The organism is Comamonas aquatilis (genome assembly GCF_965139575.1).
Classification (GTDB): domain Bacteria; phylum Pseudomonadota; class Gammaproteobacteria; order Burkholderiales; family Burkholderiaceae_C; genus Comamonas; species Comamonas aquatilis.
The window spans coordinates 115,344-173,014 of record NZ_CBCSIW010000005.1; the positions used below are offsets into that span (position 1 = coordinate 115,344).

40 protein-coding genes and 1 tRNA gene (2 of these 41 cut by a window edge) are annotated in these 57,671 nt (G+C 62.5%); 22 read left to right on the top strand and 19 right to left on the bottom strand.

Annotated features, from left to right (window positions below; all coding sequences use genetic code 11):
- On the bottom strand, positions 1-534 hold the 5' portion of the coding sequence (locus ACNAZA_RS09050) for an alpha/beta hydrolase (RefSeq protein WP_415796229.1). 159 nt of this gene lie to the left of the window's left edge; the window shows 534 of its 693 coding nt (coding positions 1-534); its start codon is at positions 532-534; its stop codon lies off the left edge, out of view.
- A gap of 181 nt (positions 535-715) precedes the next feature.
- Positions 716-1,024, bottom strand: a complete 309-nt coding sequence (locus ACNAZA_RS09055) for a hypothetical protein (RefSeq protein WP_120967357.1) — start codon at positions 1,022-1,024, stop codon at positions 716-718.
- Between the two features lie 201 nt (positions 1,025-1,225).
- Between ACNAZA_RS09055 and ACNAZA_RS09060 the strand changes: the two genes are divergently transcribed.
- The 5 genes from ACNAZA_RS09060 (at position 1,226) to ACNAZA_RS09080 (ending at position 21,851) form a co-directional block, all read left to right on the top strand.
- On the top strand, positions 1,226-1,480 hold the full coding sequence (locus ACNAZA_RS09060) for a putative hemolysin (protein ID WP_415796230.1): 255 nt from the start codon (positions 1,226-1,228) through the stop codon (positions 1,478-1,480).
- A 129-nt stretch (positions 1,481-1,609) separates the two neighbouring features.
- A tRNA-Arg gene (locus tag ACNAZA_RS09065) sits at positions 1,610-1,686 on the top strand.
- Positions 1,687-2,332: 646 nt separating this feature from the next.
- Positions 2,333-7,417, top strand: coding sequence for a beta strand repeat-containing protein (locus tag ACNAZA_RS09070; RefSeq protein WP_415796231.1), 5,085 nt, complete (start codon positions 2,333-2,335; stop codon positions 7,415-7,417).
- Positions 7,336-20,070, top strand: a complete 12,735-nt coding sequence (locus ACNAZA_RS09075) for a YDG domain-containing protein (RefSeq protein ID WP_415796233.1) — start codon at positions 7,336-7,338, stop codon at positions 20,068-20,070. The genes ACNAZA_RS09070 and ACNAZA_RS09075 overlap by 82 nt, the downstream gene beginning before the upstream one ends.
- Positions 20,071-20,117: 47 nt before the next feature.
- Complete coding sequence (locus ACNAZA_RS09080; protein ID WP_415796235.1) at positions 20,118-21,851, top strand: ShlB/FhaC/HecB family hemolysin secretion/activation protein; 1,734 nt, start codon at positions 20,118-20,120, stop codon at positions 21,849-21,851.
- A 76-nt stretch (positions 21,852-21,927) separates the two neighbouring features.
- Here the strand turns inward: ACNAZA_RS09080 and ACNAZA_RS09085 are convergent, their stop codons facing one another.
- From ACNAZA_RS09085 to ACNAZA_RS09125, 9 genes are all read right to left on the bottom strand, one after another.
- Positions 21,928-22,323: a DUF4440 domain-containing protein gene (locus ACNAZA_RS09085; RefSeq protein ID WP_415796393.1), complete on the bottom strand. Its 396-nt coding sequence runs from the start codon at positions 22,321-22,323 to the stop codon at positions 21,928-21,930.
- Positions 22,324-22,557: 234 nt separating this feature from the next.
- Complete coding sequence (locus ACNAZA_RS09090) at positions 22,558-22,998, bottom strand: thermonuclease family protein (RefSeq protein WP_415796236.1); 441 nt, start codon at positions 22,996-22,998, stop codon at positions 22,558-22,560.
- A 197-nt stretch (positions 22,999-23,195) separates the two neighbouring features.
- Positions 23,196-24,470, bottom strand: coding sequence for an acyl-CoA dehydrogenase family protein (locus tag ACNAZA_RS09095; RefSeq protein ID WP_415796237.1), 1,275 nt, complete (start codon positions 24,468-24,470; stop codon positions 23,196-23,198).
- A gap of 50 nt (positions 24,471-24,520) precedes the next feature.
- On the bottom strand, positions 24,521-25,606 hold the full coding sequence (locus ACNAZA_RS09100) for a phosphotransferase (RefSeq protein WP_415796238.1): 1,086 nt from the start codon (positions 25,604-25,606) through the stop codon (positions 24,521-24,523).
- Positions 25,607-25,860: 254 nt separating this feature from the next.
- Positions 25,861-26,580 carry a Crp/Fnr family transcriptional regulator gene (locus ACNAZA_RS09105; protein WP_415796239.1) on the bottom strand — a complete coding sequence of 240 codons (720 nt, stop codon included), beginning with the start codon at positions 26,578-26,580 and terminating at the stop codon, positions 25,861-25,863.
- Positions 26,581-26,955: 375 nt separating this feature from the next.
- Positions 26,956-27,897 carry a thiamine phosphate synthase gene (locus ACNAZA_RS09110; protein WP_415796240.1) on the bottom strand — a complete coding sequence of 314 codons (942 nt, stop codon included), beginning with the start codon at positions 27,895-27,897 and terminating at the stop codon, positions 26,956-26,958.
- 3 nt (positions 27,898-27,900) lie between these two features.
- Positions 27,901-28,704 (bottom strand): thiazole synthase, encoded by an 804-nt coding sequence (locus ACNAZA_RS09115; RefSeq protein WP_415796242.1) that lies wholly within the window; start codon positions 28,702-28,704, stop codon positions 27,901-27,903.
- A gap of 135 nt (positions 28,705-28,839) precedes the next feature.
- Positions 28,840-29,037, bottom strand: coding sequence for a sulfur carrier protein ThiS (thiS, locus tag ACNAZA_RS09120; protein ID WP_415796394.1), 198 nt, complete (start codon positions 29,035-29,037; stop codon positions 28,840-28,842).
- 128 nt (positions 29,038-29,165) lie between these two features.
- A complete protein-coding gene (locus tag ACNAZA_RS09125; RefSeq protein ID WP_415796244.1) occupies positions 29,166-30,260 on the bottom strand; it encodes an FAD-dependent oxidoreductase in 1,095 nt (364 codons plus the stop codon).
- A 320-nt stretch (positions 30,261-30,580) separates the two neighbouring features.
- On the opposite strand from ACNAZA_RS09125, the gene thiD reads away from it, so the two are divergent.
- Positions 30,581-31,480 carry a bifunctional hydroxymethylpyrimidine kinase/phosphomethylpyrimidine kinase gene (thiD, locus tag ACNAZA_RS09130; protein ID WP_415796245.1) on the top strand — a complete coding sequence of 300 codons (900 nt, stop codon included), beginning with the start codon at positions 30,581-30,583 and terminating at the stop codon, positions 31,478-31,480.
- Positions 31,481-31,546: 66 nt separating this feature from the next.
- Here the strand turns inward: thiD and ACNAZA_RS09135 are convergent, their stop codons facing one another.
- Entirely contained in the window at positions 31,547-32,023 is a 477-nt protein-coding gene (locus tag ACNAZA_RS09135; RefSeq protein WP_415796247.1) for an SH3 domain-containing protein, read from the bottom strand.
- Positions 32,024-32,237: 214 nt separating this feature from the next.
- Here ACNAZA_RS09135 and ACNAZA_RS09140 point away from each other — a divergent pair, with 214 nt between their 5' ends.
- The gene (locus ACNAZA_RS09140; protein WP_415796395.1) at positions 32,238-32,879 is read left to right on the top strand and encodes an ankyrin repeat domain-containing protein; all 642 of its coding nucleotides are present in this window, start codon (positions 32,238-32,240) and stop codon (positions 32,877-32,879) included.
- 69 nt (positions 32,880-32,948) lie between these two features.
- Here ACNAZA_RS09140 and ACNAZA_RS09145 read toward each other — a convergent pair whose 3' ends face one another.
- Entirely contained in the window at positions 32,949-34,250 is a 1,302-nt protein-coding gene (locus tag ACNAZA_RS09145; RefSeq protein WP_415796248.1) for a purine-cytosine permease family protein, read from the bottom strand.
- 511 nt (positions 34,251-34,761) lie between these two features.
- Here ACNAZA_RS09145 and ACNAZA_RS09150 point away from each other — a divergent pair.
- The 3 genes from ACNAZA_RS09150 to ACNAZA_RS09160 all read left to right on the top strand — a co-directional run bounded on the left by ACNAZA_RS09150 (position 34,762) and on the right by ACNAZA_RS09160 (position 37,189).
- Positions 34,762-35,682, top strand: a complete 921-nt coding sequence (locus ACNAZA_RS09150) for a hypothetical protein (RefSeq protein ID WP_415796249.1) — start codon at positions 34,762-34,764, stop codon at positions 35,680-35,682.
- 140 nt (positions 35,683-35,822) lie between these two features.
- A complete protein-coding gene (locus ACNAZA_RS09155) occupies positions 35,823-36,329 on the top strand; it encodes a sigma-70 family RNA polymerase sigma factor (RefSeq protein WP_415796251.1) in 507 nt (168 codons plus the stop codon).
- Entirely contained in the window at positions 36,326-37,189 is an 864-nt protein-coding gene (locus ACNAZA_RS09160) for a hypothetical protein (RefSeq protein WP_415796253.1), read from the top strand. The genes ACNAZA_RS09155 and ACNAZA_RS09160 overlap by 4 nt, the downstream gene beginning before the upstream one ends.
- Before the next feature lie 168 nt (positions 37,190-37,357).
- Here ACNAZA_RS09160 and ACNAZA_RS09165 read toward each other — a convergent pair whose 3' ends face one another.
- The 5 genes from ACNAZA_RS09165 to ACNAZA_RS09185 all read right to left on the bottom strand — a co-directional run bounded on the left by ACNAZA_RS09165 (position 37,358) and on the right by ACNAZA_RS09185 (position 41,240).
- The gene (locus ACNAZA_RS09165) at positions 37,358-38,149 is read right to left on the bottom strand and encodes a peptidylprolyl isomerase (protein ID WP_415796255.1); all 792 of its coding nucleotides are present in this window, start codon (positions 38,147-38,149) and stop codon (positions 37,358-37,360) included.
- Positions 38,150-38,241: 92 nt separating this feature from the next.
- On the bottom strand, positions 38,242-38,520 hold the full coding sequence (locus tag ACNAZA_RS09170; protein ID WP_415796257.1) for a BolA family protein: 279 nt from the start codon (positions 38,518-38,520) through the stop codon (positions 38,242-38,244).
- A complete protein-coding gene (locus ACNAZA_RS09175; RefSeq protein ID WP_415796258.1) occupies positions 38,517-39,074 on the bottom strand; it encodes a septation protein A in 558 nt (185 codons plus the stop codon). The genes ACNAZA_RS09170 and ACNAZA_RS09175 overlap by 4 nt, the downstream gene beginning before the upstream one ends.
- Before the next feature lie 220 nt (positions 39,075-39,294).
- Positions 39,295-39,708 carry a peptide-methionine (R)-S-oxide reductase MsrB gene (gene msrB / locus ACNAZA_RS09180; RefSeq protein ID WP_415796259.1) on the bottom strand — a complete coding sequence of 138 codons (414 nt, stop codon included), beginning with the start codon at positions 39,706-39,708 and terminating at the stop codon, positions 39,295-39,297.
- Positions 39,705-41,240: a protein adenylyltransferase SelO gene (locus tag ACNAZA_RS09185; protein WP_415796396.1), complete on the bottom strand. Its 1,536-nt coding sequence runs from the start codon at positions 41,238-41,240 to the stop codon at positions 39,705-39,707. The genes msrB and ACNAZA_RS09185 overlap by 4 nt, the downstream gene beginning before the upstream one ends.
- 237 nt (positions 41,241-41,477) lie before the next feature.
- Here ACNAZA_RS09185 and ACNAZA_RS09190 point away from each other — a divergent pair, with 237 nt between their 5' ends.
- The 10 genes from ACNAZA_RS09190 to ACNAZA_RS09235 all read left to right on the top strand — a co-directional run bounded on the left by ACNAZA_RS09190 (position 41,478) and on the right by ACNAZA_RS09235 (position 55,827).
- Entirely contained in the window at positions 41,478-43,103 is a 1,626-nt protein-coding gene (locus ACNAZA_RS09190; RefSeq protein WP_415796397.1) for a 3-(methylthio)propionyl-CoA ligase, read from the top strand.
- A gap of 327 nt (positions 43,104-43,430) precedes the next feature.
- A complete protein-coding gene (locus ACNAZA_RS09195) occupies positions 43,431-44,666 on the top strand; it encodes a branched-chain amino acid ABC transporter substrate-binding protein (protein ID WP_120967387.1) in 1,236 nt (411 codons plus the stop codon).
- 269 nt (positions 44,667-44,935) lie between these two features.
- Entirely contained in the window at positions 44,936-46,159 is a 1,224-nt protein-coding gene (locus ACNAZA_RS09200; RefSeq protein ID WP_415796398.1) for a branched-chain amino acid ABC transporter substrate-binding protein, read from the top strand.
- Between the two features lie 124 nt (positions 46,160-46,283).
- A complete protein-coding gene (locus ACNAZA_RS09205) occupies positions 46,284-47,237 on the top strand; it encodes a branched-chain amino acid ABC transporter permease (RefSeq protein WP_415796260.1) in 954 nt (317 codons plus the stop codon).
- Between the two features lie 3 nt (positions 47,238-47,240).
- Positions 47,241-48,581, top strand: a complete 1,341-nt coding sequence (locus ACNAZA_RS09210; RefSeq protein ID WP_415796261.1) for a branched-chain amino acid ABC transporter permease — start codon at positions 47,241-47,243, stop codon at positions 48,579-48,581.
- A gap of 3 nt (positions 48,582-48,584) precedes the next feature.
- A complete protein-coding gene (locus ACNAZA_RS09215; RefSeq protein WP_415796262.1) occupies positions 48,585-49,397 on the top strand; it encodes an ABC transporter ATP-binding protein in 813 nt (270 codons plus the stop codon).
- 176 nt (positions 49,398-49,573) lie between these two features.
- Positions 49,574-50,269 (top strand): ABC transporter ATP-binding protein, encoded by a 696-nt coding sequence (locus ACNAZA_RS09220; protein ID WP_120967392.1) that lies wholly within the window; start codon positions 49,574-49,576, stop codon positions 50,267-50,269.
- 228 nt (positions 50,270-50,497) lie between these two features.
- A complete protein-coding gene (locus ACNAZA_RS09225; RefSeq protein WP_415796263.1) occupies positions 50,498-52,597 on the top strand; it encodes a 3-hydroxyacyl-CoA dehydrogenase NAD-binding domain-containing protein in 2,100 nt (699 codons plus the stop codon).
- Positions 52,598-52,671: 74 nt separating this feature from the next.
- Entirely contained in the window at positions 52,672-53,847 is a 1,176-nt protein-coding gene (locus ACNAZA_RS09230; RefSeq protein ID WP_415796264.1) for an acetyl-CoA C-acyltransferase, read from the top strand.
- Between the two features lie 147 nt (positions 53,848-53,994).
- Positions 53,995-55,827, top strand: coding sequence for an acyl-CoA dehydrogenase (locus ACNAZA_RS09235; RefSeq protein WP_415796265.1), 1,833 nt, complete (start codon positions 53,995-53,997; stop codon positions 55,825-55,827).
- A gap of 70 nt (positions 55,828-55,897) precedes the next feature.
- Here the strand turns inward: ACNAZA_RS09235 and ACNAZA_RS09240 are convergent, their stop codons facing one another.
- Positions 55,898-56,932: a patatin-like phospholipase family protein gene (locus ACNAZA_RS09240; protein WP_415796267.1), complete on the bottom strand. Its 1,035-nt coding sequence runs from the start codon at positions 56,930-56,932 to the stop codon at positions 55,898-55,900.
- A 189-nt stretch (positions 56,933-57,121) separates the two neighbouring features.
- On the opposite strand from ACNAZA_RS09240, the gene ACNAZA_RS09245 reads away from it, so the two are divergent.
- Positions 57,122-57,625, top strand: coding sequence for a MarR family winged helix-turn-helix transcriptional regulator (locus tag ACNAZA_RS09245; protein ID WP_415796269.1), 504 nt, complete (start codon positions 57,122-57,124; stop codon positions 57,623-57,625).
- Between the two features lie 41 nt (positions 57,626-57,666).
- A protein-coding gene (locus ACNAZA_RS09250; RefSeq protein ID WP_415796271.1) for an MFS transporter crosses the window boundary here: on the top strand, positions 57,667-57,671 show its beginning. The gene runs 1,231 nt beyond the window's last position; 5 of the gene's 1,236 nt are visible here — the first part of the coding sequence; the start codon lies at positions 57,667-57,669; its stop codon lies off the right edge, out of view.

Genomic DNA, 57,671 nt, shown 5'->3' on the forward strand with positions numbered 1-57,671 from the left:
ACTGGAGATCTGATACCAGGACGGCTTGTGCTTCCAAGCTGGATCGCTGACCGTATCGCCGAAGGTACTTGCCAATGGCGCTTTCTGGCATGCCGCCATGACGCAGGCTTCGTCCGTCGTCAGATCCTGGCAAAAACTCTCTTGAAATTTATCGACCTTCAGCCACAGGTAACCATCGCTGTCCGGAACCAAATTGGGTGCTGCAATGGGCAGGTGTTGCTGCGTGATGCCACCAGGGCTCTCGCCTGCATCAGGTGCGAAAGCAGCAATGAAGACCAGTGCTGCCACATTGGGCAGATTGCCCGCTTCGCTGATGACGGCTCCACCATAGGAGTGTCCGACCAAGACCACTGGGCCGCTGACCTGCGCAATCATCTTGCAGGTTCGTTCTGCATCGTCAGCCAGCGAAGTCAATGGGTTTTCTACCGCGCGTATGTCTTCATAGCTCAGGCGTTTGAGTTCAAGAATGACTTTGCCCCAATGGGCGGCACCACCCCAAAATCCATGTACCAATATGACCGTTGGCTTGCTCATCGTACTAACTCCTCGTTCAAGGCTGGATGTAAAACGACCGACTGAGAATGGTGGTTGCTGGTGTACCTTGTGCTGCTCGCAGCGGTGAAAGTCGTGCCAATATAAGTCGATGAATAGAGAGGGCAGTGTCAGGTTTGATTTGACGCTGTGCGCTTATCTGCCAGAGTTCAATATGAACGCGCTATGTCCGCGTACTCAGGAGTTCTTCCTGTGCATACCAGTCGGCAAACAATTTTCGCGAGTTCGCATCAAAGCTCAGATTGCGAGATTGGCACCAACTTTTGAACTCTTTGGGGTGGATGGTGGCTCGTATCAGTTTGTGCCCGGCACGGCGCTGGTGTTGCTCTCCAAGTCGGGCCGATTGCAGCCACTCCTCATACGAGCCAAAAGCGGTCTTGCCGTCAACCATCAAACGCTTCATGGCTTCGAATTCCGTCTCGCGAAACCAGATGACGCTGACGACCGGTGTCGGTGGCGAATTGTGGTCCATATCAACCCCCGTTTATGTTGCTAAGTGTGCAACTAAACAGCATAGACCTTGGTGAGTTGTTCTCCTATTTCTCAGGGGAATCCGTATGAGTATCAAGGGGATGACCTAGCCGACTGGTTCAACGTACATGAAGGTTTTGGGCAAGGTAAAATAGGGTATTAAAGCGCGCGGCGCGACATTTCCAGCCTGTACCATGGCGGCATGAAGCACATCAAGCCCATCGTCACCCTCGCTGCAGCAGCAGGACTATCTGCCTGCGCAGCCCCCGAGCCTGCTTCGCCTGCACTTGGCATGGCCAATCCTGCATCGGTGTATTGCGCAAAGCTGGGCGGTAAATCGGTGATGGAGTCACACGCGGCTGGGCAGGTGGGAATCTGTCATCTGCCTGATGGCACGCAGATCGAAGAATGGACGCTTTTTCGGCGTGATCATCCGCAACCAGGCTCTGTTCGGTAAAGTACAGAGCATTGCCGTGCATAATGTCGGGGCGCTATAAAAACGCGTCTTTGGGCTCATGCGGAGCACCCCGCATCTGCAGCCTGATTCAGGTGTTCGAGCAATCGCACCCCCAAATGAATCAAATATCTGCCCGTAGCTCAGTTGGATAGAGCAACAGCCTTCTAAGCTGTGGGTCACAGGTTCGATCCCTGTCGGGCAGGCCAATAAAATCAATAGCTTGCGAGACTATTTGAAATAGTCTTTGCTCCGCAAAACTGGACGCTTAGCCAGCCTTTCGGGTCTGTCAACACGGAATTGCCGAGCCCAATGCCGAGCGGAAATTCCCTATGTTGCGGCCTTCACTCGGCTCCATGCCGAAAGTAATGTCGCTTTGTGGTCTGTACCGAGCTGTGGGCTCCTGCCTTGATGCGGCCAACTCTCCTCGATCATCCGCCACGCCATCAGCGACCTTGACTCGGTGATCGTAGAACCCAAATCTGCAAATCTGAGCTGAACCTATATGCTTTCGTAGACGGTTGGCAGGCGCTCACCAAACCATAGCGCGTTCCCGGCCCTGGATCTGAGTGTACGTGGCAAACGTCCGAAGCCTACGACCTTGTAAGACATTTGCTCTTATCACCCGAACGCGGTATTAATATGGTCTTTCCGAAAGTGAATTTGGAAACGACTGGTAACATGACTCCATGCCAGCCCTCGACGGCATGAGTAGAGACATACAAAAAATATCAAGCGGGCTGACGGTGGTAGTTGCTGCAGGGTTTCTTGGTGCGCTGTGCCTGAGCTTTATCGCTAGCTGGGCTTGATCATGCTCGAGGCTTCAGTGCTCCGTCGGCCCTGAACCGGAGCGGTTTGCATGAACAAGGTCTATCGTCTGGTCTGTGCGCACTGCGCCAGGTGTGGATTTGTGCTGCAGAGACAGCACGCGCCCGTGGCAAGGCCTCGCGCTCCACGGTATTGCTGACCGTGCTCGGCACATCGTCGCTGCTGGTGCAGGCGGCCAACCCTATCGGTGCTCCGCCTTCCTCGACACAGCTGCCCACCGGCGGGCAGGTCGTGGCCGGGCAAGCCAACATCAGCCAGGCCGGCTCGGCCATGACGGTGCAGCAAGGCAGCGACCGGGCCGCCATCGACTGGCAAACCTTCAATCTGGGTAGCCAGGCCAGCATCAACTTTCAGCAGCCCTCGACCAGCTCGGTCACGCTCAACCGCGTGCTCGATGCCAACCCCAGTCAGATTTACGGGCGCCTCAGCGCCAACGGCCACGTCTTCCTGAGCAATCCCAACGGTGTGTATTTCGCCCCCAGCGCCAATGTGGACGTGGGCGGCATCGTGGCGACCACCATGGGCATCAGCAACGATGACTTCATGGCCGGGCGCGATGTGTTCCAGCGCAACGGCAGCACCGGAGCGGTGCTGAATCTGGGCCGCATGCAGGCGGCACCGGGCGGCGTCATCGCCTTGCTGGCCCCCGAGGTACGCAACGAAGGCGTGCTCGTCGCCCAGGCCGGCACCGTGGCCATGGCCTCGGGCGAGGCCATCACGCTGCACTTTGGTGCCACCAGCGGCCTGCTGGACATCACGGTCACCCCCAGTCAGGTGCGTGCGCTGGTGGAGAACCGCCATGCCGTGCTGGCCGAAGGCGGCCAGATCATCTTGGCCGCGCGTGCGGCCGATGGCCTGCTGGCCAGCGTCATCCATAGCGGCGAGCTTAATGCCTCCAGCATTGTCGAAAAGGGCGGGCGGGTCTTTATCGAAGCCAAGGACATCACCCTGGCCGCCGGCAGCCGCATCGAGGCCACGGGCGCCACGGGCGGTGGCCAGGTGCTGGTGGGCGGGCAGCCCAAGGGCGCGGGCGACATGTACCAGGCCACTACGGTGACTATGGCCGCGGGTGCCAGCATCGACGCCAGCGCCACACAGCAGGGCGACGGCGGCACGGTGGTGTTGTGGAGCAATGTCCACGACGCCAGCGCCAAGACCACGGTGCAGGGCACGATCGCCGCGCGCGGCGGCGCGCAGGGCGGCAACGGAGGCTTTGTAGAGACCTCGGGCGCCAGCTTGAAGATAGACGACATCCGCGTGGACACCTCGGCGGCAACGGGAACGGCAGGCCAGACCGGCGAATGGCTGCTGGACCCCTATGACCTCACGGTGGACGCCAGCGCCGCTTCCACCATCAGCACCAACCTGGGTACCAGCAACGTCACGCTGCTGACCACGGCCAGCGGCGCCAGCGGGCCGGGCGTGCAGAACGCCAATGGCAACGGCGACATCACGGTCAACTCGGCCATAGGCTGGAGCAGTGGCAACCGGTTGACGCTGGACGCCTACCGCAACGTCAATATCAACGCCGCAATCTCCGCCGGCAACAACGGCAAGGTCACCATCATCACCGGCGACACCGCCGGGAACGGCACCAGTACCAGCGCGGTGGGCGACTACAGCTTTGGCCTGGGCGCGGGTGGCTTTGCAGGCCGTCTGACTTTTGGTTCGGTGGCGGGCAGCGCAGCGCTGCAGATCGGCACTGGGGGGACTGGTGCGCCTGTTTCGTATTCGCTGGTCTACACCCAGGCCCAGCTCGCGGCTCTCAATGGCCAGTCGGGAAATTACGCGCTGGCCAATGCGCTGACCACCTCGGGCAGCTACACGGCGGCCACGCCCGGCGCGGCCTCGATGATCGGCAGCTTCGGCAACAGCAGCACCAAGGTAGGCACCTTCACCGGCCTGGGCAACACGCTGTCGGGCTACACGGTCACCCACAACACTGGCACTAACACCAACGGGCCGGGCGGCTACGCCTTGTTCGGCACCAACAACGGTACGATCCGGGACTTTGGTGTCGTCGGCGCGGTACTGACCACCAACACCTTCGCCAACAACAGCGGTACGGGCTTGCTGGCCGGCGCCAACAACGGCGGCACGCTCAAGAACGACTACACGACCGGCACGATCGCGATGGCCAACGCGACGGGATTCGTCGGCGGACTGGTCGGGCTGATGAATACAGGCACCGTGGCCAACAGCTGGTCCAGCGCCACGATCAACGCCCCCGGCCAGAGCCTGGGCGGGCTGATCGGCTCTATCGTGACGACCGCCAGTGCCGGTGCCTTGGTCACCGACAGCTATGCCACCGGCAATGTCACCAGCACCAGCCTGTTCTCCACCGGCGGCCTGATCGGCTCGATCAACCCCGGTGCCGGCAGCGTGCTGGGCACCACGGTGCGCAACAGCTATGCAACCGGCAACGTCAGCAGCCCGCGCGAGTACACCGGCGGCCTGATCGGGTTGATCCAGGGCGGCACCTCGGCCAGCCACAATCTCATCAGCAATTCTTACGCCACCGGCTCCGTCAACAGTACCAACACCGGCACCGGCGGCCTGGTCGGCAATGCCTCGGGTTTCACCGATTTTGCGGACACCTACGCCACCGGCAATGTCACAACCAATAACAGCGGTGCCGGTGGCCTGATCGGCGTCACCAACAACGGTACGCTGACGGTCAATCGCTCCTACGCCACCGGCAATGTGACCGGCACGGGCGTAAGCGCCCAAAACATCGGCGGCTTCATCGGTGATGCAGGGGCCACGACGATCAACACCTCGTTCTCCACCGGCAATGTCTCGGCCTACGCCTACTACGGCGGCTTCGTCGGTGCCGCCCGCTCGGGCAACGTCTGGAAGGACGTGTATGCGAACGGTAATGTCAGCGGCAACGCCACTGCGGGCAGCTCGCTGACCGCCATCGGTGGCCTGTTGGGCTACGCCAGCGGCGCCACCTCGATCACCAACGCGTACTCGTCCGGCACGACGCCGGCGTACGTCGTGAACAGCGTTGGCGCCTCCGTCGGCCAGGGCAACAACCAGGTCACACTGACCAATGTCTATTGGGACTCCACCAAGGCTGGTTCCAACGGCTACGGCAACACGCCGGGCACCGTCAGCGGCGGCGGCGCGCGCACCACGGCGCAGTTGCGCGACGGTACCATGCCGACTGGCTTCAACAGCGGCAACACGGCCAACAGCAACCCCTGGCGCGCCGGCTACGGACTCAATCCCTATTTCGCGCTGGCCGGTTACGTGCCTGCGGGCGCCCAGACCATCAGTGGCACGGCCTACACGGCGGGCGGTGCGGCCGCCGGCTCCTCGTTGATCGACATCTACTTCGGTGGCGGCGTGCTGGCCAGCGGCATCACGGCCGATGCCATGACCGGCGCCTACACAGCCTTTGTCGGTGCTGGAACCATCGGTGCCGGCAGCCATCTGGGCGGTACGCTCAAGCTCAGTGGCGCGGGCAATATCAGCGGTCTGACCTATACCGATATGCCTACGTTTACCGGCGGCAATGTCACGGGCTTTGACCTCAAGTCAGGTCTGTTGCTGGCAACCACCGCAGACACCACCAACAGCGCGCTGCAGACCAACCTTGGCGCCACCTTCGGCAGCGGCGCCTTCAGCACGCTGGCGACCACGCTGGCCAGCGCGCGCTGGCAGTACAACGCCAGCGGCAACTTCACGGTCGACAGCGCGATCAGCCATGGCAGCGGTGACCTCGGGCTCAGCGCCGGCGGCAACCTGGCCATCAACAGCACGCTGACGGCCGGCACCAACCTGTTCCTGAAGGCCGCCGGTAATGTCACCGAGGCCACCTCGGGCGCAGGCCTCACCGCCACCAACCTGGTGTTGCTGGGCGGCGCAGTGGCATTGAACAGCGCCAACGTCAACGGCACCACCAGCAGCAACAACGTTGCGACACTGACCGGCACCGGCCTGGCCAGCCTGTCCTACCTGGATGCCGACACGCTGACCATCGGCAACGTCGGCCCCTTCCTGGACAACGTCACCGCCACCAGCATCAACGGCACGAGCACGAGCAGCAGTGGCCTCAGCGCCGCCGGCAACATGTTCGTCGGCACGGCCTCGTTCGCCGGCAACCTGAACGTCTCGGGCAATATCACCACGACGGCCGGCACGCCAGGTGCGACGCTGACGCTGCGCGCTGGCCAGAACGTGTCGATCGCCGACGGCGTGAGCATCGCTAGCGGCGGCAGCGGCAAGCTCAACACCGTCCTCTGGACAGGCTGGAACACTAGCCTCAACCGGGGCACGCTGTCGGTCGGCAATGCCAGCATCGACACCAACGGCGGCTTCTTCTGGGCCGGCGGCGGCGCCAGCAACGATGGTGCCTCCGGCGTCACCAGCTACCAGGGCATCACGGTGCCCGCTCTGCACGCCACCCAGTTCCAGGTCGCGTCCGCGCCTGGCGCGCTGTTCAATGGCACGACGGTCACGACCCGCGGCGGCCTGATCTCGATCAAGGGGCGCTTCGCGCGCCCTTCAGCTTCCGGCAACTTCGTGGGCCTGAGTCTGCAAGGTGTCACGCTCAATGCCGGCGGTGGCAATATCGACCTGGCCGGCGTGAGCAGCCTGACGGGCACCAGCCTGATGGCCGTGCAGATCGCCGGCAACACGGCAATCACCACCACCGGCAGCGGCAACATCACCATCACCGGCACCGACACCAGCACCAACGGCGTCACCGGTACCGCCAACGGCATCCAGTTGGCCTCCACCGGCAGCCAGACGATCACACTGCAGACCGACAGCGGCAATATCTCGCTGAACGGCAGTAGCACCAGCAGCACGGCCACGGCCTCGGCCGGCCTGCAGCTGAGCGTGGCCGCACCCAGCACGGGCCGCATCAACATCGTCTCCAATAGCGGCGACATCACGCTGTCGGGCTCGCAGGGCTCGGGCCGCGCCACGGCCGGTATCGAAGGCCTGCAGTTCTCGGCCGACGGCGCGGCCAACGTCGGCGCGGTGCGCTGGGCGCAAGCGTCTACACCGGCAACGTGGTGCTGCAGGGCAGCTCGCTCTACCACGCCGCGGCCACCAACACGGCCGGCGTGGTCGCCGTCAAGGGCACGGGCGACCTGACGATCAACTCCCCGGCCGCCAGCTTTGGCAAAAGCCTGACGCTGGACAGCGCCTACGACTTCGGCAGCACGCACAGCAGCATCACGATCGGCAATACCACCAACAGCGCCGATGTCTCGCTGACCAGCGCACTGGCGGCCAATGGCCCGATCTCGGTCTACGGCGGCAATGTCACGACCAGCGCCGCGCTGACCAGCACAGCCGCAAATGCAGACGTGCTGCTCAAGGCCACGGCCGGCGTCACGGTCGGCAGCGCCATCACCACCAATGCTGGCGACATCACGCTGTGGAGCAACAGCACCGATGCCACGACCGGCGGCATCTCGGTGCTGGACAACGTCACGCTGGACAGCCGCAGGAATGCCGACCGCACGGCCGGCAACACCAGCACGGCCAGCGGCGGCGGCGCGATCACGCTGGGTGGCGGCAGTGCCAGCGCGGCGCTGGCCTCGGGCACGGTCGTGCCGATCGGATATGCCAGCAACCGCGCAGCAGGCGGCGCCGGTGTGTTGTTCGGCACGGCCGGCAACGGCCACAACGCCAATGACAAGCTCTACTCGGGCGGCGGCGACATCAGCGTGAGCGGCCAGAGCACCGCGGCCAAGATGACCGTGGACGGCTTGGACTTTTCCATCGGCGTGGCGGCCTTCGAAGGCCTGACGATGGACGCTGGCACCAGCGGCTCGATCACCCTGGTCGGCAACACCAGCTTCGCCACCACGGTCGGCCAGGGCATCGAGATCGGCCTGTCGGACACCGGCCTGGCCACATCGACCCTGCGCACGGCCAACGGCAACATCAGCCTCACGGGTACCGCCAGCGGCGCCACCACGGTCAACAATGGCATCCAGATCAGGGACCTTACGGCATCCCGCACCACCCTCGTCGCCACGGGCACCGGCGGCATCAGCCTCACCGGCAACGGCTCGGTCGCGGGGTCGCGTGATCTGAATCTGGGCGGCATCGACATCCTGGCCGCCAGCGGGCCGATCACCATCACAGGCACCGGCAGCGGCTATCTGAACACCCAGGACACGTCTGGCGTGAACTACCAGATGAACGTCGGCAGCAAAGCCGGATCGCCGGTCACGGGCTCCAGCAGCAACATCGTCGTCACCGACGACAGCTTCGTCGTGGCCGCGAACAACGGTTTCGCGTTCAACACCAGCGGCACGGTCACGCTGCAGCCTTATACGAACAACTTCTCGACCGCCTTCAACCTGTCGCCGAACACCTTTGCCAGCACCGTCAGCGCGCTGACGGTGGGCAAGGACATCGGTGCCACAGCCCACACCGACACGGTCAACATGAACGCGGCGGCGAACATCGCCGGCCCGATCAGTGTCTACGCCGGCACTATCACGACCAGCGCAGCGCTCTCGTCCAGCAACGTCGGCGCGGACATCCTGCTGAAGTCCACCGGCCTCACGACGGTAGGCGGCAGCATCACGACGAACGCCGGCGACATCACCGTCTGGAGCAATGCCACCGACGCCAGCGCCGGCGGCCTCAACGTGCTGGACAACGTGACGCTGGACACGCGCCGCGACGCTGACCGCACGGCCGGCAACATCGCCACGGCCAGCGGCGGCGGCACGGTCACGCTGGGCGGCGGCAGCGCGAGCATCACGCTGCCCTCCAGTACCGTGGTGCCGACCGGCTATGCGCAGACCACGACGCTGCACGGCGGCGTGGTGCTGGGCACCGACACCAATGCCGGGCACAACAGCAATATCAAGGTCTACTCCGGTGGCGGCAACATCACCATGCGCGGGCGCAATACTTCGTCCGCCCCTGGCAGCGTGGCGCACGGCCTGATGGCCTACGGCGGGCTGACGATGGACGGTGGCACCACCGGCGCGATCACGCTGGACGGCAATGCTAATGTCGTGACGAACTCCGTGCGTGGCATCGAGCTCAACTACAACGGCGGTACCGCGACGCTGCTGCGCACGACCGACGGCAACATCAACATCACCGGCACTGCCGCCGGCAGCACCGGCATCAGCAGCGCCGTGCAGATGTTCGCCAACCCGAGCGCCGGCAGCATTACGCTGGCGGCCACCGGTACCGGCGGCGTCAGCATTACCGGCAACGGCACCACGTCCGGCAGCTCGGCCCGCAACTTCGTCTTCAATGGCACGGACATCCTCGCTGCCAGCGGCCCGATCACCTTCAATGGCACCGCCGCTGGCGGTATCTTCCTCACCAACGTCAACGGCACGGCCTACCAGGGCAGCTTGGGCGCCAAGGCGGGCAGCCTGGTCACCGCGTTCAGCAGCAACATTACGCTCACCAACGACAACTTCGCGGTGGCCGCCGGCGTCGGCTTCAATTTCAATACCAGCGGCGCAGCCGTCATCCAGTCCTTTGGCGACAACTTCAGCACGGCCTTCAACCTCTCGCCGCTGACCTTCGCCAGCAGCGTGTCCTCGTTGACGGTCGGCAAAGACATCGGCGCCACGGCCCACACCGACACGGTCAACATGAACGCGGCCGTGAACATCGCCGGCCCGATCAGTGTCTACGGTGGCAACATCACGACCAGCGCAGCGCTGCAGTCCAACAAGGCCAACGCCGACATTCTGCTCAAGGCCACGAACGGCGTGCAGGTCGGCGGCAACATCACGACCAACGCCGGCGACATTACGCTGTGGAGCAATGCCACCGACGCCACCGCCGGCGGCATCTACGTGCTGGACAACACCCAGTTCGATACGCGCACACAGGCCGACCGCACCGCCGGCAACACCAGCACCGCCAGCGGCGGCGGCGCCATCACGCTGGGCGGCGGCAGCGCGTCCACCACCCTGGCCAGCGGCACCGTGGTGCCGACCGGCTACGCGCTGGACTTCACCGGCCGTGGCGCCGGCATCATGCTGGGCACGGATGTCAATGCGGCCAGTTCGCACAACGCCAACGTGCGCCTGCTGTCGGGCGGCGGCGATGTCAGCCTGCGCGGCAAGGCGGTCAACTCGCGCAGCAGCTTCTTCACCTCCACGGCCGGGATCGCCGCCCAGGAAGGGCTGCAGATCGATGGCGGCACTACGGGCGACATCACCATGGATGGCGTCGGCGCGGCCACCATCGCCCGGACCGTCGGCGTGAACCTGAGCTGGAACCTGGGCAGCGGCTCCGCCTCCACCGTGCTGCGCACGCACAATGGCAACATCGACCTGAGCGGCACCGGGTCTCAATCGCCCAACAGCCTCGGCCTGTACCTGCTGGCTGGATCGGCAACGCCCACCACGATCGCGGCCACGGGCAGCGGCAGCGTGAGCCTCACCGGCGCGGCCAACAATTCGAGCAACGCGGTCGACATCCTGCTGGTCGGCACCGACCTGTTGGCCGCCAGCGGCCCCATCACGATCACCGGCAGGAGCAACGGTAGCCTGCGCACCGACCATGCCTCCGGCCAGAGCGCCTATCAGATGAGCGTGGGCAGCAAGGCCGGCAGCCTGGTGGGTAGTTCGTCCAGCAATATCGTGGTCAGCGAGAACGCGTTCGCGGTCGCGGCGGGCGACGGGCTGACTTTCAACACCAGTGGCATTGTCACGCTGCAGTCCTACGCCAACGACTTTTCCACCGCCTTCAGCCTGAACGGGATGGGCTTTGCCAGCACCGTGTCTGCTCTGACGGTGGGCAGGAACCTCGGTGCCACGGGGCACGCCGACACGGTGAACCTGAACGCCGACGTGAACATCGCCGGGCCGATTAGCGCCTACGGCGGCACCATCACCACCAGCGCGGCGCTCGCATCGAACAACGCGGGTGCCGACATCCTGCTCAAGGCCACGAACGGCGTGCAGGTCGGTGGCAACATTACGAGTAACGCTGGCGACATCACGCTGTGGAGCAACTCCACCGGCGTGACGACGGGCGGGATCTACGTGCTGGACAAGACCACGCTGGACACGCGAGGTAACGCCGACCGCACGGCCGGTAACACCAGCACGGCCAGCGGTGGCGGCGCCATCACACTGGGTGGCGGTAGCGCCTCAACCACTCTGGCCTCTGGCACCCTGGTGCCGGCCGGCTTTGCGCAGAACCTGACCGGGCACATAGGCGCCATCACGCTAGGTACCGACACTGGCAGTGGCCATGACGCAATGGTGAGCCTGGTATCCGGCGGTGGCGACATCAGTCTGCGCGGCCAGACCACAAGCACGGCCGGCAACTTTGCCAGCGGTATCTCGGCCTACGAGGGACTGAACATCGACGCCGGCAGCAGCGGCAGCATCGCGCTGGTGGGCAACAGCAGCGCAAGCACCACTACCTCGGTGGGCGTCAACCTGGGCGCCAACCGAACCGGCGCAGCCGCCAGCGTGCTGCGTAGCGGCAATGGCAACATCGCCCTCAGCGGCACTGCCAGCGGCGGTGCCACGGGCAGCAATGTCGGTGTTTCCGCTGCGGCCAATTCCTCGGGACGCATGACGCTGGCCGCCACCGGCAGCGGTGCCATCTCGATCAGCGGCAACGCCAGCGACGCCAGCGGCAGCGACGTGCGGCTGGCCAATGCCGACCTGCTGGCCGCCAGCGGGCCGATCACGGTCACTGGCAGCGGAGCCGGCGCACTGGCCACCGCCGCCTACGGCACACCTGGCACGCTCAACCTCGGGGCTGTGGCCGGAGGTCTAGTCACCGCTTCGACCAGCAACATCACCATTAGCGAGAACGACTTCGCGGTGACCGGCAGCAACGGCTTCGCGGTTACGACCAGCGGCGCCGTCACGTTGCAGCCGTTCGGCAGCAACTTCACCACCCCCTTCGTGCTCAGCCGCTTCGGGTTCTCCAGCACAGTGAGCGGCCTGACGGTGGGTAAGGATATTGGCTCTGTGGCCCACACCGACACCATCGGCGGCGCGGGCTCGTACAGCATTGCCGGCCCGATCAGCTTGTACGCTGGAACGATCAACCTTGGTTTCAGCCTGACCAGCACCGCCGCGGGCGGCACGATCACGCTGAGTGCCAGCAACGCGGCCGCGCAGTCCACCGGCCGGCTCGAAGCGGCCAATCTGCTGCTGCTGGGTAGCGGCAACTTCACGCTGAACCAGCCCAATCTGGTGGGAATACTGGCCACCGGCAGCGATATTGGTAGCCTCTCGCTGCTCAACGGCAGTGCGTTGACCATTGGCAGCGTTGCCGGCAGCAGCGGCATCAACAGCACCGGCACGGTCAATGTGGCCACCACAGCTGGTAACCTGACCGTGGCGCAAAATGTCACCACTACCAGCAGCGCCTCCGATGCGATTACGCTGAACGCGGGCAAGAACGCGTCGGCCGGCACGGCCACGGGTGGTAATCTGATCGTCAGCGGCAGCCCGGCCATCACCACCGGCGCCGGCGGACGTGCCACGCTGTACAGCGGCAGCGCCACGGCCGACAGCAGCTTGGCTGCGCTGATTGGCCGCGGTAGCGGGCGTTTCCGTTACAACAGTGACGAAGCCACGACCAACTACACGGCGGCGCTGGGCACGGGGCTGTACGGCATTTATCGCCAGAGCATGAACACGGCCTTTGCATTGGGTGATATCAGCACCGTCTATGGCACGGCGGCCACGCTGAACACCGCAAACGCTTTGGTCAACGGCGATGCCGCCACCTTCAGCATTGCCAACCCGCTGCTGTCCACCTCGGGCAATATGCGTGTGGGCAGCTATGGCATCAACGTCACCAACCTGTCGGCGTTGACGGCCCTGGGCTATACGGCCACCGGCAACTCCAGCGCCACGCTGACGGTAACGGCCAAGGCCTTGAGCATTGGCGGCATCACCGCTGGCGACAAGGTCTATGACGGCAGCCGCAATGCCACGATCAGTACCAGCGGCGCCACCTATACCGGTCTGGTCTCCGGCGATGTGGTCACCTTCAGCAGCAGCGGCAGCTTTGGCGACAAGAACGTGGCCAACGGCAAGACCGTCACCCTGGTCAACACCAATGGCGGCGCCGATGCCGGCAACTACACCATCACCAACCAGGCCACGACCACGGCCAGCATCACGCCCAAGACCCTGACGGTGAGCCAGATCACGGCCGCCGACAAGGTCTATGACGGCACGGCAGCGGCCAATGTGGTCACGGGCAGCGTGCAGTACACCGGTCTGGTGGTGAACGACGATGTCAAGCTCGTCTCTTCCACGGGCGTGTTCGGCAACAAGCATGCCGGCAACGGCAAGACCGTCACGCTGAGCAATAGCTACAGCGGAACGGACAAGGGCAACTACCTGATCGTCGATCAGACTAGCACCCAGGCCAGCATCAGCCAGGCCCAACTGCAGATCAGCACCAACGACGTCACCAAGGTCTACGACGGCACGACCGCCGTGTTCGGCGGCGCAGCCATGGCCGTGGGCGGCACCCAGCTGTTTGGTGGCGACACGCTCACGGGCGGCACGTTTGCCGATACCAGCAAGAATGTGGGCATAGGCAACAAGGTGGTGGTGGGCGTCACGGGCGCCACCATCAATGACGGCAACAGCGGCGGCAACTATGCCGTCAGCTACGTCAACAACACCAACAGCACCATCACGGCCAAGGCCTTGAGCATTGGCGGCATCACGGCGGCGGACAAGGTCTACGACGGCAACACCAACGCCAGCGTCAGCACTGCAGGCGCCACCTTCAACGGCCTGGTGGCCGGCGACAAGGTCACCGTCAGCAGCAGCGGCAGCTTTGGCGACAAGAACGTGGCCAACGGCAAGACCGTCACCCTGGTCAACACCAATGGCGGCGCCGATGCCGGCAACTACACCATCACCAACCAGGCCACGACCACGGCCAGCATCACGCCCAAGACCCTGACGGTGAGCCAGATCACGGCCGCCGACAAGGTCTATGACGGCACGGCAGCGGCCAATGTGGTCACGGGCAGCGTGCAGTACACCGGTCTGGTGGTGAACGACGATGTCAAGCTCGTCTCTTCCACGGGCGTGTTCGGCAACAAGCATGCCGGCAACGGCAAGACCGTCACGCTGAGCAATAGCTACAGCGGAACGGACAAGGGCAACTACCTGATCGTCGATCAGACTAGCACCCAGGCCAGCATCAGCCAGGCCCAACTGCAGATCAGCACCAACGACGTCACCAAGGTCTACGACGGCACGACCGCCGTGTTTGGCGGCGCAGCCATGGCGGTGGGCGGCACCCAGCTGTTTGGTGGCGATACGCTCACGGGCGGAAATTTTGCTTATGCCGACAAGAACGCCGGTGCAGGCAGCAAGATGGTCACCGTCTCGGGCGTGAGCGTGTCCGACGGCAACAGCGGCGGCAACTATGCCGTCAGCTATGTCAACAACACAGGCAGCACGATCAACAAGGCTGCGCTGACGGTCAACGGCATCACGGCGGCGGACAAGGTCTACGACGGCAATACCAACGTGCTGGTGAGCACAGCCGGGCTGAACTATACCGGCCTGCTGGCCGGCGACCAAGTCACCACCGATGTCAGCGGCCAGTTTGTAGACAGGAATGCCGGTATCGGCAAGACCGTGACGCTGCTCAGCAGCTACGGCGGCACCGACGTGGGCAACTACCTGATCTCTAGCCAGGCCAGCGCCAATGCCACTATCAGCAAGGCGGGGTTGACCGTGACTGCCAATGACGATGCGCGCTTTGTGACGCGCAGCGACATCGCAGGCTACAACGGCGTGCACTACAGCGGCTTTGTGGGTGGCGACACGGCCGCCTCGCTGGATCTGAGCGGCTTGGTCGTGAACCGGCCTAACGCGGGGATCAATGTGGGGGCCGGGGTGTACGCCGGTGCCCTGCAGGCCAGCGGTGTCAGCTCAGGCAATTACAGCATCAGCTATGCAGCCGGCAACTACACCATCTTGGCGGCCAACAATGCGCTGGTCAAGACGGTGAATCAGGAGACCTCCTACGGCACCGTCCCGACCTACACCGTGGCCTCGGTCGAGTACATGGACAACAACAACCTGATCAGCACGTTGATGCAGTCCGGCCACAGCGGCAACAGCTACAGCTACAGCGACGGTGCGGGCGGAACGCTGAGTTTTGCGCTCGGTCCGCGTACCCCCAACCTGTCCAGCAGCGGGCTTGTTTCGGTGGGTAACTACACGATTGCCGATGCCAACCCGGTCATCGGCGGCGGTAATCTGGCTGGTGCGGTGACCTTTATCGGCAACCTGGCTGTTCAGGCCAAGGCGGTGAGTGTCTCGGCTGGCGGCGTCAGCAAGATCTACGACGGCACGACGGCCATGAATGGCGTCACGTTGAATCTCTCAGGCCAGTTCGGGGGGGACACGGTTACCGTCAACGGTCGTGGCAATTTCTCGCAAAAGAACGTAGGTAACAACCTAAGCTACAGCGTGACCGACATGGCGCTGGATGGTGCGGACGGAGCCAACTATTACCTGAGCGGAGGCAGCAGCCTGTCGGGCAACAACGGCAGCATCACGCCCAAGACCATCACCGTGGGCGGCATCACGGCCGCCGACAAGGTCTATGACGCCGGCAAGAGCGCTACCGTCAACACCTCAGGCGCCAACTATGGAGGTTTGATCACGGGTGATGATGTGGGCGTGATCGCCACGGGTCTGTTCGGCGACAAGAATGTGGGCCAGGGCAAAACGGTGACGCTGAGTAGCAGCTATAGCGGCGCTGACAAGGGCAACTACATTTTCATTGACCAGGCCAGCACCACGGCGGCCATCACGCCCAAGGCGCTGACTGTGAGCGGCCTGGCCGTGGCCAACCGTACCTACGACGGCACGACCGGTGCCACGGTGGACATCAGGGGCGCCACCTATACCGGCCTGATCGCAGGCGACTTCGTGCAGGTAGCCGCCACCGGCAGCTTTGCCAACAAGAACGCCGGTGCCAACAAGCTGGCCACACTCAACAGCACGTACAGCGGCGATGATGTGGGCAACTACAGCATCACCAGCCAGGCCAGCACCACGGGCGATATCTTTGCCGCAGCCCTGAGCGTGTCCAGCGGCAATGTCTCCAAGGTCTATGACGGCAACACCAGTGCAGCGGGCAGCGCCACCGTGGTGGGCGGTCAGCTGTTTGCCGGCGACACCCTCAGCGGCGGCAGCTTTGCCTTCAGCAACAAGAACGCCGGCAGCGGCAACAAGACCGTGCATGTCTCTGGCGCCACGCTGGCCGACGGCAACAACGGCGGCAACTACCTGGTCACCTATGTGGACAACACCACCAGCACCATCACGCCCAAGGGCGTGACGGTGAGCGGCATCACCGGTGTCGACAAGGTCTATGACGCAGGCTTGGGCGCCACGGTCAACACCTCAGGCGCCAACTATGGAGGTTTGATCACGGGTGATGATGTGGGCGTGATCGCCACGGGTCTGTTCGGCGACAAGAATGTGGGCCAGGGCAAAACGGTGACGCTGAGTAGCAGCTATAGCGGCGCTGACAAGGGCAACTACATTTTCATTGACCAGGCCAGCACCACGGCGGCCATCACGCCCAAGGCGCTGACTGTGAGCGGCCTGGCCGTGGCCAACCGCACCTACGACGGAACGACCGGTGCCACGGTGGACATCAGGGGCGTCACTTATACCGGCCTGATCGCAGGCGACTTCGTGCAGGTAGCCGCCACCGGCAGCTTTGCCAACAAGAACGCCGGCGCCGACAAGCTGGCCACACTCAACAGCACGTACAGCGGCGATGATGTGGGCAACTACAGCATCACCAGCCAAGCCAGCACCACGGGCGATATCTTTGCCGCAGCCCTGAGCGTGTCCAGCGGCAATGTCTCCAAGGTCTATGACGGCAACACCAGTGCAGCGGGCAGCGCCACCGTGGTGGGCGGTCAGCTGTTTGCCGGCGAAACCCTCAGCGGCGGCAGCTTTGCCTTCAGCAACAAGAACGCCGGCAGCGGCAACAAGACCGTGCATGTCTCTGGCGCCACGCTGGCCGACGGCAACAACGGCGGCAACTACCTGGTCACCTATGTGGACAACACCACCAGCACCATCACGCCCAAGGGCGTGACGGTGAGCGGCATCACCGGTGTCGACAAGGTCTATGACGCAGGCTTGGGCGCCACGGTCAACACCGCAGGCTCCGTCATCGGCGGCCTGGTCAGCGGCGACGACGTGACCGTGATCGCCACGGGCCTGTTCGGCGACAAGAACGTGGGCCAGGCCAAGACCGTGCCCCTGTCGAGCCGCTACAGCGGCGCCGACATTGCCAACTACGTTTTCACCGACCAGGCCAGCACCACGGCGGCCATCACGCCCAAGGCGCTGACTGTGAGCGGCCTGGCCGTGGCCAACCGCACCTACGACGGAACGACCGGTGCCACGGTGGACATCAGGGGCGCCACCTATACCGGCCTGATCGCAGGCGACTTCGTGCAGGTAGCCGCCACCGGCAGCTTTGCCAACAAGAACGCCGGCGCCGACAAGCTGGCCACACTCAACAGCACGTACAGCGGCGATGATGTGGGCAACTACAGCATCACCAGCCAGGCCAGCACCACGGGCGATATCACGCCAGCATCGATCACGGTGACGGTGGGTAATGTGAGCAAGGTCTATGACGGCATGACCAGTGTGTCCGGTGCCACAGCCTTGCTGGCCAGCGGCATGCTGTTCGGCAGCGATGCGCTGACGGGCGGCAGTCTGGCCTTTGCCGACAAGAACGCCGGTGCGGGCAACAAGACGGTGCTGGTAGGCGGCTTTGGTGTCAGCGACGGCAACAGCGGCGGCAACTACACGGTCAGCTACCTGAACAACACCACCAGCACCATTACGCCCAAGGCGCTGACGGTCTCGGGTATTGCCGGTGTGGACCGGGTCTATGACGGTACGATCCAGGCTGGCGTGGACACCAGCGCCTTGGTGCTGGGCGGTCTGATCAGCGGCGACAACCTGCAGTTGGTCAGCAGCGCTGGCAACTTTACCGACAAGAACGCGGGCCAGGGCAAGACAGTGACACTGGCCAATAGCTACAGCGGTGCGGACTTGGGTAACTACCAAATCACCGACCAGACCGGCACCACGGCCAGCATCAAGCAGCGCATGGTCAGTCTGAGCGGCCAGCCCGATATCGGCGACCTGAGCAAGGTCTACGACGGCACGACCCATGTCAACATCGACACCAGCGGCGTCACCATCGGCGGCCTGCTGACGGGCGACAAGCTGGGCTACCAGGCCAGCGGCACGACGGCAGACAAGAACGTGGGCGTGGACAAGAACCTGACCGTCGTGGGTGGGCTGACGGGCGAGGATGCCGGCAATTACCAGATCGAAGTGCCTACGACGCTGAGCGGCAAGGTCACGGTCACGGCCAAGGTCTTGACGCTGGACGGCATCACGGCCAGCAACAAGGTCTATGACCGCACGACGGATGCCACACTGGGCCTGGCCGATGCCGTGTTCAGTGGTGCCATCGAAGGCGACAACGTGGGCTACACGGCTAGCGGTGCATTCAGCGACAAGAACGCGGGCATGCACAAGACGGTGTTCTTGAACACCGGCCTGAGCGGAGCGGATGCCGGCAATTACACGCTGAGCGGGCAGGCCACAACCACGGCCGACATCACGGCGCGGATCATCACGATAGACAACGTGCCCGGCAGTGGCGGAGATCTGAGCAAGGTCTACGACGGCACGACCCATGTCAACATCGACACCAGCGGTGTCACCATCGGCGGCCTGCTGACGGGCGACAGCCTTGGCTACCAGGCCAGCGGCACGACGGCGGACAAGAATGTGGGCGTGGACAAGAACCTGACGATCGTGGGTGGTTTGACGGGCGAGGATGCCGGCAACTATCAGATCGAGCTGCCTACGCTGAGCGGTAAGGTCACGGTCACGCCCAAGATCTTGACGGTTGACGGCACCGTGGCCCAGGACAAGGTTTTCGATGGCAACACGGGAGCCATATTGAGCGGCGCCACACTGACCGGCGGCGGTGTGCTGGGGGCCGACGACGTGCGTCTGCTGAATCAGACGCAGGGCAGCTTCGATACGGCCAGCGTGGGCAACGGCAAAACGGTCAGCTCGGCGATGACGCTGGGCGGAGACGATGCCGGCAACTACCAGCTGAGCCAGCCCGGCGGTTTGGTCGCCAGCATTACACCCCAGCCGGTGCAGCTACCTCCGGACGTCGGCGTACCGCCGGTGCTCACGCCCGAAGCACCGCGGCCCCCGGGTTTTGTGCCGGAGCAGCCCGTGGGTGGCACGGACGTGTTGACCGGTGCGCCGCAGCTCCCGGCGCTGCCGGGCCTGGATAAAACTCCCACGGTGGTGTCGGGCCAGGAAGCCCGCTCGGACGTGGCTCCAGGGCGCGAGGGATTTGCACAAGGCGCGTTGGTGGCCGAGTCGGTGGCTGTGCTGATGAGCGTCGGCGATGCGGTGCGCACGGGCGACAATTTCATCAGCGTGACGCATTTCGAGGTGCTGAGTCTGCGGCCGGCCACGCCGTTCACATTTGCTTTGCCCAAGGACACTTTTGTGCACAGCAACAGTGCCGAGCCGCTCAGCATCGAGGCACGATTGGCCGATGGCCAGCCGCTGCCTTCCTGGCTGCGTTTTGACGTGCAGGGCTGGGTTTTCAGCGGCATGCCGCCCGAAGGCAGCAGCGCCTTGGATGTGGTTGTGATTGCACGCGATGCCAGCGGCCATAGGGCGCAGACTCAGGTGCAGCTATCTTTTCATTGAAAGGGCCGTATGAGCCCTGCTATTTTGGAGACATCACAAAGGTGATCATGACTTTCCGCCGAACGCCCGCCTTGACCTGGATCGCCTTGGCGAATCTGCTCGCCGGCACCTCCTCCGCCGTTGCCCAGCAGATTCCGGACGCCGGCAGTGCCCTGCGCCAGACCGAGCAGGAGCGCCGGCCCATACTGCCGCCGGCCGCCCGGCCGAGCTCGCCGCCCAGCCCGGAGGAGACCGTGCAGCGGGTGCCTGCCACCGGCCCGACGCTGAAGCTGTCGGCCTTTCGCTTCGAGGGCAATACGTTGCTGTCGAACGAGGTGTTGACAGACACGATTGCCGCGTACCTGCAGCGGCCGGTGCGACTGCTGGAATTGGAGACGGCTGCCGCACTGCTGGCCCAGCGCTACCGTGAGGCGGGCTGGCTGGCCCGGGTGCTGATTCCGCCTCAGGAGGTGGAGAAGGGGGTGTTTACCTTCAAGATCATCGAAGCGGCCTATGGCGGTGCGACGTTTTCGGCCGACACCGATTCCCCCAGCCTGCCGGTGGGTGAGAACGCCATCATCAGCCGCGTCGAGGCGCGTCAGTCTCGCGGTGACAAATTGCATTTGCCAAGCCTTGAACGGGGTCTGCTGATCGCCAACGACCTGCCTGGCCTGCAAGTGGCCGGCAGCCAGGTGGCCGGTCGCAGCGAAGGCGAGACCGATGTGGTCCTGAAAGCCACGGCCACGCGCCGCCTGGCCGGCGAGCTGGCGGTGGACAACTACGGCTCGCGCAGCACCGGCGAAGAGCGCATGCTGGGCCGTATGAGCCTGAATGGCGCACTGGGCTGGGGCGAGCAGTTTGACCTGGCGACGCAGTTCACCCGCCACCTCAGCTATGGCCGGATTGCCGCTGCGCTGCCGCTGGGCTCGGACGGGCTGCGGCTGGCAGTCAATGCGTCGGCCCTGCACTACAAGGTCGGGACGCCGGAGTTCAGCGCCCTGGCGCCTCGCGGCAGCTCACGCAGCGCCGGCATGGAGCTGCTGTACCCGCTGGTGCGCGCACGCAGCCACAACCTGTTTTTGTCCGCCGGCTACGATCACAAGCGCCCTTACAACACCACGGTCCTCGGGGTGAGCAGCGACTACACCATAGGCAACAAATTGCTGCGCCTGGACGGCAATATGTTCGACTCCTTGGGCGCCGGGGCCGTCAGCAGTGCCAGCCTGTTCTGGGTGTTTGGCCGGCTCAATCTGGATGGCTCGCCCACGCAGGCACTGGATGCGGCCACGGTGAACTCGCAAGGCAGTTTTAAAGTGCTGCGTTACCGCTTCAGCCGCGACCAGCAACTGGGCGCCGGCTGGTCGCTCTTCGGGGCCTTTAGCGGCCAGATGGCCAACAAGAACCTGGACTCGGCCGAGAAACTCTACCTCGGCGGCCCCAACGGCGTGCGGGCCTATCCGCTCAACGAGGGCGGTGGCTCGGAAGGGCGTTTGTTCAATCTGGAGCTGCGCTGGCGGTTGCCGCCATCCGGCGTCTGGAACACCAACCTGGCCGGCTTCTACGACTGGGGGCGGGTCGATATCAACCGCAACCGGAATTTTGCGGGAGCTCCGGCGCTGAACAGTTATTCGCTGTCCGGCTATGGTTTGACGCTGACGAGCATGGGCCCAGAGGGGGTTCAGCTGACGGCGACGCTGGCGCGCCGGGCGGGCAACAATCCTTACCCGACGGTGACCGGTCATGATCAGGATGGCAGTCTGCGCAAGTACCGGATCTGGCTGGCTTTGAGCAAATCGTTCTGATAGAGCAGAGGTCTGGCTTGGCCAGACCTCTTGCTGATGCATGAGTTCTTTGTGAATGCAAGCCGTCGCGGCTCGCTTATTTCTCCGGCATGGCCGAAGAATGGTGACTGGTGATGAGCCACTGCTTGCCATCCCACTGATAGGTATAGGTGTAGCGAGCCTTCACGACGGCACCGGTCTTGGCGAAGGTAAATGTATACAGCCCTACATCCACCGCCGTGTTGCAGCCTATCTGTATGGTTCTGGAGTCAATGCGCCCGAATGGCTGGCTCTGCAGAAACAGCTTGAAATAGTCTTCCTTTTGAGCGGCATCAAGGCGTGGCGTATTGGAAATAGTGGGCAGCAAGACCGATTTGGGCGCGTAGTTGGCAACTACCTTGTGTACATCGCCCGTCTGCAGTGATTGATTCCAACGGTCAAAAAGTGCCGCGATTTCCTGCTCACTGGTCGCTTTGCAGGTTTCCGAGCGCATCGCTGAGGGGCCTGGCGGCTGCGAGGCGCACCCGGCAAGCCAAACACTTGCAGCCAAAAACGGAACCATGGAAATTTTCCGCATAGAAACTCCTCATCGCTAGGGGAGGATCACTCTAGCTGCGGTGGCTGCAGGGTCAATACCCATCTGTGATGAAGCTGAAATGGCAGCCTTTGATTAAGGCATCGCTGTGCTGCGGTAGCGGTGTCATGTCCGTACAAGGAAAACCTGGCGCTACTGGCAATGCTCACGCCATAGCCCGGCTTTGCGCGCCTTGGCTTCAGTTTGGGCAAATGCGTACTGACCACGCTCCTGAGGGCTTTGCGCTTCAGAATCGGCCTGGTTCCAATAGGCCATACCCTGTGTGAGCAATGCCAGCCCTATATCCAGCGTCTTTTGGGGGCCTGGAGCTTCGTTCGGCTTGATCCAGACGGAGCAGATTCGGTGATTCTCATGCTGATTGCTGTTGCAGCGCAGCTCGGCTGGCTTCATGTAGGCGAGTTGGCTGAGTGCTTCACGGGTGCGGTTGGCGAGGTGTTGATTGCGCTCGGGCGTATCAATGCCCTGCAGTCTTACCCGTATCTCCTGATGCTGCCCTGCCTCCCCACAGCGGGCAGTCAGAGTGCGGCCATCCGAGATGGCGATGACGAGGCAAGTGAGAGTGGCTGCGAGCATGGGCGGACGGTGCAATTGAAGTTTCTATTCTGCCCATGATAGGAGCGCGAGAAGAAGCCAGCAGAATTTGACCAGGCCGGGTTTATGATGAATGTGGCTTTTGCTGCAACGTCGAACAAAAAAGCCTGCTACTGAAAAAGTAGCAGGCTTTTTGCGTATGCTAGACGGGTAGCAGGATGCTGCTGCCTGAGCTGGGGTCAGCTGCCGCGCGTGACGGGCACTTGGGCGTCCTGGCCGTAGCTGCCGTACTTGCCCAGCTCCCATTTGGCGATGGCGTTGCGGTGCACTTCATCGGGGCCGTCGGCAAAGCGCAGAGTACGCGCTCCCGCATAGGCGTAGGCCAGAGGGAAGTCATCACACATGCCGCCGCCGCCATGTACTTGCATGGCCCAGTCAATGACCTGACAGGCCATGCTGGGGGCGACCACCTTGATCATGGCGATTTCGGTACGGGCGACCTTGTTGCCCGCCACATCCATCAGCCATGCGGCCTTCAGCGTCAAGAGGCGGGCCATGTCAATCTTGCAGCGCGCTTCGGCAATGCGTTCCTGCGTCACCGTCTGCTGGGCCACGGATTTGCCAAAGGCCACACGGCTGCTGGCGCGCTTGCACATCAGCTCCAGTGCACGTTCTGCCAGGCCGATCAGGCGCATGCAGTGGTGGATGCGACCTGGGCCAAGACGACCTTGGGCAATTTCAAAGCCACGGCCTTCGCCCAGGAGAATGTTGGAGACGGGCACACGCACATTCTCGAAATACATCTCGACGTGGCCGTGGGGTGCGTCGTCGTAGCCAAACACATTCAAGGGGCGCACGATGCGTATGCCCTTGGCGTCTGCGGGTACCAGCACCATGCTTTGCTGCGAGTGCTTGGCCGCTTCAGGGTCGGTCTTGCCCATGGTGATGAACACGGAGCAACGTGGATCGGCGGCACCGGAAATCCACCATTTGTGGCCGTTGATCACGTATTCGTCGCCTTGGCGCTCGATGCGTGTGCCGATGTTGGTGGCATCGCTGGATGCTACATCTGGCTCCGTCATGGCAAATGCCGAGCGGATCTTGCCTTCGAGCAAGGGCTTGAGCCAGCGCTCCTTATTGGCTTCATCGCCGTAGCGGGCAATGGTTTCCATATTGCCGGTGTCGGGGGCCGAGCAATTGAAGACTTCAGAGGCCCATGGCACGCGGCCCATGATTTCGGCCAGCGGTGCATATTCCTGATTCGTCAGGCCCGCGCCGTGGTAGCCGGAAGCCTCGGCACTGTCCACGGGCAAAAACAGATTCCACAAACCGGCCGTCTGTGCCTTGGATTTGAGCTTCTCAATGGTTTGCAGCGCAGTCCAGCGCTTGCCCGCTGCCGTGTTGGCGGCCAGCTCCTCCGAGTAATCCTTTTCGGAGGTATAGATGTGCTCATCCATGAACTTGAGCAGACGTTGCTGCAAATCCTTGGTCTTGGGTGAGTAGTCGAAATCCATGAAGGCTCCTTTGTGGTCGGGCGATGAGAACGTGGTGGATGAAAAAAGAATCAGCTGCGCTGAGCGAAAGACCAGGCCAGCTCAGCCATGGGGCGCGCGGTATCGCCAGAGGCCTTGGCCTGGGCGCTGGAGGCCGTGCCGGCTTCCACGCGCTTGGCAATGCCTTGCAAGATGGCGGCAATGCGGAACATGTTGTAGGCCAGGTAAAAATTCCAGTCACGGTGCAGCGCAGCCACATCGGCCACACCAGCGCGCTGGCAGTAGCGCTGTATGTATTCCTTCTCGCTGGGAATGCCCAGCGCGGCGATATCCAGGCCGGCAATGCCCCGGCCCAGGGCGGTGGGTATATGCCAGCTCATGCAGTGGTAGCTGAAATCGGCCAGCGGGTGGCCCAGGGTCGACAGCTCCCAGTCGAGTACAGCAATCACGCGCGGCTCGGTGGGGTGGAACATGAGGTTGTCCAGGCGATAGTCACCGTGAACGATGGAGACCTGGCTCTCATCCTTGGCGCTGGCAGGCATGTGGGCCGGCAGCCATTGCATGAGTTGGTCCATCTCGGGGATGGGTTGGGTGACGGAGGCCACATACTGCTTGCTCCAGCGCCCGATCTGGCGCTCGAAGTAATTGCCGCTCTTGCCGTAGTCGGCGAGGCCGCGCTCGGCAAATTTCACGCTGTGCAGTGCCGCAATCACGCGGTTCATTTCGTCATAGATCGCAGCGCGCTCGGCAGGCGTCATGCCGGGCAGAGACTGATCCCAGAGCACGCGGCCCTGCATGAACTCCATGATGTAGAAGGCGCGGCCGATGATGGCTTCGTCCTCGCACAGCGCATACATATGGGGCACGGGCACATCGCTGTCCGCCAGCCCTTTCATTACCCGGTACTCGCGCTCTATGGCATGGGCAGAGGGCAGCAGCTTGGCGACGGGGCCAGGCTTGGCGCGCATCACATAGTTCTTGCCGGGCGTGATCAGCTTGTAGGTGGGGTTGGACTGCCCGCCATTGAACATCTCCACCTGCAGCGGCCCTTCAAAGCCCTCCACATGCTGGCTCAGCCAGGCGCTCAGTGCCGCCGTATCGAAAGTGTGTTGCTCGGTGACTGGGCGGGTGCCGACAAAATGGTCAAAAGTGCTCATGCTGGTTCAGTCCTTTGTTCGATTTGTGATGGCCGCACGCAAGCTGCCGCGCTGAGCCAAGGCGCAGCGAGCGAATGCATAAAGGGGAGGGTTGCCGCAGAGTGCGGCGAAGAGACGAGAAAGAAGTGGGCAGTAAAAACTGTCACGCCCGAGGTAAGAGACGCCAAGCAAGAGCCGCCTCGCAGCGATGGCGTCATCCCCCTCCCGCGCAGCGAGAGTGGGGGAAGCGGCAAAGCCGCTCAGGGGGAGCCTATCTAGTGATCCGTGTCGGCAATGCGCAGCAAGGTGTCGCGATCGCGCACCACCAGACCGCCCGGCTCGATGCGAATCACTTCCTCGCGCTCCATGGATTTGAGTTCCTGGTTCACGCGCTGGCGTGAGGCGCCCAGCAGCTGTGCCAGCTCCTCCTGTGCCAGATGCAGACCGATGCGCACCTCGCTGCTGTCCGAGAGACTGGTCACGCCATAGCTGCGAGTCAGATGCAGCAACTGCTTGGCCAGGCGTGCGCGCAGCGGCAAGGTGTTGAGATCTTCCACCAGGCCGTAGAGCTGGCGTACGCGGCGAGCGTTGAGGCGCAAAATGGCTTCGGAGAACTCCACATGCAGCGCCAGAATGCGCTTGAAGTCGGGCTTGGAGACGCACAGCAGCGTAGTCTCGCCATGTGCATAGGCATCGTGCGTGCGCTTGTCGCCATCCAGGATTGCCACATCGCCAAACCAGATACCCGGCTCCACATAGGTCAGCGTGATCTGCTTGCCCGTGATGGAGGTGGAGCTGACCCGCACCGCGCCCTTGGCGCAGGCGATCCACTCCTCCGGCGGTTCGCCGCGTGCGCAGATGAGCGAGCCATCTTTGTATCGTTTGACGTAGGCGCATCGAAGAATGTCGTGCCGCAGCGAAGGTGAGAGGGAAGAAAACCAGCGACCTGAGTTGATCGCTTCACGTTCTTCGATAGTAAGAATCGGGTCGTCCATGGCCTGTCTTATGTGTGACTGAATACCGGCCCATTGTCGCGTGTGGGACCGGCTGTGATGGGATCGTCCGCCTCAGGGTTGTCACCTGTGCGTCCATGCCTGCTGCAAGCAGGGCTTGCGTCGTTTCTAAAAATGCGCCTGCCCTGCAGTATGCGTGCTCCAAGCCAGAAAAAATGCCCGCAGATCTTGCGGGCATGCATGAGGTATTCATGCGGTGGCGTGTCTGGTGCCGCCGGCGCAGGCCGAGAGCGCTACGGCGGCGTAGGGGCTGCATCTGCATGGCTTGCGAGCCATGGTTGGTGGTTTACATAAAAAAATAGCTACCAGCGCTTATCGTATATGCGCTGGCAGCTATTGATTTGGGAGTTGGAAGCCTCAGGCCGTGGCTTGCATGCGCTCCATCAGTTGCTGTGCCGTGGCCTCCGGGTCGGGGGCGTTGACCAGCGCCCGCACCACGGCGACCGAACCCACGCCCGTGGCGCGCACGGCGGGGAACAGATCGGCTGAAATGCCGCCAATGGCCACCAGCGGGTACTGCTGCATCAGGCGCACATAGGCGGCCAGGCGTGACAGGCCTTGCGGAGCCGTTGCCATTTTCTTGAGCGTGGTGGGAAACACCGCACCCAGGGCGATATAGCTCGGTTGCACGGCGTGGGCGCGCACCATTTCGGCATAGCCGTGGGTTGAAACGCCAAAGCGCGTACCCGAGCGACGAATGGTCTCCAGATCATGGTGGCCGATCACATCCAGATCTTCCTGGCCGACGTGGATGCCGTAAGCACCCGCATCCAGCGCGGCCTGCCAGTGATCGTTGATGAACAGCAAAGCGCCCGTGCCCTGCACGGCTGCGACTGCGGCTTTCACTTCGCGCAGCACGGCAGCCTGGTCGTCAGATTTGAAGCGCAGCTGTACCGTAGGCACTCCGGCGCGGGCCATGCGGCCCACCCATTCGGCAGTCGGCAGCACGCCGTACAGGCCTAGCGCGCGGGGGCAACTGGCATAGGCCAGGGCCGGGTCGGCGCCGGACAGGCCAAAGTCGCGCGAATCATCGGGCCAGTGCGTGGCGTCGAACTGGCCGCTGCGCTCGCTCTGGCGCTGCCAGGCCTGGGCCAATGTCTCAGCATCCACGGCAATAAAGCCCAGCGCGCTGCAGGCTTGCAGAGCCGCCAGATACGCGGGATCCTGACGCTGGGCGGCCGGCATGGGTTGGGGCGTCAGCTCGACCGAGTTGGCATCGTGGTGCAGTCGCGCGCCAAAGCTCTCGCTATGCCGGGCCATGATGGCTTGCGCCATGGCCTTGATTTCGGTGGCGTTCATGGCTTATTCCTGATGCCAGAACGGCGTTCCAAGCACGGGCGTGCTGGGTTGGGCGGCGGTCTGCTCGGCCATGGCACCAGCGCGGTAGGCGGCGTGGCCGGCATTGACGGCATCCGAGAACGCGCCGGCCATGGCCACGGGGTCTTCAGACAGGGCAACGGCGGTGTTGAGCAGCACGGCGTCATAACCCCATTCCATCACCGAGCAGGCATGGGACGGCCGGCCCAGGCCGGCATCCACAATCAGCGGGACCTTGAGGCGCTCGCGCAGCATCTGCATGGCATAGGGATTGACAGGGCCACGGCCCGTGCCAATGGGCGCGGCCCAGGGCATGACGGCCTGACAGCCCACGTCCACCAGCTTCTGGCACAGCACCAGATCGTAGGTGGTGTAGGGCAGCACCTGGAAACCGTCCTTGATCAGGATGGAGGCCGCTTCGACCAGATTCAGCGTATCGGGCTGCAGCGTGTAGTCGTCGCCGATCAGCTCCAGCTTGATCCAGGGGGTATCGAACACCTCGCGCGCCATCTGGGCCGTGGTCACGGCTTCCTGAATCGTCATGCAGCCGGCGGTATTGGGCAGCACGGGCACGTTGAGTTTGCGCAGCAGTTCCCAGAAACTGGCACCGGTTTCGGCGGCGTTGCTACCCTGGCGACGCAGCGAGGCGGTGACCATGGCCGGCTTGGAGCGGGCCACGGCCGCTTCCAGAATCGCCGGCGAGGGGTAACGCGAAGTGCCCAGCAGCAATCGGCTTTCAAAACGCTGGCCGTACAGAACCAGGGCGTCGTCGGTAGTTTTGGTATTCATGATTTGTCTTTATCTTTTGATCAGCAAGCCATTGCACAGGCATGACCTGAGTGAGAGACATCGAGCAAGAGACGCCTCGCCGCGAAGGTGTCGTCCCCTGGGGGAAGGCGCGAAGCGACTCAGGGGGAGCTATTTTTAACCGCCGGTGACGGGGGAGATGACTTCCATCCTGTCGCCGTCATGAAGTGCCAGCGCTTCGTAGCGGGCCTTGGGCACGAAAAGGGTGTTGACGGCCACGGCAAACGGCGGTGTGGCCTGCAGTTTTTCCAGCGCATAGGCCACGGTGGCCGCTGCGGGCAGTTCATGGGGATGCTGGTTGATGGTGATTTTCATGGCGGTCATCGGAGTCAATGCATTCTTTTCTAAGGCAGGGCGCAAAGTTACGCTTTGTGGCTCAAATTCTTGTGTATGCCCAGGTTGTTTGTGCTGTGCACCAAAGTCAGGGCTGGTGTGACAGGCGTTCAGCTGCGGTGTACGGCGACCTCAAATTCGCGGGCCAGCGGTGAATCGTTGTGGTCCACCAGTTCAAGCACCACATCCAGCATGGCGGGCGAGATCATGAAGCCGTGGCGGTACAGACCGTTGACTTCCATGACGCGCGGGGCCAGCAGGCGCACGGCGGGCAGATTATCGGGCAGGGTGGGGCGGCACTGGGTGGCAATCTCCACAATCCGCCCCTCGGCAAAGCCGGGGTGCACGGTGTAGGCGGCGGAAAGCAACTCCAGCGTCGAGCGCACGCTGGCGGGCGACATATCGTCCGACTCGATCTCGGTCGCACCGATCACGAACAGATGATCCTCTTTGGGGGCGATATAGATGGGGTAGCGCGGGTGAATCAAGCGCGTGGGGCGCTGCAGCGTCACCTCGGGCGCGTGGATGCGCACCACCTCGCCGCGTATGCCGCGCAGGTCTTTCCACTGCGAGCGGGCGCCCAGGCCCCGGCAGTCAAAGACAAAATCGGGCTGGCCGGCCCTGCCGGGCGCAAAGTCCGACAGCTCGCGTGGCGCATGCCAGTGCAGTTTCACATCCAGCTCGGTCAGGGTTGGCAGCAGAGCGGCCATCAGCTGGCGATTGTCCAGCTGCCCTTCGCCGGGCAGGTACACGGCCTGGCTGAAACGGTTTTGCAGCGCAGGTTCGCAGTCTTGCAGCGCAGCGCCGGTCTTTTCTTCCATCGCCGGCAGGCTGGGGTTGATGCGGCGATTCTTCTCCAGCAGGCCAAAAAAGCGGGCTGCATCGGCCTGATCCTGGCGGTGCCAGAGGATGAGCGTGCCGTTTTGCTGAAAGAACACCGGTTGCTGCAGCCGGGCCAGCAGCTCGGGCCAGCGCTTCAAGGCATGTTGGCCCATGCGCACCACGCCGGGTTCGGTAATGGCCGATTCGGCCAGCGGTGCCAGCATGGCGGCCGCAACGCGGGCGGCAGCACCATCGCCTTCGGGGCCGTGGGCGTCGTACAGATCGATGCGGTGGCCGCGCAGAGCCAGCGCCAGAGACAGCAGCCGGCCCATGAGGCCGCCGCCCACAATGGCGACGTGTGAAGAAGCTTGAAGCAATGACATGTGCGGTTCGTATTCTTTCAATCGATACGCACATGGAGCGGGGGCAGGTAGGGATGAGGCAGTCCTGCATGGCAACCATGTGCAGGACAAAACGCGGATGTGGAACGCGCTGACTCTGAAACTCCCCACGCCAGCATGACCTGGATCGGGTGCAGGGGGCCGGTGTGGGCCCCAGGGTGTTTCTCAGTCCGCACCAAGTTTGCAAACCTTGTATAGCTCGCAGACCGCGTGGGACACCCCTGTTTCGTCCGTGTGAGCAGATTAAAGCACAACCAGCGACATCGGGCATGGAGCACGCGCATGGGCGATAATTTTTCCCCATGACCGCGTCAAACACTGCACCTACCGCATCCACCCTCCCATCCACCCCGGCTCCTCAAGCCTCCACAGGCCGCAAGCGCTATGCGCGCGTGCTCTCCATTGCCGGTTCGGACAGTGGTGGCGGTGCCGGCATCCAGGCCGATCTGAAAACCTGCAGCGCCCTGGGCTGCTACGGCATGACGGCAATTACCGCCATCACCGTGCAAAACACGCTGGGTGTGACCGGTATTCACGGCATTCCGCTGGCTACCGTGCGCGACCAAATCGATGCCGTGGTTCAGGATATTGGCGTGGATGCCGTCAAGATCGGCATGCTGGCCACGCCCGAGGTGGTGAGTGTGGTGGCCGATGCCATTCGCCGCCACCAGATCAAGAATGTGGTGCTGGACCCGGTGATGGTGGCCACCAGCGGCGACCGCCTGATTGCGCCCGAGACCGCCCAGGTGCTGGTCAGGGAGATTTTCCCGCTGGCCAGCGTCATCACACCCAATCTGGACGAGGCCGCCATGCTGCTGGGCCGGGGCATTGGCGGTATCGACGATCTGGATGCGGCGGTGGCCGATCTGCTGGGCATGGGGGCGCCGGCCGTGCTGCTCAAGGGCGGCCATCTGCCCGGTGATCTGGTCATGGATGTGCTGGGCCGTCAGGGCCAGGCCGCCAGCGACTATCTGCGCCTGCAATCGCAGCGCATTGCCACCCACAACGGCCATGGCACGGGCTGCACGCTGTCTTCGGCGATTGCCTCCTTCCTGGCCCAGGGCCTGGCTCTGGAGCAGGCCGTGACCGAAGCGCGCCGCTATATCCTGGGCGCGATTGCTGCCGGCGCCGATGTCTACACCGGTCACGGCCATGGCCCGCTCAACCATGGCTATGCACCGCGCGCGCAACTGATTGTTTGAGCGTCAACGGCTGTAACCAGCCAAAGGCCTGCAGATGCAGGCCTTTGTTTTTGGAGCCCGGAGGCGTTACCAGCCCCAGACCAGATTGCCGGCCACCCAGCCGCTGCCGCCGTTGCTGCGCTGTACCTGCACCCAGCCACCCTGCTTTTTGAGGGTGCGCAGCACATCGCCTTGCTCCAGCCTGGCCACGCGGCGGTGGTTCTGGCCCGGGCCGGCCCGCAGATTGGCCGTAGGGGCTGTGACCACCATATGTGCGGCTTTGCCGGTGACGCCTTGATGGACCCAGCCCAGCGTGGCTTCGTTGTCCTTGACCCGCAGCCATGAGCCCTGGTGCTTGATGACCTGCAGCGGATAGCCTTTGCTCAGCTCCCAGCGCACGGGAGCGCGCGTACTGGGGGTGGCGCGTACATTGGCGGTACTGCCTTTGATACTCACATATTCCTTGGCCTGGGCCGCTGCCGGCGTCAAGGTGGTGGTGAGGGCGGCCAAAGCCATGGCGCCAGCGGCTATCCAGCGAGGGGCACGGTGGTGATTGCAAAGCACGGAGCAGTGTTTCCTTTCAAAAAAGTATCAAAATGCGTTGTACCTGGCGTCAGATCAGTGGGTGTTGCTATAGTTCCTGCAGAAAGCTGACAGCTTGAAAGGAGTCTTCATGCCATTGCCTTATATGCGTTCCACCCTCACTGCTGTGCTGGGCCTGTCGGTACTGCTGGCTACGGGGCTGGCGGCCAGCCAAAGCGCTACGGCATCCAACGCCATGGCGCCACCGGTCTTGGCTGGCGATGGGCAAAACGGTAGCAACCAGACCTTGGGCCAAGCGCTGCTGGCAGCCGCCGACAAAGGCGATGTAGTAGCGGTGCGGGATTTGCTGGCGCGTGGAGCACCCGTGAATGCGCAAGATGCGCAGGGCAGCACGCCGCTCTTGCGGGCTACGGCGGGTAACCATATCGAGGTGGCGCGCTCGCTGTTGCTGCATGGGGCCGATACCAATCTCAAGAACCAGCAGCAAGACAGCGCCTATCTGCTGGCCGGTGCCCAGGGGCGGCTGGAGATTGTGCGCATGGCTCTTTCGTATGGGGCCGATCTCAAAAGCCTGAACCGCTATGGCGGCACGGCGCTGATTCCAGCCTGCGAGCGCGGCCATGTGGAAACCGCCCAGGCCTTGATCGCTGCCGGTGTGAACGTGGATCACGTCAACCGTCTGGGCTGGACCTGCCTGATGGAAGCCGTGGTGCTGGCCGATGGCGGGCCCGCCCATCAGGCCATCATCCGCTCGTTGATTGCGGCCGGGGCGGATCTGAATCTGCCCGACAAGGAGGGCGTGACCGCCTTGGCTCACGCGCGCCAGCGTGGTCAGCGTGAGGTGGTGCAATTGCTGCAGGCGGCAGGTGCAAAGTGATTTTGAGGTGAAACAAGCTTGCAGCGCTTGATGTGTAAGCGCTGCAAGCTCTTGAATTGATAGTGAAGCTTATGCGCGAGCGGCTTGCACCTGAGCCGTCTGCCGCTGGCGGGTGAGCGCCGCCAGCACAAAGGTGATGATCAGCGTGGGCAGGGCCGAGCCCATGGCCTGGCTCAGATAGGGTATCAGGTGGTAGCAGGCAATACCCAGCAGCCAGAGGGTGACGGCGTCCCAGCGCACAGGCGGAGCCTTGTGCATCAGCTCCTGGGCGTTGGCGCCAAAGGACAGGCGACCCAGCACCACGCCAAACAGCGGCACAAAGCAGGAACTCAGAATCAGCAGAAAAGGCTCCAGGCTGTGCATGGGCAGCACCAGCGCCAGCAGCGTGCAGACCGTGGCAATCAGCAGGCCCCAGTGGCGAATGCTCCAGCGGGGCAGCAGGCTATGGGCCGACATGGAGGCCGAATAAGCATCGCCATAAGCGTTGTCCACCTCGTCGATCAGCACCAGCGACAGGGCAATCAGCCCGCCTTGTGCCAGCAGCAGGGCGGTCACCAGATCCTGGCTGGGCAAGGTCAGGGCCACCAGCACGCCCAGCGAATAGCACCAGATGTTGGCCAGGGCAAAGCCCGTCCAGGTGCCGGTCAGCGCGGATTTGCCGCTTTTGCCATGGCGCGCATAGTCGGCCACCAGCGGCAGCCAGCTGATGGGCATGGCAATCACCAGATCCATGGCCGAAAGCACACCCATGCTGCCGTCGCCCGAACGGTTCCACAGCTGGGCAAAGCCCTGGGCTTGTGCCATGCCCACAAACTGCCAGCTCAGCCACAGCAGCGACAAAATCACCAGCGGCAGAGCCACGCGCGAGACGATGCGGCGCACCAGCTGCACCATGGAGCCGCTCATGAGCAGCAAGATCACGCTGCCCCATAGCAGCGTGACCACCCAGGGCCAGTAGCTGGCCGCCATGCCCCCGCTCTGGCGGCCCAGGGCCAGCGTGGCATCGCGCATCACCACCAGCTCGAACGTGCCCCAGCCCAGCAACTGCACGATGTTCAGCACAATGGGCAGTTGCGCAAAGCGGCGGCCGTAGACGCTGTGCATCAGTCCGGCACTGGCCAGGCCGCTGTCGCAGCCCAGCTTGCCCACCCAGCCCAACAGACCCGCGCCTATGCAGGAACCCAGGACGATGGCGCCCAGCGCCTGTGCGGGGCTGAGTGCGGGCAGCAGATAGGCGCCCATCTGCATGACCAAAAGGCCTACGCCCAGACTGAACCACAGCGAGGCGTGGTCGCGCCACAGGAACACGCGCTGGTGCTCGGCCACAGGCGCCAGGGCCTCGTTGCCAGGGGTGGAAGTGGATGAATTCATGAATGCTCCGCCAGTAAAACGAAGCAGGGGCCGTGGCCGGTGCAGGCGGGTGGCGTTCTTGCATGGCAAGTGCCTGGCCTTGGATACCGTGAACAGCTTCCCTGCGCGAGGATGATCTCGGGCAGGCTTGGGTCTTGGCGACCCTGCCTGCGCAGTCAGGTTCAAAGGGACTCTCTCAGCCCCGGCGCTGATGCCACCGGGACACCCCTAGCGTGTGTGCTGCAGACCTGTGGACTGCAGCAACGCAGGCAATTTTGCCAGAGTTGCTGCGCAGGCTCTGTGTCCTGCCATGGGCTGCAAGGGCGAGACTGTCGTGCATAAAGAGTGGCAATGAGGTTGGTTGATGCGACCAGGTGAGTCGGGTGGGGCTAGAAGTTGCGAGAAAAGCGGCCATGTCGGCAAGTGCTGTGCTTGCAAATGCTTGCAATTGAAGAGGTCTGGATTTAACCCCGTTGCGGTGGCTGGCGCGTTTGAGCAGATGTCATGGACATCAACCCAGGAGCCAACCACCATGCAGACCTCTTCGATGCGCTTCAGTCTTTCGTCTTTCCATCTCTCGCGCGCCAGCTTGCTGCGCGCCGTCTGCGCCGCTGCGGCCATGGCGGCGTTCGGGACCGCAGGCACTGGCCATGCCCAGACTCGTACGCTGGCCGACATCAGCATTGTGGAACGCGCCAGCGGCCGTGTGCTGCCCGTGTACCGCCAAGGTGGCGAGCTATGGGTGGCGGGTCGCCCGGGTGCCAATTACGCCGTGCGCGTGCGCAACCGCACGGGCGGCCGCGTGCTGGGCGTGATCAGCGTCGATGGCGTCAATGTACTCACCGGCAAGACGGCAGTCTCCCGCGCTCAGGACGGCTATGTGTTCGACGCGGGTGAGCAGGCCGACATCCTGGGCTGGCGCAAGAGCCAGGATCAGGTCGCCGCTTTTTATTTTTCTTACAGCGAGATGTCTTATGCCAGTCGCACGGGTCGCCCCGGCGACGTGGGAGTGATAGGCGTGGCACTGTTCAGCGAGAAGCAGCCCGAAATCGTTTATGAAAGTCCTCGCCGCAGCTCGCGTCGGGCCGAGGACAGCCAGCAATCTTCTGTGGCGGCCGAAGCGCCCATGGCCGCCGATGCTGCAGCTCCCGGAGCTTCGGCCAGCGGCTCGGCCCGCAACTCATCGGCCGAAAAGCGTGCTCCCCGTGCTGCGGCTCCCGCTCCTTCGCTGGGCACGGGCCATGGCGTGGTGGAGAACTCCTATGCGGGCACCACCGAGTTTGAAAGTGCCTACAGCCGGCCCGAACAGCTGGTGCGTATACGCTATGACAGCTATGCCAACCTGGTGGCCAAGGGCGTGATTCCCCAACCCCGGCCACAGTCCGTGCCGTCTCGTTCGCCACGCGCTTTTCCCGGCGATGACGCTTATGTACCCGATCCTCCCCGTTACTGACGAGGCCTGCCCGGCATGAGGGTGGTGTCGGGGGCGGCGGTATTTGCATAATCGTGGCATGGCCGAACTGCCGCCCCCCCAATCAACGATTGCCGACGAGGAACTGATGCTCGCCTATGCCGCTGGCGAGGCAGCGGCATTTGTGCCCCTGTACCGCAGACACAGCCTGCGGCTATGGCGCTATTTTTTATCGCAACACCGGCAATGCAGCGCTGGCCGAGGATTTGAGTCAGGACTTGTGGTTTGCGCTTGTGGATTGCGCTGGAGGCTATGAAGTTCGTAGCAAATTCACCACCTGGCTCTTCACCATGGCCCATCACAAGCTGGTGGACCATTGGCGTCGGCAAAAGCCGGGCTTGAGTCTGTCGGCCGATAGTGAGGAATCCCAGCGCCTGGCCGAGAGCCTGTTTGCCGCTTCGGGCTTTGAGCCGGATCACAGTCTGAATCGTCAGCTCATGGCCCAGGCCTTGCTCGATGCGCTGGCAAGCCTGCCCCTCGAGCAGCGCGAGTGCTTCTTGCTGCAGGTGGAGGCCGATATGTCGCTGGCCGAGATTGCCGCCGCAACCGGCGTGAACGAAGAAACGGCCAAAAGCCGCTTGCGCTATGCGCGCGCCAAATTGCGCAAGGCGCTGGAGGAACTGGCATGAGCCCGAAAACCGAGAATTCATCAGCCGGACCCCAGCATGATGCGCTGCGCGATATCTATCTGGATGCCGTGCAGGGCGATGTCGGCCCCAGTGCGCAAAGCAGCGAGCGCATTCTGGCCCATGCCAAGGCAGGGGCAGGGCGGGTCGGCAGCAGCGGCGAGCACGACGCCAGCACCGCATCTCAACCCTCGGTCAAAGCTGCTGCCAACGATAGCTTCTGGCTGCGCCAGGCGGTGGCCAGTGTGGCTGCCATAGGGCTGGTCGGCTGGCTGGTGATGCAGCATATGGCGGGCTGGAATGACGCAGGCAAGCGGGAGTCTGTCGGAACTGGCTCGGGTACGGCTGTGCATGAGCCGGCCAGGGCTGCAGCTGAAGAGTCCGCCAATTCGGCGGCCGATTCGTCTTTGGATACCGGCAATGCCCAGCCGGCAGCAGCGCCCCGAGCAAATGCAGCGCGTAGCCGCATGGCTGCTCTCATGCCTGCATCGCCGGCACCTTCTTCGGCACCGCCGCTGGCCCAGTCGGCCGATCAGCTCCCCGACCAATCCGCAGCCAGCGTGGCGCGACCCGAGGCTAAAGAAACCAGGAGCGCGAAGCAGTCGCGGCAAGAGACGCAACTGCCTTTGTGCCCTGAAGAGCAGGCGCCGCCTGCTGCTGTACAGGCCGAGAAAGTGACGCCATCGGCAGCCGCTGCCTCAGCGGATATGGCGGCCAAAGTACCTGCCCAAACACCCGCTGTTCCCAAGGTCAATTCCGGGGCTGAACCGCCGACTCCTGCATGCCGGCCGCGCCCGCCGGCGCTCAAAACCCCGGGAAAGTCAAACGAGGCTGAGACGGACGAGCCCGAGCCAAGGCCTTGACGCGACGTGTGGCTCTGATAAAAGCAGGAGCATTCAACGTAAGCCCTGTTTGCATTTGTTCACAAAATCAGGGGTGAAACAGGGTGCAGGCAGGCAAAAAAAAGCCCGCGCGAGGCGGGCTGTGGTGATGGTCTGACCAGTGCTTCTCAGCGCTGATGTGAATCCATGTTACTGGATTTTTGCCTTTTTGCGCAGATCGTCCTGGAATTGCTGCAGCTTTTGCTGTTGCAGCTGCTGGCTGATCTGTGGCTTGACGTCTTCAAACTTGGGCAACTCGGCCTGGCGCTCGTCATCAAGGCGGATGATGTGCCAGCCAAATTGGCTCTTGACGGGCGCTGGAGTCATTTCGCCCTTTTTCAGCTTGACCAGGGCTTCGGTGAACTCGGGCACGTAGTTGTTGGGGTTGGCCCAGTCCAGATCGCCACCGCGAGCACCCGATCCGGGGTCCTTGGATTCTTTCTTGGCGATGTCTTCAAACTTCTTGCCGGCCTTGACTTCGGCAATGATGGCCTTGGCGCGGTCTTCGGACTCCACCAGGATGTGGCTGGCCTTGAGTTCCTTGCCGCTGTTGGCAGCCACGAACTTGTCGTACTCGGCCTTGGCTTCGGCGTCGGTCACGGCATTGTTTTTCTGGAAGTCTTCAAACAGGGCGCGGATCAGTATCGTCTGGCGGGCCATTTCCATTTGCTGCTTGTAGGCGTCCGAAGCTGCCAGACCACGGCGGTTGGCTTCCTGCATGAAGATTTCGCGGGCGATGACTTCGTCCTTGATCATCTTGTCCATTTCGGGCGTCACGGGCTGGCCGCTGGCTTCGATCTGGGCCTTCAAGGCGCTCACGCGGGCCACGGGCACCGCCTTGCCGTTGACGATGGCCACGTTCTGGGCCGAAGCGGACAGGGCGGCAGCGCCCAGAACAGCGGCGGCCACGATGCGGGCCAATTTCTTTTGATTCATGCTCATTCGAATCTTGATTGAGAAAAGTGAATAAAGTTTCTTCCAATACGCAACAGGCTCCGTGAAACGGAGCCTGCGGTCATAACGGTAGTACGTTCTCAGAGAACTTCAATGGCGATGGCATGAACACCCTGGTCAATGAAGTCTTGCAGTGCATCATACACAAGGCGATGGCGTGCAACGCGGCTTTTGCCATCAAACGCAGCCGCTGCAATGCGCACGCGAAAATGCGTGCCCACGCCGCTGTCGTTGGCACCGGCATGGCCTGCGTGCTGGTAGCTTTCGTCGATGACTTCCAGCTGCGTGGGCGACAGGCGCTGCTGCAGTGCGGCGGCCATGTTCTGGGCGGTGATTTCGGGCAGGGATGGTGCGCTCATGACTGCTTGTCCTTGGTATCGGCCGATTCCTGGGGCAGGTAGCGGCTCATGTAGATGGCCTGGGCAATCACAAACACCAGCATCAATCCCATGCCGCCAAACAGCTTGAAGTTGACCCAGGTATCGGTGTCGAAGTTGTAGGCAATCCAGATGTTGAGTGTGCCCATGGCCGCAAAAAACGCCGACCAGGCCCAGTTGAGCTTGAGCCAGATGGCGTCGGGCAATTGCAGTTGTCCGCCCATGACGGAGCGCAGCAGGTTCTTTCTGAACACCAACTGGCCGATCAGCAATGCGCCGCCCATGAGCCAGTACAGCACCGTGGGCTTCCATTTGATGAAGTTGTCGTCGTGGGCCAATAGGGTGGCGCCGCCAAACAGCACGATGACGCCCAGGCTCACCCATTGCATGGGTTCGACCTTGCCGTTCTTGAAGCGCAGATAGGCAATCTGCGCCACTGTGGCGACGATGGCCACGGCTGTGGCGGTGTAAATGCCCCAGACCTTGAAGGCCACGAAAAACAGGATGATGGGGAAAAAGTCGAGCAGCAGCTTCATGCGCGAAAGTTTAAGTAGTTCTGCGGGGCGAGCGGGCCGCTAGGGCACCGGAGGTATCGCTTCAATCTTGCATCATGCACCAAGGCAGCGATCCGTACGGCCTCAAAGCCTTGTGCAACGGACGGGAACTGCTATCAAAGCTGATGCAGCTGTCAAGGTGTCGGCCCAGAGGAGAACCCGCTGAAAGCACTGATGGATCAAGCGCCTTCAGCTCTTATTTTTAAGACTCGGGGTTCTGAAAATCCAGCGAGGCGGAGTTCATGCAGTAGCGCAGGCCGGTGTCGGTAGGGCCGTCGGGAAAGACATGGCCCAGGTGCGCGCCGCAGCCGCTGCATACGGTCTCGGTACGCACCATGCCGTGGGTACGGTCCACGATGTTGGTGATGGCGCCGGGCACCGCCTGGTCGAAGCTGGGCCAGCCGCAGCCCGCGTCAAACTTGGTGTGCGAGTCAAACAGCTTGGCTCCGCAGCAAACGCAGTGGTAGCTGCCATCGGCCCAGAACTGCTCGTACTTGCCGGTGAAGGGGCGCTCGGTGGCCGCGTGGCGGGTGACCTGGAAGGCCGCAGGTTCGGCCCCCTTGTCCCGCAACAGTTCTTGCCACTCTTGATCGGATTTCTGTACAGGAAAGCTCATGAGGAACAGCTGATTTCAATGGAGGAAGCCCAGTCGGGCGGGAAGCCAGCCCAGTCTGCATGATCGGGATGGGGCGCATAAGGCGATTGGAGCACGGCCAGCATCTGCTGCACAGGGGCAAAATCACCGCCCTGGGCGGCGCGGATCACGGTCTCGCCCAGGTGGTTGCGCAGCACAAAGCGCGGATTGGATTTTTGCATCAAATCGGTCGCTTGCGCTTTATCTGTCTGCGCAAGATGCTCTGAATACATGAGCGACCAGGCATCGAAGCCGGCGCGATCCAGAATGATGTCGCGCAAGGGTTCGAAGTCGAGTGCGGCACCGGATGCAGCAGCCTGCTGCACGGCCTCGGTCAGGCGGGTAAAGAAGATGGTGTAGTCCACCTGGTTGTCGGCCAGCAGTTGCAGCAGGGGGTTGACCAGCAGGGCGAACCTGCCTTCGGCTGCCGGCGTGCCCGCTTCATCTTCGGGCAGGCCCAGCTTGCGCAGCATTTGCGTGGCGTAGGCGGCGGGAAAGACGCTTTTGTACGACTCCAGCGCTGCAATCGTCAGCTCTTCATCGCCGATCAGCGGCAGCAGGGCCTGGCCCAGGCAGTACAGATTCCAGTAAGCCACCTGCGGCTGGCGGTTGAAGGCGTAGCGGCCCTGGTTGTCGCTGTGGTTGCAGATATGGCCGGGATCGAAGGCATCGAGAAACTGGAAGGGGCCGTAGTCAATCGTCAGGCCCAGAACACTCATATTGTCAGTATTCATCACCCCGTGGCAAAAGCCCACGGCCTGCCACTGGGCCAGCAGGCGTGCGGTGCGCTCGCTCACGGCCTGCAGAAAATTGGCATAGGCGTTGCCCGCCAGCGTGGTGGCTGAGCGGCATTCGGGGTAGTGGCGGTCGATCACCAGATCGGCCAGGGCCTTGAGCTCGGCCTGCATGTCGCGGGCGGCAAAGTGCTCGAAGTGGCCAAAGCGCACAAAGCTCTCGGCCACGCGGGTGACGACGGCGGCACTTTCCATGGTCTCGCGGGCAATGGGCTGTGGCGAGCCAATCAGCGCCAGCGCACGTGTGGTGGGAATGCCCAGGGCAGCCATGGCTTCGCTGCAGAGAAATTCCCGAATCGAGGAGCGCAGCACGGCCCGGCCGTCACCCATGCGCGAGTAAGGCGTGCGGCCTGCCCCCTTAAGCTGGACTTCAAAGCCGGCTTCGGTTTCGCCCAGCAAGATGGCGCGGCCGTCGCCCAACTGCCCGGCCCACACGCCAAACTGGTGGCCGCTGTACACGCTGGCCAGGGGGCGGCTGCCTTGTGCCACGGCGTTGCCCGCCAGCACCTGCAGCGCTTCGTCGCTGGCCAGCCATTGGGGCGACAGCTGCATCCACTCGGCCGTGCTGGCGCTGGTGGCTATCCAGTGCGGGCTGGGCAGGGGCGTGGGTTGCAGATAGGTGAAAAATGCGCCGCCAAGCGCTTCAAAACGGCCGGACAGAGGGTCTGGCTGCGACCATTGCGGCGCGAAGGACGGGATGGAACGGGGCTGCATGCTCATGGCTGGATTGTCGCGCGCCGGGCTCAGCCTCATGGTCTGCAATGGCATGCAGTGAGGCGCTTGATCTGTCTTGGTGTTTCCCCGGGTGTTTCGCAGTGCAGGCTGAGGCATTTCAGAGGGAGTCGTCTCTTGCAAGGTCGCCCGGGGCGCACATTGGTGACAGTCCGCAGATGCAGCTGGCGGCGCCCACGGTAGGATGTGCCGCTGCCAAATCAACGATTTCTTGGAGACATGCCAATGTTGGGTCTGATGCAAAGCCAGCCGTTGCTGATTTCGTCCCTGATCGAGTTTGCCGCGCGCAATCATGGAGACGGCGAAATCGTCTCCCGGCGTGTGGAGGGCGATATTCATCGCTATACCTACAAGGATCTGGCCGGGCGGGCCCGCCAGTTGGCCAATACGCTGGACGGCATGGGCCTGGCCCTGGGCGAGCGCGTGGCCAGCCTGGCCTGGAACGGCTACCGCCATATGGAGATGTATTTTGGCGTCAGTGGTTCGGGCCGGGTGCTGCACACCATCAACCCGCGTCTGCACCCCGAGCAGATAGCCTGGATCGTCAACCATGCCGAAGACAAGGCCCTGTGCTTTGACCTGAGCTTTCTGCCTTTGATTCAGGCCGTGCATGCCAAATGCCCTCAGGTCAGGCAATGGGTGGCGCTGTGCGATGCCGACAAGCTGCCGGCCGATAGCGGCATTCCGGGTCTGATCAGCTACGAGGACTGGATTGGCGGCCAAAGCGATCAATACAACTGGCCGCTGCTCGACGAGAACACGGCTTGCAGCATGTGCTACACCAGCGGCACCACGGGCAATCCCAAGGCTGCGTTGTACAGCCACCGTTCCAGCACCTTGCATGCCTATGCGGCGGCTCTGCCCGATGTGATGAATCTCTCGGCCCGCGATTCCGTGCTGCCCGTGGTGCCCATGTTTCACGTCAACGCCTGGGGCATTCCCTATTCGGCCGCACTCACGGGCTGCAAGCTGGTGTTTCCCGGCCCGGCGCTAGACGGCAAATCGGTTTACGAACTGATAGAAGCCGAAGGCGTGACTTTTGCTGCCGGCGTACCTACGGTATGGCAGATGCTGCTCAGCCATATGAAGCCGGGCGGCCTGCGTTTTTCCAAGCTCAACCGCACGGTGATTGGCGGTTCTGCCTGCCCGCCGGCCATGATTTCTGCATTCCAGGATGACTATGGCGTCAGCGTGCTGCATGCCTGGGGTATGACGGAAATGAGCCCGCTGGGCACGCTGTGCACCTTGAAGAACAAGCATCTGAGCCTGCCCAAGGACGAGCAGATGAAGATTTTGCAGAAACAGGGGCGTGCGATCTATGGCGTGGAGATGAAGATCGTCAACGACGAAGGCAAGGAGCAGCCCTGGGACGGCAAGGCCTATGGCGATTTGCTGGTGCGCGGGCCCTGGATCATCGACAGCTACTACAAGGGCGAAGGCAATCCGCTGGTCGATGGCTGGTTCCCCACGGGCGACGTGGCCACGATTGATGCCGATGGCTTCATGCAGATCACGGACCGCAGCAAGGACGTGGTCAAGTCCGGTGGGGAGTGGATCAGCTCCATCGACATCGAGAACATTGCCATGGCCCATCCGGCGGTGGCCATGGCGGCCTGCATAGGCGTGCCCCACCCCAAGTGGGACGAGCGCCCGATTGTGGCGGTGGCCAAAAAGCCAGGGGCTGAAGTGAGCCGCGAAGAGCTGCTCAAATTCTTCGAGGGCAAGACAGCCAAATGGCAGATCCCCGACGATGTGGTGTTTGTGGATGCGATCCCGCTGGGGGCCACGGGCAAGATGCTCAAGACCAAGCTGCGCGAACAGCTCAAGGATTACAAGCTGCCCACGGCCTGATCCAGAGCGGCTTGAACGCCGATGCGGCCATCACCTAGCGGTGGTGGCCGTTTTTTTGCGCTGCGCGCAGATGTTTGGCGCGCTTTGAGCTGCCCTAATCGCTCGTTGCCGCTGCGTGGGCTCAGCGCATGGCAATGCGCTTGTTTTTAAATGAAACAGGCCTGTCGTCTATATCCGATAATTGCATGCAGCTTCTGTTTTGATAGCATTGCATTTTCTGTCTGTGAAGTCGCCAAGGTGATTGCCGCTAGGGCATTCACCGATCGGTGAATCCGGGATTGGCCTTTAGTCTGAGCCTCGCTCGAAAACCACCAACGGAGGCGCTTCATGAAGTTTGCAATCAAGGCTGTGGCGGCATCGGTGATCCTGGCGTGCGCCGGATCGGCCATGGCCCAAAAGGGTGAGACCATCAAAGTGGCCTGGCTGGACCCGCTGTCCGGTCTGATGGCCGCGCTGGGTTCCAATCAGCTCAAAAGCTTGCAGTACGCCGCTGAGGAAATCAACAAAAACAGTGCTTCGGGCGTGAAGTTCGAGATCATCGGCATAGACAACAAGCTCAGCCCCCAGGAAACCACGGCGGCTCTGCGCTCGGCCATGGATCAGGGCGCGCGTTATGTGTTCCAGGGCAATGGCTCCGGCCCGGCGCTGGCCATCATGGATGCGCTGGAAAAGCACAACGCCCGCAACAAGGGCAAGGAAGTGGTCTACCTCAATTACGCGGCGGTGGACCCCGACCTTACCAATAGCAAGTGCAGCTACTGGCATTTCCGCCTGGATGCCGACACCTCCATGAAGATGGAAGCGCTGACCACGTACATGAAGGACATGCCCGAGATCAAGAAGGTCTATCTGATCAACCAGAACTACGCGCACGGTCAGCAGGTATCCAAGTACGCCAAGGACATGCTCAAGAAAAAGCGCCCCGATGTGGAAATCGTGGGCGATGACTTCTCGCCCCTGGCCCAGGTGCGTGACTTTGCACCCTATGTCGCCAAGATCAAGCAGTCCGGCGCCGACACGGTGATCACCGGCAACTGGGGCTCGGACCTGGCCCTGCTCATCAAGGCCGCCAACGATGCCGGCCTGAACAACGTCAAGTTCTACACCTACTACGCCATTGCCACGGGCGCGCCCACGGCCATGGGCGCAGCGGCAGCCGGCAAGGTTTATATGGTCGGCTACGGCCACCTGAACATGCCGGGCGTGATGGACAAGATCGTCAAGGGCTTCAAGGCCAAGGTCAACGAGGACATGTATACCGGCACCGTCTATACCGGGTTGAACATGCTCGATCAGGCCTTTGCCAAGGCCAAGAGCACCGATCCGGTGAAGGTGGCTGCGACCATGGAGGGCATGAAGTTCCAGAACTACAACGGCGACGTGGAAATGCGCAAGAGCGACCACCAGCTGCAGCAAGGCCTGTACATATCCCGCTGGGAGAAAGCCGGCGGCAAATACCCCACGGATTCTGAGAACACGGGCTATACCTTTGTCCCTGTGAAGTATTTCGAGCCCTATGTGGCCAGCACGCCCACCAGCTGCCAGATGAAGCGCCCCTCCTGAGGGCGGGGGCATCGTTTTTCTCTTTGGGGGCGCAAGCCCCCTTTTTTTGTACCCGGTGCTTTGCGTATTTGTGTTTAAACCTGGAACTTTTGCCGGCAAGTGCGATGAAGTTGTGCGCTTGTGTCGCCTAAGTGTCCGGTGACTGCTTTCTAGTCACTTGCGCGATAGTTTCTAAGGCATACCCCAGCGGCGAATTGTCGGCTTGACGTTAGATTGAAGTCAGTGCCAAGACCAAAGCCTTTGAAAGGGGACAAGTGATGAATTTGATGATGCGTACGCTCGCCGTAGCCACCATGACCGTCTGTGCCGGCGCGGCCTGGGCTCAGAAAGGCGAGGTGGTGAAGATCGGCTGGATCGACCCGCTCTCGGGTCTGATGGCCGCGGTGGGTACGAATCAGCTCAAGACCTTTCAATTGCTGGCCGAGGATTTCAATCGCAAGAACAGCTCTGGCGTGAAGTTTGAAATCATTGCGCTGGACAACAAGCTCAGCCCGCAGGAAACCACGGCCGCGCTACGCTCGGCCATGGATCAGGGGGCGCGCTATGTGGCTCAGGGCAACGGCTCGGGTCCGGCGCTGGCCATCATGGATGCGCTGGAAAAGCATAACAACCGCAACAAGGGCAAGGAAATGCTCTTCATGAATTACGCGGCGGTGGACCCGGATCTGACCAATAGCAAGTGCAGCTACTGGCATTTCCGGCTGGATGCCGATACCTCCATGAAGATGGAGGCACTGACCACCTTCATGAAGGACGAGGCCGATGTCAAGAAGGTCTATCTGATCAACCAGAACTACGGCCACGGCCAGCAGGTTTCCAAGTACGCCAAGGACTTGCTCAAGAAAAAGCGCCCCGATGTGCAAATCGTGGGCGACGACTTCTCGCCGCTGGCCCAGGTTCGCGACTTCGCACCCTACATCGCCAAGATCAAGCAGTCCGGCGCCGACACGGTGATCACCGGCAACTGGGGCTCGGATCTGTCGCTGCTGCTCAAGGCCGCCAATGATGCAGGCCTGAACAACGTCAAGTTCTATACCTATTACGCTTTTGGCGCCGGTGCTCCCACGGCCATGGGTGCGGCGTCCGACGGCAAGGTCTACGTGGTGGGCTACGGCCACTACAACATGGGAGCGCCGATTCAGGCCTCCATGAACGAGTTCAAGAAAAAGTTCAACGACGACCTGACGCAAAGCTCCATCTACCACGTGTTCGCCTTGCTCGATGCCGCTTTCGTGAAGACCGGCTCCACCGACCCCGTCAAGGTGGCAGCTGCGCTGGAAGGCATGAAGCTCAAGAGCTTCAACGGCGAGGTGGAAATGCGCAAGTCCGACCATCAGTTGCAGCAAGGCCTGTACATCAACAAGTGGCAGAAGGCGGGCGGCAAGTTCCCGTATGACGCCGAGAACACCGGCTATACCTTTGCGCCGGTGAAGTACTACGAGCCCTATGTGGCCAGCACCCCGACCAGCTGCCAGATGAAGCGCCCGTCCTGATGGCGTTTTTCCTTGAGGCCGCTCCAGGCCTGTTTCATGTTGCCAGACCGATAACGCCATACAACACCCGGGCGCGGCAACCCTCCAAATTCACTTCATACGCATTAGAGAGCAAGGCAACTCGATGACGCTGGAATTTTTCACCATATCACTGCTCAACGGCGTGAGTTACGGGCTGCTGCTGTTCATGCTCAGCTCGGGTCTGACGTTGATCTTCAGCATGATGGGCGTGCTCAACTTCGCCCACACCAGTTTTTACATGCTGGGAGCCTACTTCGCCTACACGCTCAGCGGCATCATCGGCTTTTGGCCGTCGCTGCTGCTGGCACCGCTGCTGGTGGGCGTGCTGGGTGCGCTGTTCGAGCGCTACAGCCTGCGCCGGGTGCACAAGTTCGGCCATGTGCCGGAGCTGCTGGTCACCTTCGGCCTGTCCTATCTGATTTTGGAAGTGGTGCAGCTGGTCTGGGGGCGCGGCACCGTGCCTTATGCCCTGCCGCCTGCGCTGCAAGGCCCGCTGTTCACGCTGTACGGCACGCAGTTCCCCAAGTCGCGCTCCTTTGTGATGCTGGTGGCGCTGCTGATGCTGGTGGCGGTGTGGCTGCTGCTGACCCGCACCCGCATCGGGCTGGTGATTCAGGCCGCACTCAAGAACCCCGAGATGGTGGAAGCGCTGGGCCACAACGTGCCGCGCGTGTTCATGCTGGTGTTTGGCGGCGGCTGCGCTCTGGCCGGCCTGGCGGGCGTGATCGGCGGCAACACCTATGTGACGGAGCCGGCCATGGCGGCGTCCGTGGGCTCCATCATCTTCGTGGTGGTGGTGGTGGGCGGCATGGGCTCGCTGGCGGGCGCTTTTGTGGCCTCGCTGCTGATCGGCGTGGTGCAGACCTTTGCCGTGGCCATTGACTGGTCGCTGGCCAGTGCGCTCAATTCCCTGGGTCATGCGGTCAACGAGTCCACGTTTGGCTGGCCGGTGCTCAAGCTCACCATCTCGCAGGTTGCACCCATCCTGCCCTACCTGTTCCTGGTGCTGATCCTCATCTTCCGCCCCAAGGGCCTGCTTGGTACACGGGGGGATTGAGCCATGTCTTCGATTGTCAAACCGACCATGAATTCTTCCATCGCAGCGAGCAGCCAGGATCAGGCGCATTACCGCTACAAGCCCCTGAACATGGGGCGCATCGTGATCTGGAGCCTGTTTGCGCTGGCGCTGATCGTGGCGCCCATGGTGTTCACCAGCTCGCTGGCGCTGACCATGCTCAGCCAGATCGGCTATCTGATCATCATCTGCCTGTCCTACAACATCCTGCTGGGGCAGGGCGGCATGCTGAGCTTTGGCCATGCCGTGTATACCGGCCTGGGTTCCTTCATCGCCATTCATGCCATGAACAAGGCCGGTGGCGGCGAATGGCCGATTCCGCTGGTGCTGATTCCCATCATCGGCGGGCTGGGAGGTATGTTCTTTGCCGCCTTGTTCGGCTATGTGACCACCAAAAAATCCGGCACCACCTTTGCCATGATCACCATGGGCCTGGGTGAGCTGGTGGCCTCCATGGCGCTGATGTTCCCCGAGTTCTTCGGTGGCGAGGGCGGCATCACCACGGACCGTGTCTACAGCAAGTTCTTCGGACTGGATTTCGGCTCCGGTCTGCAGGTGTACTACCTGATAGCCGTGTATTGCTTTGTGTGCACGGTGGCCATGTTTGCCTTTACGGGCACGCCTCTGGGACGCATGCTCAACGCCGTTCGCGACAACCCCGAACGGGTGGAGTTCGTGGGCTACAACACGCAGCGCGTGCGCTATTTCGCTTTCATCATTGCCGGCTTTTTCGCCGGTATCGGCGGTGGTCTGGCGGCCATCAACTTCGAGATCATCACGGCCATGGACAGCGTGAGCGTGGTGCGCTCCGGCGGCTATCTGCTGTTCACCTTCCTGGGCGGCGCCACCTTCTTCTTCGGCCCCATCATCGGTGCGGTGCTGCTGGTGCTGGCCTCGGTGCTGCTGTCCGAGCTGACCAAGGCCTGGCTGCTGTACCTGGGCCTGGTGTTCCTGCTGATGGTGATGTATGCGCCCGGCGGCGTGGCCAGTCTCATCATGATGAATCTGCGGATTGCCAAGTTCGGCCATCTCAAGCGTCTGCTCATGCCTTATCTGGGTGTGCTGGTCTCGGCCTTGATCATGGTCACCGGTGCAGCGGCCTTGATCGAGATGATCTACCACATGCAGCTCAACGCAGCGCTGGGGCCGAATGTCCCGTTCATGGGCACGCAGCTCGATACCAGCGCCGCTGCCACCTGGACGGTGGCCATCGTGGTGTTTGTCGTGGGTCTGGGCCTGCTGGAGGTCTTCAGGCGCATGACTTACCGCCGCTGGGAGCGCATTCAGGAAGCGATCGAAGAATCCATCAAGAAAGGGGAGGCTTGAGCCATGAGCAGCAGTGCCCAACACATTTCGGCAGTGCAGCAGGCCCAGCCCTATGCACTGGAGCTGCGCGATCTGCGCAAGAACTTTGGCAAGACGGAAATCATTCGCGGTGCGCAACTGGCGGTGAATGCCGGTGAACGCATCGCCATCATCGGTCCCAACGGAGCCGGCAAGAGCACGCTGTTCAACCTGATCAGCGGGCGCTTTGAGCCCACCAGCGGCGAGGTGCTGCTGCACGGCCAGCGCATCGACGGCAAAAAACCGTTCGAGATCAACCGCATGGGGCTGTCGCGCAGCTTTCAGATCACCAACATCTTTCCCAAGCTCAGCGTGTTCGAGAATCTGCGCTGCAGCGTGCTCTGGAGCCTGGGCTACCGCTACAGCTGCTGGCGCTTTCTGTCCAGGCTGCATGATGCCAACGCGCGTGCCACGGAGCTGATGGAGATGATAGGCCTGCACCGCAAGCGCGACACGCTGGCCGTGAACCTGACCTACGCGGAGCAGCGGGCGCTGGAAATCGGCATCACCATCGGCGGCGGCGCCAGCGTGATCTTGCTGGACGAACCCACGGCCGGCATGAGCAATAGCGAAACCGCCCACTTCATCCAGCTCATCAAGAAAGTGACCGAAGGCAAGACCCTGCTGACGGTGGAGCACGACATGGGCGTGGTCTTCGGTCTGGCCGACAAGATTGCCGTGGTGGTCTATGGCGAAGTGATCGCCTTTGACACGCCGGAAGCCGTGCGCGCCAATGCGCGTGTGCAGGAAGCCTATCTGGGCTCATCGGTGGCAGATCAGCAAGCAGGAGCGCATTAGATGAAGCACCTCCTGAGGCGCTGTGCGCCTTCCCCCTCTCTGACGCTGAGCGCAGGAGGGGGACGATACCTTCATCTGGGCGGCCCCGCCGCGAGGCGGCTCTTGCTCGGTGTCTCTCGCTTGAGCCATGCCAGTTTGAGTGGCAGCCTTCCTTTTGAAATCTGAGAGGACATCAGATGTTGAAAATCAGTAATTTGCACGCGTATTACGGCAAAAGCCATGTGCTGCACGGAGTGGACTTCGAGGTGCAGCCGGGCGAAATCGTGGCCTTGTTGGGGCGCAACGGCTCGGGCCGCTCGACCACGGCCAAGGCCATCATGGGTCTGGTGCACTGGGAGGGCTCGCTGGACTGGAAAGGCCAGAGCCTGACCGGCAAGAAAGCCTATGAGGTCGCTCATCTGGGCGTGGGCTATGTGCCGGAAAGCAGGGATGTGTTTCCCAATCTCACCGTGCACCAGAACTTGATGCTGGGGCAAAAAGGCAAGGGTCGCCAGAGTCGCTGGGGTTTTGACGATATGTATGCCATGTTCCCGCGCCTCAAGGAGCGTCAGCATACCGAGGCTGGCGTGATGTCCGGCGGCGAGCAGCAGATGCTCACGCTGTGCCGCACTCTGATGGGCGATCCGGACCTGATCATCATCGATGAGCCTACCGAGGGGCTGGCACCCAAGATCGTGGAGCTGGTGGGCGAATACCTTCAGAAGATCAAGGAGCGCGGCGTGTCCGTGCTGCTGATTGAGCAAAAGCTCACCATCGCCATGAGCATCTCCGACCGGGCTCTGGTCATGGGCCATGGCCACATCGTGTTCGACGGAACTCCCGACAGCCTGCGTGCCGACCAGAAGGTGCGCAAGGAGTGGCTGGAGGTTTAGGAAAAAGGCACACCGCTGCTCAGCGGTGCCGCTGCGCCCTCTCTTGCTTTGCGGGAGAGGGCGCAGTCATTGCTGAGGGGCGGCCCTGGTATTTCTGGTTGGGTGTGCGTCAGTCTTTGAGTCCAAGGGGATGTCTCTGCCGGGACAAACATCAGTTGCGCATTGCAGCAAAACTTGGAAAATAAAAAATGCACGATCGTTCTTTTCTATCGCATAGGGGACAACAGCATGACTGCTGAATACAAAGTGGACGGTGCCATTGCCGTCATTACCTTGAACAATCCGCCGGTCAACGGCCTGGGCCTGTCGACACGCCGCGCCATTGTGGCTGGGCTCAACCAGGCCAATGCCGACGCTGCCGTCAAAGCCATCGTCATCACGGGAGCGGGTAAGGCCTTCTCCGGCGGCGCAGACATCACGGAGTTCGGCAAGGAAGACGCTTTGCGCGAGCCGCACCTGATTTCCGTTCTGCAGCAGTTCGATCTGTCCAGCAAGCCTACGGTGGCTGCGATTCACAGCGTGTGCATGGGCGGCGGCCTGGAGCTGGCGCTGGCCTGCAACTACCGCATTGCGGCCGCAGGTACGGCAGTGGCACTGCCCGAAGTCAAGCTGGGCCTGCTGCCCGGCGCCGGCGGTACCCAGCGCCTGCCACGGGCACTGGGGGTGGAAACGGCGCTGAACATGATCGTCAGCGGCGAAGCCGTCAAGAGTGAGATGCTGGCCAGCATCCCCGGCCAGAAGCTGTTCAACAAGATGGCATCCTCGCCCGAAGCCCTGCTGGCCGAAGCCAAGGGTCTGGCGCTGGAAATGGCCGATGTGCGCCCCCTGCCGCGCGTGCGCGATCTGCCTTGCAAGCACCTCCAGGGCGAGGCTTACTTCGAGTTTGCCGCCACCATGGTGCAAGGTATGTCCAAGAACTTCCCGGCACCGGCGCGCTGCGTGGAAGCCGTGAAGTACGCCACCACCAAGAAGTTCGATGACGGCATGGCGCTGGAGCGCGAAGCCTTTATGCAGCTGATGCTGACGCCCGAGTCCCGCTCGCTGCGCCATCTGTTCCTGGCCGAGCGCGCCGCCTCAAAAATAGCCGATGTACCTGCCGATACGCCGGTGCGCGATATCCGCACTGTGGGCGTGATCGGTGCCGGCACCATGGGCGGCGGCATTGCCATGAACTTCCTGAACGCCGGCCTGCCCGTCACCATGCTGGAGACCAAGCAGGAAGCGCTGGATCGCGGCGTGGCCACGATTCGCAAGAACTACGAGGCCCAGGTCAAGAAGGGCAAGCTCAAGCAGGAAAAATACGAGGAGCGCATGGCGCTCTTGAGCACCACGCTGGACTACGCAGGCCTCAAGGATGCAGACCTCATCATCGAGGCGGTGTTCGAGGAAATTGGCGTCAAGCAGCAGGTGTTCAAACAGCTCGATGAAGTGGCCAAGGCCGGCGCCATTCTGGCTTCCAACACTTCCACACTGGACGTGGACAAGATTGCCTCCTTCACCAAGCGCCCACAGGACGTGGTGGGCATGCACTTCTTCAGCCCTGCCAATGTGATGAAGCTGCTGGAGGTGGTGCGCGGCAAGGCCACGGCCAAGGATGTGCTGGCCACGGTGATGAAGCTGGCTAAGAAGATCAAGAAGACGGCCGTGGTGTCCGGCGTCTGCGATGGTTTTATCGGCAACCGCATGATCGAGCAGTATTCGCGCCAGGCCGGCTTTTTGCTGGACGAAGGTGCCACGCCCCAGCAGGTAGACAAGGCCGTCGAGAAGTTCGGCTTTGCCATGGGGCCCTTCCGCATGGGCGATCTGGCCGGTAACGATATCGGCTGGGCCATTCGCAAGCGCCGCTATGTCGAGCAGCCCGACATGAAGTACAGCGCCAGCGCAGACCGATTGTGCGAGCTGGGTCGCTTCGGCCAGAAGACGGGTGCCGGCTGGTATGACTATGTGCCCGGCAAGCGCGACGCGATTCCTTCGGATGTCGTGGCCAAGATGATCGAGGAGCATCGCAAGAGCCTGGGTATCACGCCGCGCAAGATCTCCGATGAGGAAATCGTGCAGCGCCTGGTGTTCGCCCTGGTCAATGAAGGCGCGCACATCCTGGAAGACGGCATTGCGGGCAAGTCCGGCGATATCGACATGGTGTATTTGACCGGTTATGGCTTTCCGCTGTGGCGCGGCGGCCCCATGCACTACGCCGGTGAAGTCGGCCTGTTCAACGTGGTGCAGGCCATGGGCCGCTTTGCCCAGAACCCCAACGATGACGCCAAGTTCTGGCAACCCGCGCCGCTGCTGGCCAAGCTGGCGGCCGAAGGCAAGCAGTTCAGCTGAATTCAAGCGAGGCCGGGCCGCAATCTCCATGAACCGCCCCGGCTTGTGCCATACCAAGAACACAAGGACAGACCATGACATCCGCAGTGATTGTTTCTACCGCGCGCACTCCGCTGACCAAGAGCTGGAAGGGCGCATTCAATATGACTTACGGCCCTACCATGGGGGCGCATGCCGTCAAGAGCGCCGTGGAGCGCGCCGGCATTGATGGCGCAGACGTTGAAGACGTGATCATGGGCATGTCGCTGCCCGAAGGCACGACCGGCGGCAATGTGGCGCGTCTGATCGCTGTGCGCGCCGGCCTGCCTGTGACCACCTCGGGTCTGACCATCAACCGTTTCTGCTCCTCGGGTCTGCAGGCGATTGCGCTGGCCGCCCAGCGCATCATCGCCGGCGAAAACGATGTGCTGGTGGCCGGCGGTCTGGAGAGCATCTCCTGCGTGCAGCCGCATCTGAATCCGCACATGGCTTTCGATCCCGAGCTGACGGCCATGAAGCCCGAGGTGTACTGGAGCATGCTGCAGACGGCCGAACAGGTGGCCAAGCGCTACAACATCAGCCGCGATGCCCAGGACGAATACGGCGCTTCCAGTCAACAAAAGGCGGCGGCCGCCCAGGCTGCCGGTCTGTTCGATGCCGAAATCGCGCCCATGAAGACGGTGATGGGCGTGGCCGACAAGGTGCGCGGCCTGATCACCAAGGAAGTGCTGGCCAGCAAGGATGAAGGCATTCGCGAAGGCACGACCAAGGACGGCATCAGCGGCCTGCGCAGCGCGCTGCCCGGCGGCGTGATCACCGCAGGCAATGCCAGCCAGTTCTCCGACGGCGCCGGTGCTTGCACCGTGGTCAGCGAAGACTATGCGTCACGCAAAGGCCTCCAGCCCCTGGGGCGCTTCCTGGGCTTTGCCGTGGCCGGTTGCGAGCCCGATGAAATGGGCATTGGCCCGATTTATGCCATTCCCAAGGTGCTCAAGAAGCTGGGCCTGAAGATGGATGACATCGACCTCTGGGAGCTCAACGAAGCCTTTGCCGTGCAGGTCATCTACTGCCGCGACTATCTGGGCATTCCGGCCGATCGCCTCAATGTCAATGGCGGCGCCATCGCCCTGGGTCACCCCTATGGTGTCTCGGGCCAGCGCCTGACCGGTCATGCGCTGATCGAAGGCAAGCGCCGCGGTGCCAAGCGCGTCTGCGTGACCATGTGCATAGGCGGGGGCATGGGCGCGGCAGGCATCTTCGAAGTTCTGTAAGCGCCTGGATGTGAAAGCCGCAGTCCGGTCCGGATTGCGGCTTTTTATTTGAATGATTTACATTGTTTTGATAGCTGAATGCGCAATACCCATAAGCGCTAGAGCCGGTTTTTACTGAATCTGAGTAGATTTGACTAGAGGTTTGATATGCGTCTGCGTTCCACCATCGACTTTTTGCTCTATGACTGGCTCAAGACCGAAGAGCTCAATAGCCGTCCGCGTTTTGCCGATCATTCGCGCCAGACCTTTGATGCGGTGATGGACATCTGCGAGCGCATTGCCCGCGAGAAGTACGCGCCTTTCAACCGTACGGTTGACACGCAGGAGCCGCAGTTCGACGGCGAAAAAGTCATTCTCCCCGAATGCACTTATGAGGCACGCAAGGCCTTTGCCGAATCGGGCATGCTCAGCGCCGCGCAAGACTACGAGATAGGCGGCATGCAGCTGCCTTATACGGTGGAGGCGGCGGCCAACTGTTTTTTTGCGGCGGCGTCGATCAGCATAGGCTCCAATATGCTGACCAGCGGCAACGCGAATGCCATCCTGGTGCACGGCACCGAGATGCAAAAACAGGTGTTTGCCGCCAATGAATTCAACGGCCGCTGGGCCGGCACCATGTGCCTGTCCGAACCGCAGGCCGGCTCCTCGCTCTCCGACATCACCACCCGTGCCGAAGCCGATGGCCAAGGCTTCGAGGACGATCCTCTGGGGCCGCGCTATCGACTCAAGGGCAACAAGATGTGGATCAGCTCGGGCGACCATGAGCTGACCGAGAACATCGTGCATCTGGTGCTGGCCAAGATTCCCGGTGCGGACGGCAAGTTCATCCCCGGAGTCAAAGGCATCTCGCTGTTCATCGTGCCCAAGAAGCTGGTGGACACCGAAGGCAGGTTGACGGGTGAGCGCAACGATGTGGCGCTGGCTGGCCTCAATCACAAGCTGGGCTGGCGTGGCACGACCAATACGCTGCTCAATTTTGGCGAGGGCAAGTATCCGGTGCGCGGCGGCGCTGGCGCCCTTGGTTATCTGGTGGGAAAGCCCGGCGAAGGCCTCAAGTGCATGTTCCACATGATGAACGAGGCGCGTATATCCATTGGCATGGCGGCTTCCATGCTGGGCCTGGCCGGCTATTACGCCAGCCTGGAATATGCGCAGAATCGTCCCCAGGGCCGCCCCATAGGCGAAGGCGGCAAGGATGCGAGCAAGCCCCAGTCGCGCATCATCGAGCATGCCGATGTCAAGCGCATGTTGCTGGCGCAAAAAGCCTATGGCGAAGGGGCGCTGGCGCTGAACCTGTATTGCGCGCGCCTAGTGGACGAGCAGTACACGGGCTCGCCCGAAGCGGCCGGCCAGGCCAAGCTGCTGCTGGAAGTGCTGACGCCGGTGGCCAAGAGCTGGCCCAGCGAGTTCTGTCTGGAGGCCAATTCCCTGGCGATCCAGATTCACGGCGGCTATGGCTATACGCGCGATTTTGCGGTGGAGCAGTACTGGCGCGACAACCGCCTGAACATGATTCACGAGGGCACGCATGGCATTCAGGCCATGGACTTGCTGGGGCGCAAGGTGGTCATGGATGGAGGCAAGGGCCTGCAGCTGCTGGCCGGCCGCATCAATGCCTCCATTGAGCGGGCCATGGGCCGGGCTCAGCTCTCGGCCTATGCCAATCATCTGGCCAAGGCGCTGGCGGAAGTGGGCGCGGCCACCAAATCGGCCTGGGCTACCGGCAACCCTCAGGAGGCGCTGGCCAATGCCGTGCCCTATATGCAGGCATTTGGCCATATGGTGCTGGCCTGGACCTGGCTGGATGTGGCCCTGGCCTTGCTGGACAAGGATGAGGAGCTGGCCATTGCCGCGCACAAAGGTGGTATTGCGGCCATGCGCTATTTCTTCCACTACGAGCTGCCCAAGATCGGCGGCTGGCTGCAGGTGGTCAAATCCAGAGACATGACCTGTGCCCAGATGCGGGAAGAGGAGTTCTAGGCCTTTATCGCTCTGCATCCCCAAGAAAAAGGCCCGCTGATGCGGGCCATTTTTTGGAGAGGCTGGGGGATCAGGGCTTGTCGCAGGAGTCGTTGAGACCGGCCATGCCGGCCAGTTTTTGCATGCTGCTGCGCTGGCTCAGGCAAGCCTGGTGCCTGGCTTCGCCGGCCTTGGTCTGGGCCAGCAGCAAGGCCTTGGCACGCTCGGCCTGCAACTGGGCAATGCGCTCGCGGATCTGCGGCATCAGCGCGGCGGCAGCCTTCTCGCCTTCGACGATGGCGTTGGCACGCTGGCCGAAGTCGGCCGCGCCGATATCGAGCACCTTGGGCCGAACGATGATGTCGGCCCGGGCCAGCTCGGCCTGGCCCAGCTTCTGGCCCATGATGGCAATCGACTGGTTGAGCGCGCTCAGCATGTTCTCGGGCGCCTTGCCGCGTGCCTTGTTGGAGATATCCACGGCAATCACGATATCGGCGCCCAGATTGCGCACCGCATCCACCGGCACGGGGCTGACGATGCCGCCGTCGACAAAGTGGTACTTGCCAATCGTCACGGGCTGGAACACGCCGGGAACGCTGCTGGAGGCGCGCACGGCCTGCCCGGTGTTGCCGCGTGCAAACACGGTGCGTTCGCCATCTTCCAGCCGGGTGGAGACGACGACAAAAGGCTTGGCCATTTGTTCCAGCGGCTTGCGGTTGACCTGCTCGTTGACATAGTCCTCGAGCTTCTGGCCCAGCACCAGACCGCCGGAAGACAGTTGCAGATCGCGAATCTTGGCCTCGTCCAGCGCCACGGCTTTCTCCTGCAGCTCAAAGGCATTCATGCCGCTGGCGTAAAGCGCGCCGACCACGCTGCCGGCGCTGGTGCCGGCCAGCACCGAAGGCGTCAGGCCGTTGGCTTCCAGCATCTTGATGACGCCGATATGGGCAAAGCCCTTGGCCGCACCGCCGCCCAGGGCCAGGCCGATCTTGATGGGCGGGGCGGAAACCGTGGTGGCCGTCGCTTCAGGCGCGGCTGCGGAAGGGCTGGGTGGATTGCTGCCGCAGGCCGCCAAGCCAAGCAGGCTCAAACACACCAGAGGGCGCAAAAAAACATTCAAGCGCATGCCAGGAAATCCTGCTGTCTATGGGGCGCAAAGTATAGCTGGCCGCTGTTTCTGCCCTGTGAGCATTGCTATTCACTTCTTTATTGATAGCTTTGAGCGTAGTTTGGGCAAGGGGTTCAGTGCAATTTCATTGAAACGATCAGCGACGGTATGTGCCATGTTTGACAGATTTGATGCACAATAGTTTGTATGCCAACTAAATCCGCAGGCAGAGCCGACGGCCAGCATGATCTCTCTCAGGTGCGCTCGCGTTTCGGCCGGCTGATCGGCTCGGTGTATCGCCAGTGGCGTCGGCAGGTGGATTTGAGTTTCAAGGATCAGGGGCTGACCGACGCGACCCGCATGCCCTTGGTGGTGCTGTATGCCAAGCAGGAGGCCATGCTGCAAAAAGAGCTGGCCAAGGCGCTGCATCTTGAGACTTCCTCGCTGGTGCGGGTGCTCGATCAGCTGCGCGCCATGCAGCTGGTGGACTGGGCCTGCGACCCGCAGGATCGGCGTACCAAGCGCATTGCGTTGACCGAGCAGGGCCGTGCGGCGGCAGCCAGCATCGTCGATAAAAGCCTGGAGATAGAGCACGAGATGCTGGCCGACCTCACGCCCGAGGAGCTGTCCGTGACCCGCGCCACGCTGGAAAAAATTGCCAAGCGCTTCGCCGCCATGAACGATTCCGAACCCGGCAGCACGCCCCGCTGAGCACCTCGATAAAACCCGACTTCATGCCAGAGACAAGCACATTGAG

Bases quoted from the DNA above. Each gene is read 5' to 3' on its own strand.
- ACNAZA_RS09055 (WP_120967357.1), bottom strand. From the start codon at position 1,024: ATGGACCACAATTCGCCACCGACACCGGTCGTCAGCGTCATCTGGTTT.
- ACNAZA_RS09060 (WP_415796230.1), top strand. From the start codon at position 1,226: ATGAAGCACATCAAGCCCATCGTCACCCTCGCTGCAGCAGCAGGACTA.
- ACNAZA_RS09080 (WP_415796235.1), top strand. From the start codon at position 20,118: ATGACTTTCCGCCGAACGCCCGCCTTGACCTGGATCGCCTTGGCGAAT.
- ACNAZA_RS09085 (WP_415796393.1), bottom strand. From the start codon at position 22,323: ATGCGCTCGGAAACCTGCAAAGCGACCAGTGAGCAGGAAATCGCGGCA.
- ACNAZA_RS09090 (WP_415796236.1), bottom strand. From the start codon at position 22,998: ATGCTCGCAGCCACTCTCACTTGCCTCGTCATCGCCATCTCGGATGGC.
- ACNAZA_RS09095 (WP_415796237.1), bottom strand. From the start codon at position 24,470: ATGGATTTCGACTACTCACCCAAGACCAAGGATTTGCAGCAACGTCTG.
- ACNAZA_RS09100 (WP_415796238.1), bottom strand. From the start codon at position 25,606: ATGAGCACTTTTGACCATTTTGTCGGCACCCGCCCAGTCACCGAGCAA.
- ACNAZA_RS09105 (WP_415796239.1), bottom strand. From the start codon at position 26,580: ATGGACGACCCGATTCTTACTATCGAAGAACGTGAAGCGATCAACTCA.
- ACNAZA_RS09110 (WP_415796240.1), bottom strand. From the start codon at position 27,897: ATGAACGCCACCGAAATCAAGGCCATGGCGCAAGCCATCATGGCCCGG.
- ACNAZA_RS09115 (WP_415796242.1), bottom strand. From the start codon at position 28,704: ATGAATACCAAAACTACCGACGACGCCCTGGTTCTGTACGGCCAGCGT.
- thiS (WP_415796394.1), bottom strand. From the start codon at position 29,037: ATGAAAATCACCATCAACCAGCATCCCCATGAACTGCCCGCAGCGGCC.
- ACNAZA_RS09125 (WP_415796244.1), bottom strand. From the start codon at position 30,260: ATGTCATTGCTTCAAGCTTCTTCACACGTCGCCATTGTGGGCGGCGGC.
- thiD (WP_415796245.1), top strand. From the start codon at position 30,581: ATGACCGCGTCAAACACTGCACCTACCGCATCCACCCTCCCATCCACC.
- ACNAZA_RS09140 (WP_415796395.1), top strand. From the start codon at position 32,238: ATGGCGCCACCGGTCTTGGCTGGCGATGGGCAAAACGGTAGCAACCAG.
- ACNAZA_RS09145 (WP_415796248.1), bottom strand. From the start codon at position 34,250: ATGAATTCATCCACTTCCACCCCTGGCAACGAGGCCCTGGCGCCTGTG.
- ACNAZA_RS09150 (WP_415796249.1), top strand. From the start codon at position 34,762: ATGCAGACCTCTTCGATGCGCTTCAGTCTTTCGTCTTTCCATCTCTCG.
- ACNAZA_RS09160 (WP_415796253.1), top strand. From the start codon at position 36,326: ATGAGCCCGAAAACCGAGAATTCATCAGCCGGACCCCAGCATGATGCG.
- ACNAZA_RS09165 (WP_415796255.1), bottom strand. From the start codon at position 38,149: ATGAGCATGAATCAAAAGAAATTGGCCCGCATCGTGGCCGCCGCTGTT.
- ACNAZA_RS09170 (WP_415796257.1), bottom strand. From the start codon at position 38,520: ATGAGCGCACCATCCCTGCCCGAAATCACCGCCCAGAACATGGCCGCC.
- ACNAZA_RS09175 (WP_415796258.1), bottom strand. From the start codon at position 39,074: ATGAAGCTGCTGCTCGACTTTTTCCCCATCATCCTGTTTTTCGTGGCC.
- msrB (WP_415796259.1), bottom strand. From the start codon at position 39,708: ATGAGCTTTCCTGTACAGAAATCCGATCAAGAGTGGCAAGAACTGTTG.
- ACNAZA_RS09185 (WP_415796396.1), bottom strand. From the start codon at position 41,240: ATGAGCATGCAGCCCCGTTCCATCCCGTCCTTCGCGCCGCAATGGTCG.
- ACNAZA_RS09190 (WP_415796397.1), top strand. From the start codon at position 41,478: ATGTTGGGTCTGATGCAAAGCCAGCCGTTGCTGATTTCGTCCCTGATC.
- ACNAZA_RS09195 (WP_120967387.1), top strand. From the start codon at position 43,431: ATGAAGTTTGCAATCAAGGCTGTGGCGGCATCGGTGATCCTGGCGTGC.
- ACNAZA_RS09200 (WP_415796398.1), top strand. From the start codon at position 44,936: ATGCGTACGCTCGCCGTAGCCACCATGACCGTCTGTGCCGGCGCGGCC.
- ACNAZA_RS09205 (WP_415796260.1), top strand. From the start codon at position 46,284: ATGACGCTGGAATTTTTCACCATATCACTGCTCAACGGCGTGAGTTAC.
- ACNAZA_RS09210 (WP_415796261.1), top strand. From the start codon at position 47,241: ATGTCTTCGATTGTCAAACCGACCATGAATTCTTCCATCGCAGCGAGC.
- ACNAZA_RS09215 (WP_415796262.1), top strand. From the start codon at position 48,585: ATGAGCAGCAGTGCCCAACACATTTCGGCAGTGCAGCAGGCCCAGCCC.
- ACNAZA_RS09220 (WP_120967392.1), top strand. From the start codon at position 49,574: ATGTTGAAAATCAGTAATTTGCACGCGTATTACGGCAAAAGCCATGTG.
- ACNAZA_RS09225 (WP_415796263.1), top strand. From the start codon at position 50,498: ATGACTGCTGAATACAAAGTGGACGGTGCCATTGCCGTCATTACCTTG.
- ACNAZA_RS09230 (WP_415796264.1), top strand. From the start codon at position 52,672: ATGACATCCGCAGTGATTGTTTCTACCGCGCGCACTCCGCTGACCAAG.
- ACNAZA_RS09235 (WP_415796265.1), top strand. From the start codon at position 53,995: ATGCGTCTGCGTTCCACCATCGACTTTTTGCTCTATGACTGGCTCAAG.
- ACNAZA_RS09240 (WP_415796267.1), bottom strand. From the start codon at position 56,932: ATGCGCTTGAATGTTTTTTTGCGCCCTCTGGTGTGTTTGAGCCTGCTT.
- ACNAZA_RS09245 (WP_415796269.1), top strand. From the start codon at position 57,122: ATGCCAACTAAATCCGCAGGCAGAGCCGACGGCCAGCATGATCTCTCT.